The sequence below is a fragment of the Synechococcus sp. N19 genome (genome assembly GCF_900474045.1).
Taxonomy (GTDB): Bacteria; Cyanobacteriota; Cyanobacteriia; order PCC-6307; family Cyanobiaceae; genus Parasynechococcus.
In genome coordinates, this window is the sequence record NZ_UCNR01000018.1 from 56,468 (window position 1) to 109,157 (window position 52,690).

The 52,690-nt window shown below is 63.1% G+C and carries 59 protein-coding genes, 2 tRNA genes and 3 pseudogenes (2 of these 64 cut by a window edge); 28 read left to right on the plus strand and 36 right to left on the minus strand.

Annotation, left to right across the window (positions count from 1 at the left end; all coding sequences use genetic code 11):
• The 3 genes from rpoB to rpsT form a co-directional block, all read right to left on the minus strand.
• Positions 1 to 399, minus strand: partial view of a DNA-directed RNA polymerase subunit beta gene (rpoB, locus tag DXY02_RS11200; protein WP_114989429.1) — the start only. It extends 2,895 nt beyond the left edge of the window; 399 of the gene's 3,294 nt are visible here — the first part of the coding sequence; the start codon lies at positions 397 to 399; its stop codon lies beyond the left edge, outside the window.
• A gap of 281 nt (positions 400 to 680) precedes the next feature.
• Positions 681 to 1,469, minus strand: coding sequence for a TatD family hydrolase (locus tag DXY02_RS11205; RefSeq protein ID WP_114989430.1), 789 nt, complete (start codon positions 1,467 to 1,469; stop codon positions 681 to 683).
• 48 nt (positions 1,470 to 1,517) lie between these two features.
• Positions 1,518 to 1,814, minus strand: a complete 297-nt coding sequence (rpsT, locus tag DXY02_RS11210; protein ID WP_011365018.1) for a 30S ribosomal protein S20 — start codon at positions 1,812 to 1,814, stop codon at positions 1,518 to 1,520.
• A gap of 108 nt (positions 1,815 to 1,922) precedes the next feature.
• On the opposite strand from rpsT, the gene hisD reads away from it, so the two are divergent.
• Positions 1,923 to 3,230 (plus strand): histidinol dehydrogenase, encoded by a 1,308-nt coding sequence (gene hisD / locus DXY02_RS11215; protein WP_114989559.1) that lies wholly within the window; start codon positions 1,923 to 1,925, stop codon positions 3,228 to 3,230.
• On the opposite strand, the gene rpiA is transcribed toward hisD, so the two are convergent.
• Complete coding sequence (gene rpiA, locus DXY02_RS11220; RefSeq protein WP_114989431.1) at positions 3,223 to 3,942, minus strand: ribose-5-phosphate isomerase RpiA; 720 nt, start codon at positions 3,940 to 3,942, stop codon at positions 3,223 to 3,225. The genes hisD and rpiA overlap by 8 nt on opposite strands.
• A gap of 38 nt (positions 3,943 to 3,980) precedes the next feature.
• Positions 3,981 to 5,045, minus strand: a complete 1,065-nt coding sequence (locus DXY02_RS11225; protein ID WP_114989560.1) for a trypsin-like peptidase domain-containing protein — start codon at positions 5,043 to 5,045, stop codon at positions 3,981 to 3,983.
• 453 nt (positions 5,046 to 5,498) lie between these two features.
• Here DXY02_RS11225 and DXY02_RS12805 point away from each other — a divergent pair.
• The 7 genes and pseudogenes from DXY02_RS12805 to DXY02_RS12990 form a co-directional block, all read left to right on the plus strand.
• Positions 5,499 to 5,720, plus strand: a pseudogene (locus tag DXY02_RS12805) (GRRM system radical SAM/SPASM domain protein); the annotation flags it as partial.
• A 116-nt stretch (positions 5,721 to 5,836) separates the two neighbouring features.
• Entirely contained in the window at positions 5,837 to 6,094 is a 258-nt protein-coding gene (locus DXY02_RS11235; protein ID WP_114989432.1) for a hypothetical protein, read from the plus strand.
• A 110-nt stretch (positions 6,095 to 6,204) separates the two neighbouring features.
• The gene (rimP, locus tag DXY02_RS11240; RefSeq protein WP_114989433.1) at positions 6,205 to 6,672 is read left to right on the plus strand and encodes a ribosome maturation factor RimP; all 468 of its coding nucleotides are present in this window, start codon (positions 6,205 to 6,207) and stop codon (positions 6,670 to 6,672) included.
• Positions 6,673 to 6,726: 54 nt separating this feature from the next.
• A complete protein-coding gene (nusA, locus tag DXY02_RS11245; RefSeq protein ID WP_114989434.1) occupies positions 6,727 to 8,178 on the plus strand; it encodes a transcription termination factor NusA in 1,452 nt (483 codons plus the stop codon).
• A complete protein-coding gene (locus DXY02_RS11250; RefSeq protein WP_114989435.1) occupies positions 8,175 to 8,453 on the plus strand; it encodes a YlxR family protein in 279 nt (92 codons plus the stop codon). Before nusA ends, DXY02_RS11250 begins: the two co-directional genes overlap by 4 nt.
• A 69-nt stretch (positions 8,454 to 8,522) precedes the next feature.
• Entirely contained in the window at positions 8,523 to 11,876 is a 3,354-nt protein-coding gene (gene infB, locus DXY02_RS11255; RefSeq protein WP_114989436.1) for a translation initiation factor IF-2, read from the plus strand.
• A 13-nt stretch (positions 11,877 to 11,889) separates the two neighbouring features.
• Positions 11,890 to 12,450 (plus strand): annotated as a pseudogene (locus DXY02_RS12990) (low-complexity tail membrane protein); the annotation flags it as partial.
• A gap of 600 nt (positions 12,451 to 13,050) precedes the next feature.
• Here DXY02_RS12990 and DXY02_RS12755 read toward each other — a convergent pair.
• Positions 13,051 to 13,323: a DUF3493 domain-containing protein gene (locus DXY02_RS12755; RefSeq protein WP_371640174.1), complete on the minus strand. Its 273-nt coding sequence runs from the start codon at positions 13,321 to 13,323 to the stop codon at positions 13,051 to 13,053.
• Positions 13,324 to 13,366: 43 nt separating this feature from the next.
• Between DXY02_RS12755 and DXY02_RS11265 the strand changes: the two genes are divergently transcribed.
• Positions 13,367 to 13,439, plus strand: a tRNA-Thr gene (locus tag DXY02_RS11265).
• Positions 13,440 to 13,482: 43 nt separating this feature from the next.
• Here DXY02_RS11265 and DXY02_RS12995 read toward each other — a convergent pair.
• From DXY02_RS12995 to DXY02_RS11275, 5 genes are all read right to left on the minus strand, one after another.
• On the minus strand, positions 13,483 to 13,908 hold the full coding sequence (locus DXY02_RS12995; RefSeq protein ID WP_244276307.1) for a hypothetical protein: 426 nt from the start codon (positions 13,906 to 13,908) through the stop codon (positions 13,483 to 13,485).
• The gene (locus DXY02_RS13000; protein ID WP_244276309.1) at positions 13,854 to 14,375 is read right to left on the minus strand and encodes a hypothetical protein; all 522 of its coding nucleotides are present in this window, start codon (positions 14,373 to 14,375) and stop codon (positions 13,854 to 13,856) included. Before DXY02_RS13000 ends, DXY02_RS12995 begins: the two co-directional genes overlap by 55 nt.
• A gap of 3 nt (positions 14,376 to 14,378) precedes the next feature.
• On the minus strand, positions 14,379 to 14,570 hold the full coding sequence (locus tag DXY02_RS13005) for a hypothetical protein (protein ID WP_244276311.1): 192 nt from the start codon (positions 14,568 to 14,570) through the stop codon (positions 14,379 to 14,381).
• Positions 14,567 to 14,755 carry a hypothetical protein gene (locus DXY02_RS13010; protein WP_244276313.1) on the minus strand — a complete coding sequence of 63 codons (189 nt, stop codon included), beginning with the start codon at positions 14,753 to 14,755 and terminating at the stop codon, positions 14,567 to 14,569. Before DXY02_RS13010 ends, DXY02_RS13005 begins: the two co-directional genes overlap by 4 nt.
• 100 nt (positions 14,756 to 14,855) lie before the next feature.
• Positions 14,856 to 15,452, minus strand: coding sequence for a hypothetical protein (locus tag DXY02_RS11275; RefSeq protein ID WP_244276315.1), 597 nt, complete (start codon positions 15,450 to 15,452; stop codon positions 14,856 to 14,858).
• Between the two features lie 334 nt (positions 15,453 to 15,786).
• Here DXY02_RS11275 and DXY02_RS11280 point away from each other — a divergent pair, with 334 nt between their 5' ends.
• From DXY02_RS11280 to DXY02_RS12760, 5 genes are all read left to right on the plus strand, one after another.
• Positions 15,787 to 16,413, plus strand: coding sequence for a succinate dehydrogenase cytochrome b subunit (locus DXY02_RS11280; RefSeq protein ID WP_114989561.1), 627 nt, complete (start codon positions 15,787 to 15,789; stop codon positions 16,411 to 16,413).
• Complete coding sequence (locus DXY02_RS11285) at positions 16,410 to 18,329, plus strand: fumarate reductase/succinate dehydrogenase flavoprotein subunit (RefSeq protein WP_114989438.1); 1,920 nt, start codon at positions 16,410 to 16,412, stop codon at positions 18,327 to 18,329. Before DXY02_RS11280 ends, DXY02_RS11285 begins: the two co-directional genes overlap by 4 nt.
• Complete coding sequence (locus tag DXY02_RS11290) at positions 18,326 to 19,054, plus strand: succinate dehydrogenase/fumarate reductase iron-sulfur subunit (protein ID WP_114989439.1); 729 nt, start codon at positions 18,326 to 18,328, stop codon at positions 19,052 to 19,054. The genes DXY02_RS11285 and DXY02_RS11290 overlap by 4 nt, the downstream gene beginning before the upstream one ends.
• 113 nt (positions 19,055 to 19,167) lie before the next feature.
• Entirely contained in the window at positions 19,168 to 19,947 is a 780-nt protein-coding gene (locus DXY02_RS11295; RefSeq protein ID WP_114989440.1) for a prohibitin family protein, read from the plus strand.
• Positions 19,937 to 20,107: a hypothetical protein gene (locus DXY02_RS12760; protein ID WP_170951575.1), complete on the plus strand. Its 171-nt coding sequence runs from the start codon at positions 19,937 to 19,939 to the stop codon at positions 20,105 to 20,107. The genes DXY02_RS11295 and DXY02_RS12760 overlap by 11 nt, the downstream gene beginning before the upstream one ends.
• A 350-nt stretch (positions 20,108 to 20,457) precedes the next feature.
• Here the strand turns inward: DXY02_RS12760 and DXY02_RS12765 are convergent, their stop codons facing one another.
• From DXY02_RS12765 to DXY02_RS11315, 4 genes are all read right to left on the minus strand, one after another.
• Positions 20,458 to 20,646: a hypothetical protein gene (locus tag DXY02_RS12765; RefSeq protein ID WP_115080922.1), complete on the minus strand. Its 189-nt coding sequence runs from the start codon at positions 20,644 to 20,646 to the stop codon at positions 20,458 to 20,460.
• 66 nt (positions 20,647 to 20,712) lie between these two features.
• Positions 20,713 to 21,597 (minus strand): tRNA glutamyl-Q(34) synthetase GluQRS, encoded by an 885-nt coding sequence (gluQRS, locus tag DXY02_RS11305; protein WP_114989562.1) that lies wholly within the window; start codon positions 21,595 to 21,597, stop codon positions 20,713 to 20,715.
• 62 nt (positions 21,598 to 21,659) lie between these two features.
• Positions 21,660 to 21,935, minus strand: coding sequence for an HU family DNA-binding protein (locus DXY02_RS11310; protein WP_006850925.1), 276 nt, complete (start codon positions 21,933 to 21,935; stop codon positions 21,660 to 21,662).
• A gap of 133 nt (positions 21,936 to 22,068) precedes the next feature.
• On the minus strand, positions 22,069 to 22,728 hold the full coding sequence (locus DXY02_RS11315) for an MBL fold metallo-hydrolase (RefSeq protein ID WP_114989441.1): 660 nt from the start codon (positions 22,726 to 22,728) through the stop codon (positions 22,069 to 22,071).
• Positions 22,729 to 22,769: 41 nt separating this feature from the next.
• Between DXY02_RS11315 and DXY02_RS11320 the strand changes: the two genes are divergently transcribed.
• Complete coding sequence (locus DXY02_RS11320) at positions 22,770 to 24,875, plus strand: glycogen-debranching protein (protein ID WP_114989442.1); 2,106 nt, start codon at positions 22,770 to 22,772, stop codon at positions 24,873 to 24,875.
• A gap of 4 nt (positions 24,876 to 24,879) precedes the next feature.
• Here the strand turns inward: DXY02_RS11320 and DXY02_RS11325 are convergent.
• Positions 24,880 to 24,950 (minus strand) — tRNA-Gly (locus DXY02_RS11325).
• Between the two features lie 131 nt (positions 24,951 to 25,081).
• Here DXY02_RS11325 and DXY02_RS11330 point away from each other — a divergent pair.
• From DXY02_RS11330 to plsY, 5 genes are all read left to right on the plus strand, one after another.
• Positions 25,082 to 26,410: an MFS transporter gene (locus DXY02_RS11330; protein ID WP_114989563.1), complete on the plus strand. Its 1,329-nt coding sequence runs from the start codon at positions 25,082 to 25,084 to the stop codon at positions 26,408 to 26,410.
• Positions 26,407 to 27,156, plus strand: coding sequence for an ABC transporter permease (locus DXY02_RS11335; protein ID WP_114989443.1), 750 nt, complete (start codon positions 26,407 to 26,409; stop codon positions 27,154 to 27,156). The genes DXY02_RS11330 and DXY02_RS11335 overlap by 4 nt, the downstream gene beginning before the upstream one ends.
• Entirely contained in the window at positions 27,153 to 27,578 is a 426-nt protein-coding gene (locus DXY02_RS11340) for a DUF3119 family protein (protein WP_114989444.1), read from the plus strand. The genes DXY02_RS11335 and DXY02_RS11340 overlap by 4 nt, the downstream gene beginning before the upstream one ends.
• A 107-nt stretch (positions 27,579 to 27,685) precedes the next feature.
• Positions 27,686 to 28,705 (plus strand): DUF3086 domain-containing protein, encoded by a 1,020-nt coding sequence (locus DXY02_RS11345; RefSeq protein WP_114989445.1) that lies wholly within the window; start codon positions 27,686 to 27,688, stop codon positions 28,703 to 28,705.
• Positions 28,702 to 29,307: a glycerol-3-phosphate 1-O-acyltransferase PlsY gene (gene plsY, locus DXY02_RS11350; protein ID WP_114989446.1), complete on the plus strand. Its 606-nt coding sequence runs from the start codon at positions 28,702 to 28,704 to the stop codon at positions 29,305 to 29,307. The genes DXY02_RS11345 and plsY overlap by 4 nt, the downstream gene beginning before the upstream one ends.
• A gap of 19 nt (positions 29,308 to 29,326) precedes the next feature.
• On the opposite strand, the gene pyrF is transcribed toward plsY, so the two are convergent.
• Genes pyrF through DXY02_RS11365 form a run of 3 tightly spaced genes read right to left on the minus strand, consistent with a single transcriptional unit; the run spans position 29,327 to position 31,677 of the window.
• On the minus strand, positions 29,327 to 30,055 hold the full coding sequence (gene pyrF, locus DXY02_RS11355) for an orotidine-5'-phosphate decarboxylase (RefSeq protein ID WP_114989447.1): 729 nt from the start codon (positions 30,053 to 30,055) through the stop codon (positions 29,327 to 29,329).
• Positions 30,055 to 31,302 (minus strand): tyrosine--tRNA ligase, encoded by a 1,248-nt coding sequence (tyrS, locus tag DXY02_RS11360; RefSeq protein WP_114989448.1) that lies wholly within the window; start codon positions 31,300 to 31,302, stop codon positions 30,055 to 30,057. The genes pyrF and tyrS overlap by 1 nt, the downstream gene beginning before the upstream one ends.
• A 45-nt stretch (positions 31,303 to 31,347) precedes the next feature.
• Positions 31,348 to 31,677, minus strand: coding sequence for a DUF1825 family protein (locus DXY02_RS11365; protein ID WP_114989449.1), 330 nt, complete (start codon positions 31,675 to 31,677; stop codon positions 31,348 to 31,350).
• 201 nt (positions 31,678 to 31,878) lie between these two features.
• Between DXY02_RS11365 and DXY02_RS11370 the strand changes: the two genes are divergently transcribed.
• From DXY02_RS11370 to DXY02_RS11390, 5 genes are all read left to right on the plus strand, one after another.
• Positions 31,879 to 32,586: a response regulator transcription factor gene (locus tag DXY02_RS11370; RefSeq protein WP_114989564.1), complete on the plus strand. Its 708-nt coding sequence runs from the start codon at positions 31,879 to 31,881 to the stop codon at positions 32,584 to 32,586.
• Positions 32,587 to 32,681: 95 nt separating this feature from the next.
• Positions 32,682 to 33,251, plus strand: a complete 570-nt coding sequence (locus tag DXY02_RS11375; protein ID WP_114989450.1) for a hypothetical protein — start codon at positions 32,682 to 32,684, stop codon at positions 33,249 to 33,251.
• Positions 33,251 to 33,823, plus strand: coding sequence for a GIY-YIG nuclease family protein (locus DXY02_RS11380; protein ID WP_114989451.1), 573 nt, complete (start codon positions 33,251 to 33,253; stop codon positions 33,821 to 33,823). Before DXY02_RS11375 ends, DXY02_RS11380 begins: the two co-directional genes overlap by 1 nt.
• Positions 33,824 to 33,879: 56 nt before the next feature.
• The gene (locus tag DXY02_RS11385; protein ID WP_114989452.1) at positions 33,880 to 35,349 is read left to right on the plus strand and encodes a leucyl aminopeptidase; all 1,470 of its coding nucleotides are present in this window, start codon (positions 33,880 to 33,882) and stop codon (positions 35,347 to 35,349) included.
• A complete protein-coding gene (locus DXY02_RS11390) occupies positions 35,346 to 35,582 on the plus strand; it encodes a hypothetical protein (protein ID WP_114989453.1) in 237 nt (78 codons plus the stop codon). The genes DXY02_RS11385 and DXY02_RS11390 overlap by 4 nt, the downstream gene beginning before the upstream one ends.
• 31 nt (positions 35,583 to 35,613) lie before the next feature.
• Here DXY02_RS11390 and DXY02_RS11395 read toward each other — a convergent pair whose 3' ends face one another.
• The 5 genes from DXY02_RS11395 to DXY02_RS11405 form a co-directional block, all read right to left on the minus strand.
• Complete coding sequence (locus DXY02_RS11395) at positions 35,614 to 35,796, minus strand: hypothetical protein (RefSeq protein ID WP_114989454.1); 183 nt, start codon at positions 35,794 to 35,796, stop codon at positions 35,614 to 35,616.
• A 222-nt stretch (positions 35,797 to 36,018) separates the two neighbouring features.
• Positions 36,019 to 36,186 carry a hypothetical protein gene (locus tag DXY02_RS12770; RefSeq protein WP_170950489.1) on the minus strand — a complete coding sequence of 56 codons (168 nt, stop codon included), beginning with the start codon at positions 36,184 to 36,186 and terminating at the stop codon, positions 36,019 to 36,021.
• Between the two features lie 195 nt (positions 36,187 to 36,381).
• Positions 36,382 to 36,534 (minus strand): hypothetical protein, encoded by a 153-nt coding sequence (locus DXY02_RS12775; RefSeq protein ID WP_170950490.1) that lies wholly within the window; start codon positions 36,532 to 36,534, stop codon positions 36,382 to 36,384.
• 134 nt (positions 36,535 to 36,668) lie between these two features.
• Positions 36,669 to 36,836, minus strand: a complete 168-nt coding sequence (locus DXY02_RS11400) for a DUF4278 domain-containing protein (RefSeq protein ID WP_244276317.1) — start codon at positions 36,834 to 36,836, stop codon at positions 36,669 to 36,671.
• 191 nt (positions 36,837 to 37,027) lie between these two features.
• A complete protein-coding gene (locus tag DXY02_RS11405; protein ID WP_114989456.1) occupies positions 37,028 to 37,318 on the minus strand; it encodes a DUF3104 domain-containing protein in 291 nt (96 codons plus the stop codon).
• Positions 37,319 to 37,548: 230 nt separating this feature from the next.
• Here DXY02_RS11405 and DXY02_RS12780 point away from each other — a divergent pair, with 230 nt between their 5' ends.
• Entirely contained in the window at positions 37,549 to 37,701 is a 153-nt protein-coding gene (locus tag DXY02_RS12780; protein WP_170950491.1) for a hypothetical protein, read from the plus strand.
• Positions 37,702 to 37,912: 211 nt separating this feature from the next.
• On the opposite strand, the pseudogene DXY02_RS12865 reads toward DXY02_RS12780, so the two are convergent.
• The 9 genes and pseudogenes from DXY02_RS12865 to DXY02_RS11450 all read right to left on the minus strand — a co-directional run.
• Positions 37,913 to 38,038: pseudogene (locus tag DXY02_RS12865) on the minus strand (peptide-methionine (S)-S-oxide reductase); the annotation flags it as partial.
• Positions 38,039 to 38,682: 644 nt separating this feature from the next.
• Positions 38,683 to 39,303, minus strand: a complete 621-nt coding sequence (gene msrA / locus DXY02_RS11415) for a peptide-methionine (S)-S-oxide reductase MsrA (protein WP_114989457.1) — start codon at positions 39,301 to 39,303, stop codon at positions 38,683 to 38,685.
• A complete protein-coding gene (gene lpxB / locus DXY02_RS11420; RefSeq protein ID WP_114989458.1) occupies positions 39,300 to 40,481 on the minus strand; it encodes a lipid-A-disaccharide synthase in 1,182 nt (393 codons plus the stop codon). Before lpxB ends, msrA begins: the two co-directional genes overlap by 4 nt.
• A complete protein-coding gene (lpxA, locus tag DXY02_RS11425; protein ID WP_114989459.1) occupies positions 40,481 to 41,305 on the minus strand; it encodes an acyl-ACP--UDP-N-acetylglucosamine O-acyltransferase in 825 nt (274 codons plus the stop codon). Before lpxA ends, lpxB begins: the two co-directional genes overlap by 1 nt.
• A gap of 5 nt (positions 41,306 to 41,310) precedes the next feature.
• Positions 41,311 to 41,766 carry a 3-hydroxyacyl-ACP dehydratase FabZ gene (fabZ, locus tag DXY02_RS11430; RefSeq protein ID WP_114989460.1) on the minus strand — a complete coding sequence of 152 codons (456 nt, stop codon included), beginning with the start codon at positions 41,764 to 41,766 and terminating at the stop codon, positions 41,311 to 41,313.
• Complete coding sequence (lpxC, locus tag DXY02_RS11435) at positions 41,763 to 42,590, minus strand: UDP-3-O-acyl-N-acetylglucosamine deacetylase (protein ID WP_114989461.1); 828 nt, start codon at positions 42,588 to 42,590, stop codon at positions 41,763 to 41,765. The genes fabZ and lpxC overlap by 4 nt, the downstream gene beginning before the upstream one ends.
• Entirely contained in the window at positions 42,590 to 44,779 is a 2,190-nt protein-coding gene (locus DXY02_RS11440) for an outer membrane protein assembly factor (RefSeq protein ID WP_114989462.1), read from the minus strand. Before DXY02_RS11440 ends, lpxC begins: the two co-directional genes overlap by 1 nt.
• A 42-nt stretch (positions 44,780 to 44,821) precedes the next feature.
• On the minus strand, positions 44,822 to 45,574 hold the full coding sequence (purC, locus tag DXY02_RS11445; RefSeq protein ID WP_114989463.1) for a phosphoribosylaminoimidazolesuccinocarboxamide synthase: 753 nt from the start codon (positions 45,572 to 45,574) through the stop codon (positions 44,822 to 44,824).
• Positions 45,571 to 46,479 carry a hypothetical protein gene (locus DXY02_RS11450; RefSeq protein ID WP_114989464.1) on the minus strand — a complete coding sequence of 303 codons (909 nt, stop codon included), beginning with the start codon at positions 46,477 to 46,479 and terminating at the stop codon, positions 45,571 to 45,573. The genes purC and DXY02_RS11450 overlap by 4 nt, the downstream gene beginning before the upstream one ends.
• A gap of 58 nt (positions 46,480 to 46,537) precedes the next feature.
• Here DXY02_RS11450 and purD point away from each other — a divergent pair, with 58 nt between their 5' ends.
• Both purD and DXY02_RS11460 read left to right on the plus strand, forming a co-directional pair.
• Complete coding sequence (gene purD / locus DXY02_RS11455; RefSeq protein ID WP_114989465.1) at positions 46,538 to 47,845, plus strand: phosphoribosylamine--glycine ligase; 1,308 nt, start codon at positions 46,538 to 46,540, stop codon at positions 47,843 to 47,845.
• Positions 47,842 to 49,908: an ATP-binding protein gene (locus DXY02_RS11460; RefSeq protein WP_114989466.1), complete on the plus strand. Its 2,067-nt coding sequence runs from the start codon at positions 47,842 to 47,844 to the stop codon at positions 49,906 to 49,908. The genes purD and DXY02_RS11460 overlap by 4 nt, the downstream gene beginning before the upstream one ends.
• A 1-nt stretch (position 49,909) precedes the next feature.
• Here the strand turns inward: DXY02_RS11460 and kaiC are convergent, their stop codons facing one another.
• The 3 genes from kaiC to DXY02_RS11475 form a co-directional block, all read right to left on the minus strand.
• A complete protein-coding gene (gene kaiC / locus DXY02_RS11465) occupies positions 49,910 to 51,448 on the minus strand; it encodes a circadian clock protein KaiC (protein WP_011365071.1) in 1,539 nt (512 codons plus the stop codon).
• A gap of 65 nt (positions 51,449 to 51,513) precedes the next feature.
• Positions 51,514 to 51,879, minus strand: coding sequence for a circadian clock protein KaiB (kaiB, locus tag DXY02_RS11470; RefSeq protein ID WP_114989467.1), 366 nt, complete (start codon positions 51,877 to 51,879; stop codon positions 51,514 to 51,516).
• A protein-coding gene (locus DXY02_RS11475; RefSeq protein ID WP_114989468.1) for a circadian clock protein KaiA crosses the window boundary here: on the minus strand, positions 51,876 to 52,690 show its 3' portion. 70 nt of this gene lie beyond the right edge of the window; the window shows 815 of its 885 coding nt (coding positions 71-885); the start codon falls outside the window, past its right edge — the gene reads right to left on this strand; it ends in the stop codon at positions 51,876 to 51,878. The genes kaiB and DXY02_RS11475 overlap by 4 nt, the downstream gene beginning before the upstream one ends.

Below are 52,690 nucleotides of genomic sequence, written 5' to 3' on the forward strand. Positions count from 1 at the left end.
GGGGCTGCGCACGATCTGGTTCACGATCACGCGCTCAGCGCCGTTGATGATGAACGTGCCGCGCTCGGTCATCAGCGGCAGTTCGCCGATGAACACCTCCTGCTCCTTGATCTCACCGGTCTCCTTGTTGACCAGGCGGCAGGTCACATACATCTGTGACGCGAAAGTCGCATCACGGCGCTTGGCCTCTTCCACATCGTGGCGGGGGCGCTTCAGGCGGTACTCGCTACCGATGAAGTGCAGCTCCAGCTTGCCGGTGTAATCCGTGATCGGAGAGAAGCTTTCCAGCTCCTCGATCAGACCTTGATCCAAAAACCACTTAAAGCTGGCCCGCTGCACCTCCACCAGATCAGGGAGGTAGGTGGCGGTCTTGGCGACCTGAATCGCGCTGCTGCTCATGCGGGGACCGGCAGAGAGGACGAAGGGACTGGGGAGGACTGGATTGGCGGCAGAAGCTCACCTAACAGGACGATTCGACACAACAGCGGCACCGACGGTTTCCAGGACGGAACCGACAGCGCCGCTGCTGCTGTTCAGAAATCGCGGGTCAGATCAGCTGACGACGACAAGTGCACCGGAAGAAAATGGACGCTTCAGGCACCACACACAAGAAGGAATCCTGCGCATGGCCAGGCCAATACAACATCTTACATATGGACTCGACTCCTTTGGAACTCCGGTTAAGGGAGTCGGAACAGACGCCGGGCGTTGGCGGTGCTGCTGCAGGCCACGCTGTCGAGATCCACGCCGCGCAGCTCAGCCACCCGCGTGGCAACGGACGCCACGAAGGCCGGCTCATTGCGCTTGCCGCGGCGGGGCACAGGAGCCAGAAAAGGGCAATCGGTTTCCACCAGGAAACGATCCTCCGGCACCTGACGGGCGCAGTCGTGGGTGGGCTCCGCCTTGGGGAAGGTGACGGTGCCGCTGAAGCTGATGTAGAAGCCGAGCTCCAGGAACTGGTGCATTTCATCGGGGGTACCGCCCCAGCAATGCATCACCCCTCCGGGGCAACGGCCCTGCGCCTTGCGGGCCCGCAGTTCCTCCAGCATCGGCTCGGCGGCATCCCGGCAGTGAATGATCACCGGCAGGTTCAACTCCACCGCCAGGTCCAATTGAGGGCGCAGCACAGCAAGCTGCTCCTCGAGATTCTTGTCTCGGAAGAGATCGAGGCCGAGCTCGCCGATGGCGACCACCCGATCATCCTCGAGAGCTGCCCGGCGCAGCACCGCCACCGTGTCATCCCGCCAATGCTCGGTGTCCAGGGGATGGACGCCGACGGAATAACGCATCTCCGGGAATCGATCCGCCAGGGCGCGGATCGCCGGGATTTCGGAGGGTTCGACGCAGGCGTGCAGCAGTGCACCAACCCCAGCCTCACGCCAGCGTGAGGCCACCTCATCGAGGTCGTCGTCAAAGTTGCGGAAGACGATGTGACAGTGGCTGTCGATCAACGTCGGGGTGGGGGACACAGCTGGGCCGAAACGCGCTTTCGGCCCATTCTGCCGATTGAAACCGAATCAGCTGGCGGGCTCGAGCACCTTGCGGACGGCCGCACTGAGGCGGGACTTCTGGTTGGCACCGTTGTTGCGGTGCAGTACACCCACCTTCACGGCCTTGTCGATCTTGCTGAAGGCGGCACGCATGGAGGTCTGCACGCTGGCCTTGGCTTCATCACCAGGGGTGGCGCTGTAGGCGTCACAGGCGGCAAAGCAGCGCTTCATCAGGGTGCGCATCGACGACTTGTAGGTGCGGTTGCGCAGACGGTTGCGCTCAGCAATCTCAATCCGCTTCTTGGCTGACTTGTTATTGGCCACTGAGGCTTCAACGTTGCGAACAATCCAGCACCTTACTCCTTGACAGGACCCCCTTCCCTGGGTTGTGGAGTCCTAACTTGACCGAACTCTCCCACTGTTCCTTTGTCTGTGAGCCAGCCGGCCGTTGCTCCCCTTCGCATCGTGCGGGATCTGGACCGGGCCCAGACGGAGCTGAAACGGTTGTCGAGCCGCACCACACAAACCCAGCAGGGTGAAGCCCGTGAGCGGGTTGAAGCCATTCTCACAGCGGTGCGCGACCGCGGTGATGCCGCCATTGCCGACTTCACCGAACGGTTCGATGGCTTCCGGCCCGAACCGATGGCGGTGTCCCCCGAGGCCCTCGAAAAGGCCTGGACGTCGCTGCCGACCAACCTGCGGGATGCCCTGGAGCTGGCCCATCGCCGCATCACCGACTTCCACCAACGCCAACGTCCCGCCGATCTGGCGGTGACGGGCCCCCACGGCGAACAGCTTGGGCGGCGCTGGCGGCCGGTGGAGAGGGCGGGTCTCTACGTGCCTGGAGGACGGGCGGCTTACCCCAGCACCGTGCTGATGAATGCGGTGCCAGCCCGGGTCGCCGGCGTCAAAGACGTGGTGATCTGTTCCCCAGCCGGACGTGATGGTGCGGTGAACCCCGTGGTGCTGGCAGCGGCCCACCTGGCAGGCGTGAAAACGGTGTTCCGCCTCGGAGGTGCCCAGGCTGTTGCCGCCATGGCCTACGGCAGCGAGAGCGTGCCCAAGGTGGACGTGATCAGTGGCCCCGGAAACCTCTACGTCACCCTGGCGAAACAGGCGGTGTACGGCCAGGTGGCCATCGATTCCCTGGCGGGACCAAGCGAAGTGCTGGTGATCGCAGACCACTCCGCCAAGCCCGATCAGGTGGCAGCGGATCTGTTGGCGCAGGCGGAGCATGACCCCCTGGCGGCGGCGGTGCTGATCACCACCGACCCTGCACTGGCCGACGGGATCAACGCCGCAGTGGCCGAACAGCTGGCCGATCACCCCCGCCAGGAGATCTGCGAAGCCGCTCTGCGGGACTGGGGGCTGGTGGTGGTCTGCGACGACCTCGAGAGCTGTGCCCGCCTCAGCGACAGCTTCGCCCCCGAACACCTGGAGCTACTGGTGGAGCGGCCCGAACCCCTGGCGGATCGCATTCAGAACGCCGGAGCCATTTTCCTGGGCCCCTGGTCCCCAGAAGCAGTGGGGGATTACCTAGCAGGACCGAACCACACATTGCCCACCTGTGGAGCCGCACGCTTCAGCGGGGCCCTGAGTGTTGAGACCTTCATGCGCCACACCTCGCTGATCGGTTTCAACCGGGCTGCCCTGGAAGCAACGGGTTCAGCTGTGCAGGAGCTGGCCACCAGTGAAGGCCTGCACAGCCACGCTGAATCGGTGCGGCGGCGCCTCAGCTGAGGCGCTTCTCCAGGCTGCGGACACCGGCAACACCATCGTTGATCTCGCCGACCAGCACCTCATCGGTGATGTTGACGAACAGGCCGTTCTCCAGCACACCGGGAATGTTGTTGATCGTCTGCTCCAGGGCCACTGGATCGCTAATGCCACCGTTGAGCTTGGCGTCCAGAACAAGGTTGCCCTGATCGGTAACCACAGGGCCGGCCTTGCGCTGGGCCATGCGCAGCTCAGCGCTGCCCCCGAGGGCTTCCAGCTGCTGCTTCACCTGGCGCCAGGCCCCGGGAAGCACTTCCACCGGCAGCAGAAAACCGAGGTTGAGACGGTCCACCAGTTTGGTGGAGTCCACCACCACCACAAACCGATCCGCCCGTGCCGCCACGAGTTTCTCCTGCACGTGACAGGCGCCACCACCCTTGATCAACTGGAAGCCAGGGTCGACTTCGTCGGCACCATCGATGGCCAAATCAATCCGGCTGACGGCGTTGAGGCTGAGCAGGGGAATATTGAGCTCAGCGGCCAGCACCTCTCCTTGGAAGGAAGTGGTGACACCGACGATGTCTTTGAGTTCTCCGCTGGCGAGCTTGGCCCCCAGGCCCTGAATCATCAGGGCGGCGGTGGAGCCTGACCCCAGGCCCAGCACCATGCCGTCTTTGATCTGTTCCACGGCGGCATCAGCCACCGCCTGCTTCATCTGGGTCTGTAAATCAGCCATCAGGTCACGTCCTTTGGGCGCGACCGTAGCAAGGGGTTTCAGGCCATCCCAGGCAGGGGCTCCGGTTTGACGGACAGGGTGAGCTCGCGGCCGGCCCGCAGCACTTGCAGAGGCAGAGGAACATCAATAGCGGCGGCATCCACCACCTCGAGCAGCGCCTGAGGATCGGCAATGTCGCGCTCATCCACAGTGATCAACAGATCGCCGCGGCGCAGTCCTGCTTTTTCAGCCGGGCCATCGGGCAGCACGGCTTGCACCAGGGCACCGCTGCGTTCCGGCAGCTGCACAAGGGCATTGGGGTCCTTGTTGTGCTCGCGCGCGATGCGCGGTGTGAGGGCCACCAGTTGCAGACCGATGTAGGGGTGCACCACTTCACCCTGCTTCTGGAGCTGATCAGCCACCCGGCGGGCCAGGTTGATCGGGATGGCAAAACCGAGGCCGGCCCCAGGACCCGACCGCACCAGGGTGTTGATGCCAATCACCTGGCCATCGCCGTTCACCAACGGCCCACCGGAATTACCGGGGTTGATGGCGGCATCGGTCTGAATCAGTTCCAGCCGTTTGTCGGCGAAGCCAAGGCTGTTGATGTTGCGGTGCAGGCTGCTGACAATGCCCAGGGTCACCGTGCGTTCCAATCCGAACGGGGTGCCGAGGGCGATCGCCCAATCGCCCACCTGCATGGCTTCCGAATCACCAAGGGGAGCCCGTGGCGGCAGTTGATCGCCCTCGAGACGCACCAGGGCCAGGTCTGTCACCGCATCGGTGCCCACCACCCGTCCATCCCGCTGTTCCCCGTCGGCCAGGGTGACGCTGACGGACTCCACCCGATCCACCACATGGGCATTGGTGAGCACAAGGCCCTTGGCATCGATCACCACACCAGAGCCTTGCCCCCGTTCCCGCTCCGGACCTGCCGGAGGGTCCCCCAGCAGGTCCCGCAGCAGGGGATCAAGCAGCGTGGGGTCAAACGGCTGACGTTCCACGGTGCGCTCGGTGTCGATCCGAACCACCGCCGGCGCCACCCGCTGAACGGCATCGGCCACAAAGCTGTGCTCCAGGGCCTGCGCTGGGTCACCTTCACCGACCAGAACCGCTACGGCCATCAGAACGGCCAGGAGTTGACGCAGGACGTACCGCAACACAAGACCTCTAATTGCCTTCTTTTTATCGGATCCAGCCGGAGAAACGGGCCCTGGTCCAAATCGATCGCAATCTCAGCACCTCCATTGCGATGCGCGGTCGAGCTTGAACATTCCAACTAACAAATCAGCAAACGCAGTTTTCGCATGCGTGCACTTCTGGCTCCAGCGGCAGCTCTGCTTGCCCTGGCTGGCCCGGTTGCACTCACCCCTCAAGCATCCGCGGAGAGCACAACGCTTACGGCGGTGATCTTTGAGGAGGTCAAGCCGCTGTATCAGAAAACAGATGCCGGCTACGTAGGCCTCGGGGTTGACGTTCTTGAACAGATCCGGATCCAGGCCAAACGCCGCAAGGTGGGCTACCGGGTGGCCAAGTCGGTGAACGACGGCATCGGCGCCGTGATCACCGGCAAAGCCGACATCGCCTGCGGCGTGGAGACCTGCCACAAGAGCTGCGAATACTTCGGCCTCTGCGGCGGTGGCAACGGCAGCAACAAGTTCTGGTAACACGGCACCCTCGCCTCCAGCGAAACCAACGCCTGCCGCTTCGGCACCCAGATCCCCACGCAAGTGCTGCTGGAGCGGTTCGAAGAGAGACCTCCCCTGACGCCACTCACAGCCAATCCATCGGGGTCTTGATGCGATCGATCGCTCTTCTGCCCCTTCCAGCAAATGGGCGGGTTTTGATGGCCACCAATCGCACAGCGGCTCTTGCATCCACTGCTTAGGGTCGAGCCGTTTTGTGAGCTTCACCATTGAGCGAATCCGCCGCTTCACAACGCTGTGAGCTCTGCCAGGTCGTGATCGAAGGCCGCACTGGCCTTCCCAATGTGGTGACGTTCAGCAATGGCCCCCAGGGCAGCCGCAGCAAACTCTGGAGCCGCGTCTGCCAGTACGTGACCGATCCGGAGCGTCGACGCCTCTGCATCAATCAGGATCTCGAAGGGCGCGGCGCCGAACAGCCAGGCGACGCCTTCCCCGATGCACCGGCCATCGATCTGGGCAACAGCTGACGGCGGGCAGACGGTCCCGTACATTGAAGGTGTGTCCGACGGGCATCTCCCTGCGGGAGATCGGTCACAACTGAAATGCACGTCGGGCCGACGTCCGCCCTCAGTTCGCGTTGCCTCATCCTCTGCTTCCGGATCTCGAAACGCTGGTCACCGATGTGGCCGCCAGCAAAGGCTTTGCCCTTTGCGGCATTCAGCTGCTCACCCACATGAGCCCAATGACCCTGGAAGTGCAGATCCGCCACAGCAGTGGAGCGGATGTGAGCCTTGATGACTGCGCCGGTTTCAGTGGCGTGCTGGGGGATGCCCTTGAGGCCTCCACCCTGCTCACTGACGCGTATGTTCTGGAGATCAGCAGTCCCGGCATCGGCGACCAGCTGTCCAGCGATCGCGACTTTGAAACCTTCCGTGGGTTCCCCGTGGAGGTTCATCACCGCGACAAGGACGACAGCGAGCAACGCCTGGAGGGCCTCTTGCTCGAACGCGACGCCGACACGCTGCAGATCAACATTCGCGGGCGAATCAAACGGATTCCCCGGGATTGCGTGATCGGTGTCCGCCTCACGTGTCCAGGCAGCTGAACCCAGAGTTCACACCCCTGCAACCGCTCCTTTCTTTTCCCCTAACCCAACGCGATGGCTCTCGTCCTGCTTCCCGGTCTCAGCAACCTGATCGACGACATCAGCGAAGAGAAGAAGCTGCCGCCCCAGGTGGTGGAGGCGGCACTGCGAGAGGCCCTGCTTAAGGGCTATGAGCGCTACCGGCGCACCCTGTACATCGGCATCAGCGAAGACCCCTTTGATGAGGAGTACTTCAGCAACTTCGACGTTGGCCTTGACCTTGAGGAGGAGGGTTACCGGGTTCTCGCCAGCAAGATCATTGTTGATGAGGTGGAGAGCGAAGACCACCAGATCGCGATCGCCGAGGTGATGCAGGTGGCCGATGACGCCCAGGTGGGCGACACGGTGGTGCTGGATGTCACCCCAGAGAAAGAGGACTTCGGCCGGATGGCCGCCGCCACCACCAAGCAGGTGCTGGCCCAGAAGCTGCGGGATCAGCAGCGCCGCATGATCCAGGAGGAATTCGCTGATCTGGAGGATCCGGTGCTGACGGCCCGGGTGATCCGCTTCGAGCGCCAATCGGTGATCATGGCGGTCAGCTCAGGCCTGGGCCGTCCGGAAGTTGAGGCTGAACTCCCCCGGCGCGATCAACTGCCCAACGACAACTACCGCGCCAACGCCACCTTCAAGGTGTTCCTCAAAGAGGTGAGCGAAGTGCCTCGCCGGGGACCGCAGCTGTTCGTCAGCCGCTCCAATGCCGGTTTGGTGGTCTACCTGTTCGAGAACGAAGTTCCCGAAATTCAGGAAGGATCCGTTCGGATCGTGGCCGTGGCCCGTGAGGCCAATCCCCCCTCCCGTTCCGTGGGCCCCCGCACCAAGGTGGCCGTCGACAGCATCGAACGCGAGGTGGATCCCGTCGGCGCCTGCATCGGCGCCCGCGGCTCCCGCATTCAGCAGGTGGTGAACGAACTGCGTGGAGAAAAAATCGACGTGATCCGCTGGTCGCAGGATCCAGGCCAGTACATCGCCAACTCCCTCAGCCCCGCTCGGGTGGAAATGGTGCGCCTGGTGGATCCCGTGGGCCAGCACGCCCATGTGCTGGTGCCCCCCGATCAGCTGAGCCTGGCCATCGGCCGCGAAGGCCAGAACGTTCGTTTGGCAGCCCGACTCACCGGCTGGAAGATCGACATCAAGAACTCCACCGAATACGACCAAGAGGCAGAGGATGCCGTTGTGGCAGAGCTGATCTCCCAGCGGGAGGAGGAGGAAGCCCTCCAGCAGCAAGCCGAAGAACGACTGGCCGCCGAACAGGCCGCTCGGGCGGAAGAGGATGCACGCCTGCGGGAGCTGTATCCGCTGCCCGAAGACGAAGAGGAGTACGGCGAGGAGCAGGCCGAGCAGGAGTTCTCTGAGGAGGAGCCCGCTGAGGTGGAAGCCGGCAGCGAAACCGAGTTCGAGGCCGAGGCTGAAAGCACGGACGCAGCGGCTGAGGCCGATGCCGAGCCCGATCAGGAGCAGGTCCGGTGAGTGACCGCCCCGTCCTGCGTCGCTGCGTGGCCTGCCGCCAGCTCTTGGATCGCCGCCAACTCTGGAGGGTGATCCGCGACCATCAGGACGGAGTTCTCCTCGATAAGGGGATGGGCCGTTCGGCCTATCTCTGTCGCGAGGAGAACTGCCTTGAGGAGGCGACCCGTCGCAAGCGTCTGCAGAAAGCCCTGCGTTGTCAGGTGCCCGAAACAGTGCTTGCGGTGTTGAAACAGCGGCTTAACCAAAGCGTTGGTGAATCCGCTGAGGCAGACTGAACATTGGCCCCACCTTGTGCGAGGCCACCGCGGCATTCCATGCCCGGACCGATCGGAGACCCGAACTGAATGACCAGCAGCGGCAAAGTCAGAATTTACGAGCTGTCCAAGGACCTCGGCCTTGAGAACAAGGACGTGCTGGATGCGGCTGAAAAGCTGTCGATCGCTGCGAAGAGCCACAGCAGCTCGATCAGTGACGCTGAAGCCGGAAAGATCCGTTCGCTCCTCGGCAAAGGCGGGAATGGTGCGAAACCCGCTGCCGCGGCCCCTGCCAAGCCCGCAGCTGGCAAGGCCATCCTCTCGGTGAAGAAAGCGGCCCCCGCCGCGCCAAGCAAGCCCGCCCCAGCGGCGAGCAAACCGGTCGCCAAGCCTGTGGCTGCCAAGCCCGTAGTCGCCAAACCCGTGGCGGCTGCCAAACCGCAGGCGGCCCCGAAGCCTCCCGCAGCGGCCACGCCCAAACCGGTGATCAGCAAGCCAGCGGCTGCACCGGTGAAAGCCTCAGCAGCACCGGCGCGGCCCGCCGCTCCTCAGAAACCCCCCGCAGCCCCAGCGCGGCCGACGGCGGCAAAACCCGTTCCACGACCTGCCGCGGCCAAGCCGCAGGTTGTCAGCAAACCGGCTGCAGGCAAACCGGAACTGGTGAGCAAGCCCAAGGCTGCTGCCAAACCCACGGCACCCACGCCGCGGCCCACACCGGCTCGCCCGACGCCACGCCCCGCAGGTGCTGGAAGCCCAGCGCGGCCCACCCCTGGCCAGGGGCAGCCCAAGCCACAGATCATCCGCGCAGGCGCTCCATCTCGGCCCGGCGCGCCAACCCGTGCCGGTGCCCCCACAAAGCCTGGTGCACCTTCACGGCCCACTCCGAGGCCTGAACTGGTGGGTAAACCCGTGCCCCGCCGTCCGGCAGGCACCGGCGTGCCTCAACGCCAGGGCGGTCCAAGCCGTCCAGGAGCCCCCACCCGACAAGGTCGCCCCGGGATGCCCCCCCGCAGCGGCAACACCCTGGAACTGGTCGGCAAGCCGATTCGTCGCGACGGCAGCAGCACAGGTAGCGGTCGCCCTGGTGCGCCCACCCGTCCGGGAGCGCCTGGACGTCCCGGCATGCCTGCTGGGATGCGCAAACCGGTGGCTCCCGGTGAGCTCATGCAGCTGCAGAAGCCTGTCGGCAGGCCAGCAGCGCCGGCCCCCCGCCGTCCGGATGCACCCACCAAAGCCGCTGCAGGTGCAGGAACGGCCACCCCGCCCGTGGCGCGTCCGAATGCCCCCTCAGCGCCCCGCCGTCCCAGCTTCCGTCCGGGTGGCCCTGGTGGCCAGCGGCGGCCAGGCCGTCCCGACTGGGATGACAGTGCACGGCTCGATGCTCTGCGCAGCCGCTCGCCGCAAAAGCAGCGCCAGAAGGTGCACATCATCGGTGAAAACGATGATTCCCTGGCAGCACAGACCGGCGGCTTCGCCGGTGAACAGGAGAACATGGTTCTCTCGGCGAGCCTGGCTCGTCCCGCCAAGCCCAAGTCGCAGCAGCGCACCGCACCCAAGCCGGTGGCGGCGATGCGCAAGCGCAAGAAGGAAACCGCCCGTCAGCGTCAGCGCCGGCGTGCCATGGAGCTGCGGGCAGCCCGGGAAGCCAAGCAGGTGCGTCCCGAAATGATCGTGGTGCCGGAGGACAACCTCACGGTGCAGGAACTGGCGGACATGCTGAGCGTCGAAAGCTCAGAGATCATCAAATCCCTTTTCTTCAAAGGGATCATCGCCACGGTCACCCAGACCCTGGACATGCCCACGATCGAGGCCGTTGCCGACGAATTCGGTGTGCCGGTGCTGCAGGACGACGTGGAGGAGGCGGCCAAGAAGACCGTCGAGATGATCGAAGAGGCCGACAAGGCTCACCTGATCCGACGTCCGCCCGTGGTCACCGTCATGGGCCACGTCGACCATGGCAAAACCAGCCTGCTGGATGCCATCCGTCAGGCCCGCGTCGCTGCGGGTGAGGCTGGCGGCATCACCCAGCACATCGGTGCGTATCAGGTTGAGATCGAGCACAACAACGAGCAGCGCAAGCTCACCTTCCTGGACACTCCGGGCCACGAAGCCTTCACGGCCATGCGAGCCCGCGGCACCAAGGTGACCGACGTGGCTGTGCTGGTGGTGGCTGCTGATGACGGCGTCCGCCCCCAGACCCTGGAAGCCATCAGCCACGCCCGGGCCGCTGAAGTGCCGATCGTGGTGGCGATCAACAAGATCGACAAGGAAGGTTCATCGCCCGAGCGGGTGAAGCAGGAGCTGTCTGAGCAAAACCTGCTGGCGGAAGACTGGGGCGGCGATGTGGTGATGGTGCCGGTGAGCGCCATCAAGGGCGAAAACATCGACAAACTGCTGGAGATGCTGCTGCTGGTCACCGAAGTGGAAGACCTACAGGCCAACCCGGATCGTCTGGCCCGCGGCACCGTGATCGAGGCCCACCTCGATAAGGCCAAAGGCCCCGTGGCCACGCTGCTGGTTCAGAACGGCACCCTCAAGACCGGCGACGTCGTCGCCGCTGGTCCGGTGCTGGGCAAGGTGCGCGCCATGGTGGACGACAACCGTCAACGCCTCAAGGAAGCGGGCCCCTCCTTTGCTGTGGAGGCCCTGGGCTTCAGCGAGGTGCCCACCGCCGGTGACGAGTTCGAGGTGTACCCCGACGAGAAATCGGCCCGGGCCGTTGTGGGCGATCGCGCCTCCGATGCCCGCGCCACCCGTCTTGCTCAGCAGATGGCGTCACGACGCGTCTCGCTTACGGCCATGTCCGGCCAGGCCAATGACGGCGAGCTGAAGGAACTCAACCTGATTCTCAAGGCCGACGTTCAGGGCTCCGTGGAAGCCATCCTCGGATCGCTCGAGCAGCTGCCCAAGGATGAGGTGCAGGTGCGGGTGCTGCTGTCGGCACCTGGCGAGATCACCGAAACCGACGTCGACCTGGCCGCCGCTTCCGGCGCGGTGATCGTGGGCTTCAACACCTCCATGGCCTCCGGCGCCAAGAAAGCAGCGGATGCCACCGGGGTGGATGTGCGCGACTACGACGTGATCTACAAGCTGCTGGAAGACATCCAGTTGGCGATGGAAGGTCTGCTGGAGCCGGAACTGGTAGAGGAAGCCCTGGGCGAAGCCGAGGTGCGCGCCGTCTTCACCATCGGCAAGAGCGCCGTGGCCGGCTGTTATGTCACCACCGGCAAGCTGCATCGCAACTGCCGGGTGCGGGTGCACCGCGGAAAACAGGTGGTCTACGAGGGCGACCTCGACTCCCTGCGTCGCAACAAGGACGACGTCAAGGAAGTGGCCACAGGCTTCGAATGCGGTGTCGGCACCGATCGGTTCGCCAACTGGGAAGAAGGCGATCGCATTGAAGCCTTCAAGATGGTCACCCAACGCCGCAAACTCACCACCTGACCCCGCAAGCATCGTGCAGCCCCGCAGCGAGCCCCTGCTCTGGCTTCAGTGCCTGGCCCTTGGAGCCATTCCCCTAGAGCTGCTGCTGATCCGCCTGGTTCTGGCCGGCGCGGATCCGGGTCCTGTTCCCGGAGTAGAGCGATTTCTGATCTGGGGGGTGGGGGTCCTGGCCCCAGCCGTCGCGTTGTGGCGACGGCCCGCCGACTGGGGCTCACTGCTGTTCGTGCGTCAGCCGCTGGCCAGCCGCAACAGCGATCAACTCCGCATCAGTGCATCCCAAGCCGGCTTGATCAGCCGCGCCGCTGTGGTGATCGCCGCAGTGGTCCTGCTGCCCGTGCTCTGGTGGATGGACGAGTCAGCGGTGCTGGCGAGTGAATTTTCCCCGGTGTCGGGACAATCCCGTCTGGTCACCCTGTTGCTGGTCAGCCCATTGCTGGCCTTGATGGTCTGGCAGGTGCAGCAGCTGATTCAAGCCGCAGCGCTGTTGCTTGGATCACCAGGAACCGTCGCCCCTGTCGATTCGACTTTTCGTGCTGATGCTGTGGCAACGCAACGCACCAGCCTGGGCCTGCAGTTGCTCAACCTCCCTGGCCTGGAGTGGCCGGAGCCTGTGGTGGAGCCGATCAAGCAAGAGCCCGACAAGGCTATCGGGGTGGACGACACCGCGTCGGAGACGGACGACAGCACGGATCAAGCCGCTACTGATCAAGCCAGCACTGACAACGAAGCACCCGACGGGGAAAGTTCAGCCGACAATCCGGTGACAGCTGCAGTGTCTGACGAGGCTGATCCCGAAACAGCTCCTGAGCCCGTCGTTGCCGAAACTCGAGCTGACGACGAGTCGTCTGATGACGCTGAAGAGGCTGCCCCAACAAGCGATCAGGACGCCGATGAGGCAATGGACGCGGAAGACATGGAAGACACCACGCCCGAACAGGGCAGCAGCACTGAAGACGTCAGCACCGCCGACATCAGCCCTGACAACGAAGAACCAGACGACGAAGCACCAGACAACCAAGAGCCAGACGGCGAAAGTTCAGCCATCAACACCGCGACGGCTCAAGAGTCTGATGACGTCGAGCCCGAAGCGCTGGAACCCGTCGAGGCAGAGGATCAAGACGACATGACGGAAGACGACAACGCTGAAGACATCAGTGCGGTTGATGCCGACGAATCAAGCGTCGCTGCTGCTGTCCCTGTTGCGGTCGAACCAGAGCAGACCGGAGAAGAGCAGGAGAGCACCCCCCTGGATGCCGAAGTCAGCCAGATCGACAGTGTCGCCGGCGGAAGCACGGAAAGCCATCGTGAACAGGCCGAGTCCGGCGGAGGCAAAGAGAGCGAACCAGACGAGCCGTCTGAGCCCACGCCAGGGGGTCTGTGATTCCTTGAGCAACCGTTCCCGCAGGGCGGGATCCAGGCCAGATTTGGGGCGGGGATTATCGGGCAAACGTCCAAGTTGGATTCAGAGCAAATGTTAAATTGCTTATGACGCCGATGTAGCTCAGCCGGTAGAGCAACGCTTTCGTAAAGCGTGGGTCGCCTGTTCAAGTCAGGTCATCGGCTTTTTAAGCAGTGGTGCATTGAATCAGCCAGATTCAGTGCGCGTCTAATTAACACATAGCCGCTTCAATCTAGAAGACGAGCAGAGATCATTCCCGCTGGTGATCCTTCCACTGAGAAGATCATTCCAGGGAACAATCCAGTGATCTGGATTCACGTCAGCCAACACGTCAGCCGCCTCAGGATTCTGAAGCACCAGGATCCTTCGCGACCGCAGTTTGAGCTGGCGCCTTAACCAGGGCGTCATGATCGCTTCTTCAACAAGGCGCTGGTACGAGCCATCGGCGATCACCCTTTCAAAACCGGTCTGAATCGCAGCTGCCAGCTCCGTGTTCTCTGGAGCCACATAAAAGAAACCCGCAAAGGGATAAACAATCAACAGATGGGGATCCAGCAGCATCTGCGGGTACAACGACCTCACCACGGAAGCCTCCGCTTCAAGTTCCGCCACACCGCGGGGAAACAACTGCACCCGTTGTCATTCACCAAGCGCAGCAATTTTTCCGACCGGGCGGTGTAGGTGCGCAACCCAGCACGATCGAAAATTTCAACATCGCTCCAGCCCAGTCCTTTCACCAAAACGATGCGTTGGAGGTCCTGAAGGCTGCGGATCGTTTGCAGTTCGACCAGGGATGCCTGATTGGTCCATCCCGCCCGCAGCCCGAGGATTCCACCCGTCACCGGAATGGGCACCGCCCGCAGACGACGGTTCAACTCAGGGCCGGCACCGTAAACACCAACCGAGAGCCGCAGAGGGTTCCGCCGACCCGCCTTCTGCCCTTCCGCGAGCGCTGCAATCGCCTCATCCTGCGGCTGAACGGCAGCGCTGAAACCCAGGGCAAATGGTGTGCCGCTGCGCTCCAGCACCAGCTTCAGCAAGCGAAAGCGAAAGTCGTTCTGATCCTGACCGAGGCGTCGATCCAACACCACGGGAAGCATGCCTTACGGTTGTGCTGCAACTTCATCCGCCGTCAGGACATAGCGATCGGGCAACAGCTGGCGGCGTTCCGTCAAGCGGGGCTGAATCAACAGGGCTCCCAGAGCCAGGAGGACCAGCGTCAATAACGACGTCACCAGAGCCCACAGACCCTTGGTCTGCGACTCCGTCATCTCGCTGCGGGATGGTTCAGTCACGGAATGATCATGAAAATGGCGAGCAGCGTGATGCCCACATAGCTGGGCAACAGCAGCACGCGCAACACCTGGGAAACGCGCTCGTTGAGAACAATCAGATGGCTGTCAATCAACTCATCAACCGCCACCACATACAAAATCCCCAGGAAAATAATCAGCTGCAGATTGCCGACGAAGCCCGTCATGGCTGTGACCGGCAGCTTCCCAGCGATGTAAACAAAATTGCCCCCGCTGACACCACGGCCGCCAGGATCAGATCATCCCGGCTGTGGGCAATCAGCAAACTCATTCAGCACAACCCGATGGCGAGCATGTGCCGAGAAAGTCCGACGCCACATAGAGGAGGCTGCGGCGCCGGATCAGCAGATCCAGCGACACGGCCGGTTGACGACGAATCACCTCTCCATCAGCGAGGGGGCACCCAAGCTCACTCATCAAGCTGACACTCGAGGCATAGGCACCGGGCTGCTCGAGCGTCCAGCCCGGGAGCACCAGACCGGGAGACACGGCAAATGGATCAGGATCGGCAACATCCAGATTCACTGCAGCCAGTGGATCCGCCAGGCCGATCTGGACATGCAGCATCTGGTCGTCAAAGGGATAGCGCTGCAGCCGCCAACGTTTGACCACGGCCGAACGCACCCGGTAGAGGTTCCATGCGCCGGCCGCGGTTTGCTCGTGGCTCACCCGCTCAAACCGCTGAATGTCGCCGTCGTAGATCCCGTTGAGGATCATCAGCTGATCACTGGGATCGGCCTGCGGATCACCAGCCCAGGTGGTCCAGAGCAACATCTCCACAGAGAACCTGTCCTGCAGGAGATCGATATCGCTGATGTTGGTGACGTAGGCGCCGATCCGAAGCGGCGGCCCTGCTGGTTCCACCCGCTACACCGGAGCCGACCCCCAGTCGATCGGAGCGGGCCTCGGGTCGACATCGGCCTTGGCGCTCCATCCCAACTGCGCCATCGACAGGCTGAGCGCGCAGGCCAGAGCAACCCAGACAAGCCTCCATGTCCAACGACGGGACCTCAGCCTCACGCCAGCCAGCGTTCACAACCTCTTCACGATGACAAGGTTGAACGACGGCGACCAGCACGGAACCAGCCTTTTCCACGATCTGAATACGATTGGACTGGGAATCAATGACGACCCTGATGTCGAAACAACGCGTCGATCGCAGGTATCGTCCCAGCCGAAATCCTGTGGCCTGGGGTTAATGCAGGATCCAACCTTGATGCGCATTGGCTCGGCCATCAGCGGGTTGCTGCTGGTGCTGTTTCTGTTGGTTCATCTGGCCGGTTTGTTGCCCGCGCTGATGGCACCGGTGCAGTTCGAGCACTACGCCACGGCCCTGCATCATCTGCCATGGCTGCCGGTGTTGGAGGTCGGCCTGGCCGCCAGCGCAGCCGTGCATCTGAGCTGCACCATTACCAAAACGCTGCGGAATCAAGGTGCTGGGAACACGGCGGCGCTGCGTAGCCGTCGCGGTCGTCCGCTGGACGCTCTGGCCAGTCGCAGCAAGATGGCGGCCGGTGTGATCACCCTTGGATTTCTGGCCCTGCATCTGCAACAACTGCGCTGGCCACGCCCGAGCGATGGGCTGGAGCGGGAGCTGCTGCTGCAGGTGCTGCAGCAGCCGATCAGCCTTGTGGTTTATGCCGCCGGCAGCCTGGCCATTGGCCTGCACCTGCTCCACGGCGCGGAAGCAGCTCACCGCAACCTGGGTCTGCTCAACCCGGCCAACAGCCCCAGCATCCGCGCGGGAGGTCGCCTCTTGGCGTCGGCGATCGGGGGAGGCTTCCTGATGATCAGCCTGGGACTGGCCCTCGGAGGGTTGGCATGACGACAGGGCTACCTGATCCCAGAATTCCCGCCGGGCCGCTCGCCGATGCCTGGCGACGGACCCGCGAAGGACTGCCTCTGATCAGCCCTCTGCGCAAAGGGCAAATGGATGTGCTCGTGGTGGGCACCGGCCTGGCGGGAGCTTCCGCCGCTGCGACTCTGGCGCAACAGGGCTACCGGGTCACGGTGCTCAGCTTTCACGACAGCCCGCGCCGTGCCCACTCGGTAGCGGCCCAGGGGGGCATCAATGCCGCACGTTCTGTGGCGGTGGATGGCGACAGCGTCAGCCGCCTGTTCGCCGACACCCTCAAAGGGGGCGACTTCCGCGCCCGGGAAGCGGGCTGCCAGCGGCTGGCGGAAATCAGCAGCGGCATCATCGATCAATGCGTGGCTCAGGGGGTGCCGTTCGCACGCGAATACGGCGGCAGCCTGGCCACCCGCAGTTTTGGCGGGGCCCTGGTGAGCCGCACCTTTTATGCCCGGGGGCAGACAGGACAGCAATTGCTTTATGGCGCCTACCAGGCCTTGATGCGCCAGGTGGAGCTGGGCCGCGTTCAACTGCTCACCCGCCGGGACGTGCTCGAGCTGATCACCGTGGATGGGGTGGCCCGTGGTGTGGTGGCGCGCCATCTGCTGAGTGGTGAGCTGGAGGTGCACACCGCCCGCACCGTTCTGCTCTGCACCGGCGGTTACAGCAACGTCTACTTCCTCTCCACCAACGCACTGAAGTCGAACACCAGTGTGATCTGGAGGGCCCACCGCAAAGGTGCGCTGTTCGCCAATCCCTGCTTCACCCAGATCCATCCCACCTGCATTCCCAGTGGCGATGTCTTCCAGAGCAAGCTGACGCTGATGAGCGAAAGCCTGCGCAACGACGGGCGGGTCTGGCTGCCCAAGAACCCCGGCGAAACACGCCAACCCGACGCGATACCGGAAGAGGAACGCGACTACTTCCTCGAGAGGCTTTATCCCACCTACGGCAACATGACGCCGCGGGACGTCGCCTCCAGGCGGGCCAGAGAACTCTGCAACGCGGGGCGGGGCGTCGGCCCAGGGGGACGCTCGGTTTACCTCGACCTCACCGATGCCATCAGAGCTGAAGGCAAAGACGCCATTGCCGCCCGCTACGGCAACTTGATGACGATGTACGAGCGCATCAGCGGCGATGACCCCTACAAGAAGCCGATGCGGATCTACCCCGCACCGCACTACACAATGGGCGGCCTCTGGGTGGACTACCACCTGATGAGTTCGATCCCCGGCCTGTTTGTTCTGGGGGAAGCGAACTACTCCGAACATGGCGCCAACCGCCTGGGCGCCAGCGCCCTGATGCAAGGGCTCGCCGATGGCTACTTCATTGCGCCGTCCACGGTCACGGCCTGGCTGGCGGGCAACCCGGCGCAGGATGTAGCCACCGATCATCCGGCCTGCCGCGAGGCCTTGGAGAGCACCCGCCGCCGCATCAGCCAATTGATCAACAGCGCAGGCAGCACCCCGGTGGACAGCTTCCATCGCGAGCTGGGCAGCGTGATGATCGACCGCTGCGGCATCAGCCGCCATGCCGATGGTCTGCGGGAGGGGCTGGAACAGGTGAAGACGCTGGAGGAGCGGTTCGAGGCCGAAGTACGGGTGCCAGGCGAAGCCAGCGGCCCCAATGCCGAGCTGGAGAAAGCGCTGCGGGTGAAGGACTTCTTCGGGCTGGCCCAGCTCATGCTGCGGGATGCCCTGGCCCGGGAGGAGTCGTGCGGGGCACACTTCCGCGAGGAACACCAAAGTGACGAAGGCGAAGCCCGACGGGACGACGTGAACTTCGCCCACATCGCCGCCTGGGAGCACAACACCAACGGTGAGCCGATCCGCCACAGCGAACCGCTGCAGTTCACCGCGCTGCAACCCAGCACCCGGAGCTACAAATGAAACTCACCCTGCGCATCTGGCGCCAGAGCAGCGCCGATCAACCCGGTGGTTACCAGAGCCATCAGCTGGAGAACGTCTCCCCCAACCTCTCCCTGCTGGAGGCCCTCGATCAGCTCAACGAACAATTGATCAGCACCGGAGAACGGCCGGTGGGCTTCGAGCACGACTGCCGCGAAGGCATCTGCGGCAGCTGCGGCTTCCTGGTGAACGGCCAGGCCCATGGCCCTCGGGCCGCCACCTCCGTATGCCAGCTCTACCTGCGGGAATTCAACGATGGTGCGGTGCTGACCCTGGATCCATGGCGCGCCAAGGCCTTTCCTCCGATCCAGGATCTGATGGTGGACCGCTCCGCCTTTGACCGGCTGATCGCCGCCGGCGGCTACTGCTCAACGGGCACAGGCCAGGCCCCCGATGGCAACGCCCTGCCCGTGGGCCGGGAGCAGGCCACCTGCGCCTTCAGCACGGCAACCTGCATCGGTTGTGGCGCCTGCGTCGCCAGTTGCCGCAATGCCTCGGCAAGCCTGTTCGTGGCCGCCAAGCTGGCGCACTTGGGGCAACTGCCGCAGGGGCAACCGGAACGGGCCAGCCGCGCCGACGCCATGCAACGCCAGATGGAGGCCGAGGGCTTCGGCAGCTGCAGCAGCAACCTCGAATGCGAGGCGGTCTGTCCTCAGGAGATTTCCGCCGACTGGATCAGCTGGATGCATCGGGAACGCAGAAGCTGACTGAGCCAAAACACCACAATCGCTGCTGCACCAGCCCAGAGATCATCAGAAACTTTTTGCCAATAACCAACAACAAATCACTACTGTTTTAAGGATCGACGCAAGCCAAAAGCATGCAATCCAACCCCCAGCCGGAGCAGATCACCAAAACCGTGGTGGGCGTGACCACGGTTTTCATTGGAGGCATTGCTCTGCTCTCCAGCGTGTTTGTTGTTCCCGCTGGTGAAGTTGGCGTGGTCACCACCCTTGGCAAAGTCTCCAACACCCCAAGAGAGCCGGGATTGAACCTCAAACTTCCGTTCATTCAGTCGACCCATAATTTCAGCGTCAGAACGCAGGTCATCCCCGAAAAATTTTCAACACTCACCAAAGACCTGCAGGTGATCGAAGCCACAGCAACGGTGAAATATGCGGTCAAGCCCGGAGAAGCCCCCAGGATCTACAGCACGATTGCCACCGATGACTCTGCGATTTACGCCAGGGTGATCCAGCCATCACTGCTGAAATCACTGAAATCGGTGTTCTCGAAGTATGAACTCGACACCATCGCCACCGAGTGGAACAACATTTCTACCCTTGTGCAAGAAAGCGTCTCCAATGAGCTGAGCAAATTCGACTATGTGGCCGTTAAAGGCCTAGACATCACGGGCCTCAAGATTGCTGAGGAATACCGAGCCGCCATCGAGCAGAAGCAGATTGCGCAACAGCAGCTTCTGCGCGCCAAAACAGAGGTTCAGATCGCCGAGCAGGAGGCCCTGAAGTTTCAGACCTTGACCCGCTCACTCAATGACAGCGTTCTCTACAAGCTGTTCCTCGACAAGTGGGACGGGAAAACAAAGGTGGTTCCGCCCATTCGTGGTGGCAGCACGCCACCGGTGATTGTTGGCCGATAACGGGATGCAGCTGGCTGCATCCGAGCCCAGCGCAGCCGCGGGTCGCCGCCTGCAGGTCAGCAATGGCCTCGGCGCCACGGCCCGCCCGGAGCTGCTGCATCACCAGATCCGCCTGAACCCCCAACAGCAGGGTCTGGCAGGGATAGGCACTGCTGGCTGACGCCTGTTGCTGCAGGGCCTCCGCCTCGACCAAGGCCTGTTCACAGAGCTGAGGCTGACGGCCCTCCAAGCAGCGCCTGGCTCGGGCCTGAAAGGCTGCCAAGGGCGACGCACGCACCACAGGGGCCGCCATGGCGAGGAGCAGCAGGACTGTGACGGAGCGCGCGAGCAGGGCTCAGGGGGGCGATTTGCTGAGATGATGCCTCAACTTCGACCCATCGCCCCGCCGTGTACACCGACTGGACCGCCATTGCCCTGCTGCTGTTCACCGCGGTGCCGCTGTTGATCGTTGTGGCGACAGCCACCTACTTCGTGATCCAGAACGATCAGAAGACTCCCCTGGGCTGAGGATCAAGCCAGGGGCCGGGTCGGACAGCTGAGTTTGGCCAGACCTGGGGTGTTGATGGGCTGGTGGTTCAACGGTGCCGACTGCACCGCTGAACTGATCTGACCGGTCCCCAGGCAGACGATGCAGGTGCGGAAGCGGTCCCCCGACACTCGCTGCATCCCACTGCCTCCACAGACGGTGCACGTGCACATGATCCCAAGGATCAGACGATGGATTCAGTGTGGGTGGAAAACCCGCCGCTGATCCCGAAGTGTTCCTTAAGAAATCAGTGCATTGATCTCTTGCTGCGTCAAGTGTTCGAGCAACTCTGTTGCACTCAGGCGCGCACCAGGATCCAGCAGCTGAAGCCCTGAGGCCAAGCGACCAATCACCGCAGCCGCATCGAGCCCCGCGGCACGGAGCGGTTCCAGGCCGGAACTGGCCTCACGCTTGGACAGTTTCTGGCCGCTGGCATCACAAAGCAGCGGCCCATGCCAGAACTGGGGCGGTGATTCACCCAGGGCCGCAAAAAAACTTCGCTGGGCTGGCAGGGCCTCGCGCAGATCAGCACCACGCACCACATCGGTGATGCCGAAGCTGAGTTCGTCGATCACGGTGGCGAGCTGGTATGCGATGAAGCCATCGGCTCGCCGCAACACCACATCGCCACTGCTGTGGGGGTCGTCATCAGCCACCCGCAGGCGCCAACTGGGGAGCCGCTGCTGCTGCCAGCCCCAGTGGTGCCCAGCCGTCCGGCAGACGCCGGGGTAGATCGGCTGACCGGCAAGCTGCCTTCGGGAGCAGCGACAGGCGAACAACCATCCGGATCGGCGTAACCACGACAACCAGGAGTGGTAGGTGCCACGCCGTTCGCTTTGGAGCAGCACCGGCCCATCCCATTCCAGACCCAGCCAGCGCAAATCGCTTTGGATCGCCTCGATGGCACCGGCGCGGTTGCGCGGCGTATCGAGGTCATCGATGCGCAGCAACCAGGCCCCACCAGCCTGACGGGCCGCCAACCACGAGAGCAGAGCCGTTTGCAGGTTGCCGAAGTGGAGCACCCCCGTGGGAGATGGGGCGAAACGGCCGCGGTAGCCACCGGCGGCTGCCAAGGCTCGCCCCCGCTCCAGATGCTGTTGCAGATGCTCCGGAAGTTCCTTCATCTGAACAGCCATCAAAAAAGGCGACCCACTGGGCCGCCCGGAGAACGAGGTTGAGGCGCTGATCAGCCCTGAACGCGGTCCTTGAACATCTTGCCGGCGGTGAAGGCGGGAACGCGCTTGGCGGGAATCGCGATCTTCTCGCCGGTCTTGGGGTTCAGACCCTGACGGGCGGAACGCTCACGGGGCTCAAAGGAACCGAAACCGAGGATGGACACTTTCTTGCCTTCCACCACGGAGTCGATGATCGTGTCGATGGCGGCGTCGACAACCATGGAAACGTCGGTCTTGGTGAGCTCGGTGCGAGCAGCCACCAGATTCACCAGATCAGCTTTGTTCATTGGTTAGAGAGAGTCGGGGGGCGGGAGACGGCTCAGATACGGCGTCGTGGGCTCGCCGCTGCCTTCCCCAAGCGGCCCAATCGTATGGAGAGCAACCGGTTGCTGCAAGCGAAACGTGTTGTGCCGCAACGCTTTAGCTGTTGTCCGCCGCATCGCTCCAACCGCTGAAGGGCACGAGCCGCTCCCCACGCAAGGCACCAAGCGCAGCCCCAGAAAGCAGTTGGGGACTGGCATCTGAAGGAATCCAATCCCTGAGCCTGGCCAAGCTGTTCAGCTGTCTGGGCCAGTGGAATGTGCGGGCGTGGCGCATCGGCGCGAGCTGACCCGGAGCCCATGGCGTCAGCAAACGCCCGCAGAACAACAGTTCATTTGGTGCCGGGGCGAACACCACACAGCTCCCCGGCGTCGGCCCCGGCGTCCACAACAGCCGCAAACCACTCACCGTGGTGTGTTCCTCGGCAAAGGTCTCCAACGGCTCCACATTGGGCAGGAGATAGGCCTCCTGTTCCTGCACCAGCACCGGCCATCCCAGGCGCTCCTGAACGCGACGCAAGCGCCCATGGCCTTCTCGGCTGGTGAGCAGGATCCTCGGGCTGCGGGTTCCCGCCAGCTGGCGCAGAACCGTGAGGCTGGCCTCCGTCAACGGCGGGCAGTCCACCAGCACGGGCTCGGGATCCAGATCCAGCCACCAGGAACTACCCCCCTGGCTGTCGCGGTTGGGCGGAAACAACCAGAGGTCGTCACGCAGCTGCTGCGGCGGCCGGCCGGCCTCAAGTGTGGTGGTCATCGCCATTGGTTCAAAACAACGGACCAAACCACTAGTTTGAAGTCGAGATGCCCCAACGGGCCTTGAGTGGCATTCACCCCGGTTCTCCCTGGCCCCTGGGCAGCTGCCTCACCAGTCGAGGTGTGAACTTTGTGCTGGCGGCACCCAGGGCCGACCGAATTGAATTGCTGCTCTACAGCAACGGTAACGATCGCAGCCCGGAGCGGGTGATCGAACTGGACGGTCGACGCCACCGCTCGGGCGACTACTGGCACGTAGAAGTGGAGGGGGTCAGTGAAGGCTGCTGTTACGGCTACCGGGTCTTCGGGCCGCTGGCGCCGGGGGGCCATGGCTTCCAGCCCTCCAAGGTGCTGCTGGACCCCGCCGCCCGTGCCATCAGTGGCTGGGACGTCTACGACCGGGTGCTGGCCACCGGACCCTCACCCAACGCCCATGCCTGCCTCAAGGCGGTGGTGTGCGAACGGGATCTGTTCGATTTTCAGGCCCATCCGCGCCCGCGCCACAGCTGGCAACGCACGGTGATCTACGAGTTACACGTGGGGGGCTTCACCCGCCGTGAGGATGCCGGGGTCGCCGTGGAACACCGCGGCACCTACCTGGGCTTGATCGAGAAGTTGCCCTACCTCAAGGAGCTGGGCATCACGGCAGTGGAGCTGCTGCCGGTGTTCTGCTTCGACCCGGCCGATGCCCCCCCGGGCCGCGACAACGTATGGGGGTACAGCCCCCTGAGCTGGTTCACACCCCACCACGGCTACTGCAGCAGTAGCGATCCATTGCAGGCCCGCCATGAGGTGCGCCAACTAGTGGCCGCCTGCCATGACGCCGGCATCGAAGTGCTGCTGGATGTGGTCTACAACCACACCACCGAGGGCAACCGCCATGGCCCCACCCTGAGCTGGCGGGGTTGCGCCGACAACGTCTACTACCACCAAAACGAGGACGGCGACTATCAGGATGTGAGCGGCTGCGGCAACTCGATCGCCGCCAATGCGCCGATCAGCACCCAGCTGATCCTCGAGTCGATGCGCTGCTGGGCCCTGGAACTGGGGGTGGATGGCTTCCGCTTCGATCTGGGCATCGCCCTGAGCCGCGGCGACCAGCTCAAACCCCTGAATGAGCCGCCCCTGTTCGCGACAATGGAGGCCGACCCGCAGCTGAGTGATCTCAAATTGGTGAGCGAACCGTGGGACTGCGGCGGTCTTTATCGGCTGGACGACTTCCCCGCCCAGCGGATCGGCACCTGGAACGGCCATTTCCGCGACGGGGTGCGGCGCTTCTGGAAAGGGGACGACCACAGCACCTGGAGCCTGGCCCAGCGGTTCAAGGGCAGTCCCGATCTCTATGACGGCAAGCCCGTGGCCCTGGGGCGTTCGGTGAACTTCATCACCGCCCACGACGGCTTCACCCTGGCGGATCTGGTGAGCTACAACCGCAAGCACAACCTGGCCAACGGCGAAGACAACCGCGACGGCGAGAACCACAACAACAGCTGGAACCACGGCATCGAAGGCCCCAGCAGCAACCCCCTGGTGCAAAGCCTGCGGCGGCGTCAGCAACGCAACCTGCTTTGCTCGCTGATGCTGGCCCGTGGCGTGCCGATGCTGCTGATGGGCGATGAAGTGGGCCGCAGCCAAGGGGGTAACAACAACAGCTGGTGCCAGAACAGTCCCTTGGGCTGGATGGTATGGAATGAAGACCAGTGCGACCTGGAGCTGAAGCAATTTCTGCAGCGGCTGCTGCGGCTGCGCCAGGCCCTGCCGCAACTGTTCAATCCGCTGGTGCCGCCGCGGGAAAGCAACCGCAAATCAGCGGAAAAACCATCGGAGCAGCGCAGCGATCTCTGGCGTCAATGGCACGGGGTGAACCTGGCCAAACCCGATTGGGCCGCCTGGAGCCGCACGACGTCCACAAGCCTCCACCGCGGCAGCCGCGGGGCTCTGCTGTGGATGGGCTTCAACGCCTACAAGGAAAGCCTCAGCTTTGAGTTGCCGGTTCCGGTTTCCACCTGGAAACGGGTGATCGACACCTCTTTGCCCAGCCCCAAAGATTTCCCAGCCGAGCCAGCCAGCTTCAGCGGCGTTGAGATTCCCTTGCAGAGCCGGAGCTTCGTGCTGCTGCTCGCCGAGGAGGAAACCTCAAGCCTGCGGTTGTGATCAGAGCGGGTGACGGGAATCGAACCCGTGTCATCAGCTTGGAAGGCTGAGGTCTTACCATTACACAACACCCGCGTAGTACAAACGAACCACTGCCCCAGGGGCTGGTGGTGTCGTAAGCACGCATTCATTATGGCAATCCGCCTGCCCCAAGCCTCCGCGTGACACCGACCGACGCATCCCTGCAGGGATCCCGCCGCAGGCTGATGCTGGCCTACGGCCTGGGCGACGCCGGCACCGGACTTGCCGCCACTCAGCTGGGCTTCTACCTCTTTCCGTTTTTCATCTGCGCGGCTGGCCTGCCGGCCTTCATCGCCGGTTCTCTGCTCACGGTGAGCAAGGTGTGGGACGCGCTGAATGATCCGTTGATCGGTTGGCTCAGCGATCACACCCGCAGCCGCTGGGGCCCGCGCCTGCCCTGGATGCTGACCGCAGCCCTGCCGCTGGGCATCAGCCTGACGGCGATGTGGTGGGTGCCCCCGGGCGACACGCTGCAGCGCACCACGTATTACGCGGTGATGGCGGTGTTGCTGATGACCGCTTACACCAGCGTCAACCTGCCCTACGCGGCCCTCAGCACCGAACTCACGCCGGACACCGCTATTCGCACCCGCCTGAATGCGGCGCGGTTTACCGGATCAATCCTGGCGGGCCTGAGCGGACTGATCGTGGCTTCGGTGGTGCTCACCGACGGAGGTGGGGGCTACCTGGCCATGGGCCGGATCACCGGCAGCATCGCCGCCACCACCACGCTGCTCTGCTGCTGGGGCCTGGCCCCCTACGCCAAGCGGGCCCAACGGCCGGTGCCCAACAACGAACCGCCGATGCAGCAGCTGAAGCGGGTGATGGCCAACCCCCTTTTCCGCCAGGTGCTGGGGCTGTATCTGCTGCTCTGGTTCGGCCTGCAACTGATGCAGGTGGTGGCCCTGATCTGGCTGGTGCAGGTGGTGCATGTGCCCGCCAACCTCTCCACCTGGATCCTGTTGCCTTTCCAGATCGCCGCCCTGCTGGGGCTTCAGCTCTGGAGCAACCTCAGCAACCGCATCGGACGCGTCGCCACCCTGCGCTGGGGCGCGGGGCTATGGATCAGCGCCTGCTTGCTTTCAATGCTGTTCCCGCCATTAGCGGCAGATCCCGGCCCGCTGCAACTGCTGCCGCTGGTGGGGCTGATTGCCCTGGTGGGGGTGGGAGCGGCGACGGCCTACCTGATCCCCTGGTCGCTGCTGCCCGATGCGATCGACGCTGATCCGAGCAAACCCGCCGGGCTTTACACCGCCTGGATGGTGTTCGGGCAGAAGCTGATCATCGGCCTGACCATGTCGGTGTTTGGCAGCCTGCTCTCGCTCACCGGCTACATCTCCGCCAAGGGGGGCAACTGCAGCGGGGCACTGAGTTTCATCGAACAGCCGGATTCAGCCCTGCTGGCGATCCGCCTCTGCATGGGTCTGATTCCCGCCATCCTTGTGATGCTTGGCCTTGTGGTGATGCGAGGCTGGCCCGACCGTGGAGCCCACCTGCAGAAGGCCGCCGGATGAACACGCCCCGCTCTATCAAACGCCTGGGCACCAGCCTGCTGATCGGAGGCCAGGCCGTGGCCGCCACCCTGCGCGGTCGCATCAATCGGGGCGAGCTGTTTGAGCAAATGCTGGAGGCCGGCCCCGGCAGCCTGCTGATCGTGCTGATCATCTCGGTGGCCGCCGGCTCGGTGTTCAACATTCAGGTGGCCGCAGAACTCACCCGCCAGGGGGCGGGATCAACGGTGGGCGGCATCCTGGCGATCGGCCTAGCACGGGAGATCGCGCCCCTGCTCACCTCCACCCTGCTGGCCGGCAAGGTGGCCACCGCCTACGCCGCCCAGCTGGGCACGATGAAGGTGACCGAACAAATCGATGCGATTACCATGCTGCGCACCGACCCGGTGGAGTACCTGGTGGTGCCCCGGATGATCGCCATGGTGGTGATGGCACCGGTGCAGTGCTTTTTCTTCTTCTTCGTGGCGGTGTGGTCAGGCCAGCTCACTAGCACGGCCCTCTACAACATCCCTCCGGCGGTGTTCTGGATCTCGGTGCAGACCTGGATGAACCCACTGGACCTGCCCTTCATGCTGGTGAAAGCCCTGGTGTTCGGGCTGATCATCGCGACAGTGGCCTGTGGCTGGGGCCTGACCACCCGCGGTGGTCCCAAGGAAGTGGGCACCAGCACCACCGGTGCGGTGGTGATGATCCTGATCCTGGTGGCCCTAATGGATGTCGTTCTCACCCAGGTGCTGTTCGGAGCATGAGTTCAACCCCCGACCCCGTCACCCTCAAGCCAGACGTGCGGCTTCCTTTGCTGGTGGTGGCCCTTGGCCTGGCACTCCTGCCACTGCCGCTTTCACCTTGGCCCACCTTGGTGGTGGTGCTGTTCGGCCTGTTTCTACTGATCCAGAGCGCCAGCCTGCGACTGGAATTCAAGGAATACACTTTGATCGTATGGCAGAACAGCCGCGAGCTGCGGCGTTTCCCCTACGACCAATGGCTGAGCTGGCGGCTCTTCGCCCCCTGGTTGCCAGGCCTGTTTTATTTCCGCGAAACCCAGAGCATTCACTTCCTGCCGATCCTGTTCAGCCCCAAGGAGCTGCGGGAACAGCTGGAACTGCGGGTAGGAGCTCTGGAAGTACCGAACGACGACACGGAAGACAACACGAGCAATAGCGAGAAATAGCACGATTTCGAGACGATTTCGTTCTGATATCCATGCAATTTCGTGAATCCCTGTCGCAGTTGTGATGCCACCTTTTTTTCTGCGGCCTGGTCGGCTGGAATGGAGGGATGGAGAGCACGGCAGCTGACGCAATGCCCGACGACACCGACCTGACCCCCCAGGCGCCTGAACCGGAGCAGCCCCCGACGGAAACCAGCAGCGACACCAGCGCAGAACCCGCCAACACCACCAGCACCGAGCCCGCCGCCGCAGAAGCCAATCCCGTGATGGAGCTGGCCCTCAAGGATCTGCAGGACCGCCGCGATGCCCTGGAAGCGGAGATCAACGCCCTCAGCTCCCGCAAGCAGCAACTCGAGACCGAGCTGAAGGCCAACTTCGCCGGCCAATCGGACGCCATCGCCCGCCGCGTGAAGGGCTTCCAGGAGTACCTGGGCGGCGCCCTGCAGGACCTGGTACAGAGCGTGGAAAACCTGGAGCTGGTGGTGCAGCCGATGGTGGTGCAGCCCTCCCCCCTCGATCAGGCGGCAGACAACGCAGCGGCGCCGGAGAAGGCCGGCGAGAGCACTCCGCCGCCCGCAGTGGCCGACACCTTCCGCCCCGATGAAGAGCTGATCCGCCAGACCCTGGAGCGCTTCCTCAAACAACCCGACGTCTACGCCGACCCCTGGAACCTGCGGCGCAGCATCGATGCCCGCGACACGGCTCTGCTGGAGGACTGGTTCTTCAATCAAGGCGGACGGGGCGCCCAGCCCAGCCGCGGCACTCGGCCGCGCAACATCCTGGTGAGCGCGGCCCTGATCGCGGTGATCGGCGAGCTGTATGGCGATCAGTTCCAGTGCCTGGTGCTGGCCGGAGGGCCCGAACGGCTCGGCGAATGGCGGCGCGGCCTGCAGGATGCCCTTGGCCTGGGCCGGGAAGACTTCGGCCCCAGCAGCGGCATCGTGCTATTCGAACGCCCGGAGGCCCTGGTGGAGCGGGCCGACCGGCTGGAGGAGCGAGGCGAAGTGCCGTTGATCCTTATCGATGCCGCCGAGCGCAGCGTCGACATCCCTGTGCTTCAGTTCCCCCTCTGGCTGGCCTTCGCGGCCGGACCAGGTGAACGCCTCGACGACGACGACCTGCTGTGATCCAAACAGCCCTCACATCCCTGCTGCTCCTGGCCATCGGCTACCTGCTGGGAGCCATCCCCAGCGGTTACCTCGCCGGCCGCTGGCTCAAGGGCATCGACCTGCGCGACTGCGGCTCCGGCAGCACCGGCGCCACCAACGTGCTGCGCAACGTGGGCAAGGGCCCAGCCCTGGTGGTGTTCCTGATCGATGTGGGCAAAGGCGCCCTGGCGGTGCTGCTGGCGAAGAGCGTTGGCCTCAGCGACTGGCTGCAGGTACTGGCGGGCCTGGCAGCGTTGGCGGGTCACATCTGGCCGGTATGGCTGGGCTGGAAGGGCGGCAAGGCGGTGGCCACCGGCCTGGGCATGTTTTTGGGATTAGCCTGGCCGGTGGGGCTTGCTTGCTTTGGCCTGTTCATGGCCGTGATCTCGATCTTCCGGATCGTGTCACTCTCCAGCGTGGTGGCCGCCATCGGACTGCCGCTGTTGATGCTGATCTCCGGCGGCAGCAGCGCCTACGTGGTGGTGTCGCTCGTAGCCAGCCTGATGGTGCTCTGGCGCCATCGCAGCAACATCGAGCGGCTGTTGGCGGGCACCGAACCCAAGATCGGCCAGAAGTCTTGAGCACTGCCGCCAACAGCGATCAGCACATGAGCTCTGCGCAACAGGCGGCAAATGCCGCACTGGGGTCGTCGACCTTAGTGATCGGACGACCAATCACCAGCTGGCTGGCCCCTGCTGCAAGTGCTTCAGCCGGCCCCATCACCCGGGCCTGATCACCCACAGCTGCCCCTTTGGGGCGAATGCCCGGGGTCACCAAGGCAAACGGTTCTGGATGCTGAGACCGCAATGCCGCGGCCTCCAGAGGTGAACACACACACCCGCCGATGCCGGAAGTCGCCGACAGCTGCGCCAACGCCGGCACCCGTTCGGCGATGCCCTGGGCAATGGCGAGTTCCCGTTGCAATCGCTGCTCCTCCCAACTGGTGAGCACGGTCACCGCCAGCAAGGTGGGGGCGGGTTGGCCAGCCCCTTGGGCCCCTTCCTCTGCCGCGGCCTGAGCTGCCTTGAGCGCTTCGCTGCCGGCGCAGGCATGCACTGTGATCAGTTCGGCCCCCAGCGCCGCCGCCCGCCGGCAGGCACCGGCCATCGTGGCCGGGATGTCGTGAAATTTGAGATCAAGAAACACCCGCAGCCCCTGCTCGCGCAGCTGGGCCACCACCTCCGGGCCGGCCTGCACAAACAGCTCCAGGCCCACCTTCACCCAGCGCAGCCCCTCCACCTGGGCGGCAAAGCGCAGCGCCTGCTCAGGCGCCATGCCATCGAGGGCCACGATGATCCGATCGGCGGGATCAGCGGGATGCAAGGTCATCAGCCCACCAAACGACGGAAGGTCTTCTTGCCCAATTGCAGCACCTTGCCCTCCAGCTCCGCCGCTGAGGCGAACTCCTTGTTGGGGTCGGTGATCTTCTCGCCTTCTAGGCGCGCCGCACCGCCCTTGATCTGACGGCGGGCCTCGCTGCTGCTGGCGCAGATTCCCACGGCACTGAACAGATAAAAGGCCTTAGCCGGGAAATTCACCTCAGCCAGCGACGCCTCGGGCACATCAGCGCCGGCATCACCGCTGCCACCCACCAGGGTAGCGGCATCGCGCTGGGCCTTCTGGGCTGCTTCGATGCCATGACGGCTGGCGGTCACCGCCAGGGCCATCGCCTTCTGCTTGTCGCGGGGGTTCTCCGGCAACGACGCCAGATCCAGATCGGTCAGCAACGTGACGTAGTCGTCGATCGCCGCATCGCCGATTTTCTCCAGCTTGGAGTACATCGAGAGCGGATCCTCCTCCAGCCCCACCACGTTGCCGAGGCTCTTGCTCATCTTCTGCACCCCGTCCAGACCCACCAGAATCGGCAGCAGCAGGCCGAACTGGGTGCCCTTGTCGAAATGGCGCTGCAGGTCGCGGCCCATGGCCACGTTGAACTTCTGATCGGTGCCGCCCAGCTCCACATCCGCATTCACCGCCACAGAGTCGTAGCCCTGCAGCAGCGGGTAGAGAAACTCGTGCAGGGCGATCGGGGTGCCGCTGCCGTAGCGCTTGGAGAAGTCGTCCTTGGCCAGCATCTGGCCCACAGTTCCAGTGCCGAGCAGGCCGATCACCGCCGGTAGGTCCATGCCCTCCAGCCACTCGGAGTTGTATCGCACCTCCAGGCGGCCGGGGGTTTCGAAATCGAGCAGCGCCGTTTCCTTCGGCTGGTCTTGCCCCAACTGGCGCAAATAAGTGGAGGCGTTGGCGGCCACCTGCTCCTTGGTGAGCTGCACCCGCGTGGCGCTCTTGCCGGTGGGATCTCCGATCCGCGCCGTGAAATCGCCGATGATCAGCACCGCCGTGTGGCCCGCGTCCTGGAAGGCCCGCAATTTGCGGAACAGGATGCTGTGACCCAGGTGGATGTTGCTGCCGGTGGGGTCGATGCCCAGCTTCACCCGCAGCGGCCGGCCTTCCTTGTCGGCCTGTGCCAACCGGGCCGCCAGGGCCTGATCCGCATCACTGGGATCCCCGGCCGGGAACAGGTCGGCCATGCCCCGCGACAACCAATCCGGCAACGACGGGATGGAGTCCGGCATGGGGAGGCGCAACGAGCGAGCGCTGGAGATCGTACGAGTCTTGGCTCAGCTAGAAGGCGGCTGCTCGATCTGCGCCTTCATCCGCTCAAGGGTGGAGTTCATCTGATCGAACATCTGCTCAGGGGTGATGCCGAACTGGCTGAGCTGGGTGCGCAGCTGCTCCACCGTGAGCTTGGCCTGGAAATCCTCCGAGAGTTCAAAGCGCTTCATGAACACCCGGTAGCGGCCCATCAGCTCTTCCATCGTCTCGATGTACTTCTTCTTGCCCTCCCGGTCGAACTTGCCGTACTCACTGCCCAACTGCATCAGCTGCTGGTAGTCGCTGAACAGGCGCTTGGCTTCGTCCTGAACGATGTCGGAATCGAAGAAGGCCATCGTCGGCGTTGCTCACTGCTTCGGCAAAGTCTGCCAAGGATTCGCCAGCGGCATTGGGGGTGATCGCCGCACCTTTGATGGCCGTTCACACAAAGGTTTTGTACGGTCTTGCTGACCCGCACCACCCTCCGCTGGCATCCGAATCCATGGTGAGTTTCGGGCCGCCTCCAGGATGTGGACTTCACCGCTCAGCTCGGCGCGATGCGTGAGCTTCCCCAGCGCCACCGGCATCTGTTGGAGGGGCGCCGCATCGTGGTGGCCTCCGCCGATCGCGTCTTGATCAGCGGCCTGGTGCACAGCCTTGATGGCATCGGCTCCCTGGTGGGAGCCGCCAGCACCGAAACAGAAGCCCTCGCCTGCCTTCGCAACACAGCCGCTGATCTGCTGATCTGCAGCGACCAGCTCGAGCGCGGCACCGGCCCCTCCCTGGTGGCAGCCGCCAAGGCCCAGCAGCCCTCCCTGCGCTGCCTGATGTTGATTCAGCGTCCGTTGCTCAGCACGATTCACGCGGCGGCCAAGGCGCAATGCGAAGGGCTTTGCAGCCATGAGCGCATCGGCAACGGCGGCCTGCTCAGCGTGCTGCGCGCCATGGAGAGCGATGGCAGCCACATGGACTCGGTGATTGCCGGCGTGGCCAACCACGACCGCGGCCCCAAAGGCGCCGCCCATCCCCTCAGCGACGTGCTGAGCCTGCGGGAAGAGGACGTGCTGCGCGGGCTCTGCAAGGGCCTCAGCAATCAGGAGATTGCCGATCAGCTGCACCTCTCGATTGAAACCACTAAGCACTGCGTCACCGGACTGCTGCGCAAACTCGATGCCAAAAGCCGCACCCAGGCGGTGCTGATCGCCTTTCAGCGCAACCTGGTGGATCCACCGCTGCCGATTCCCCGCTGGACCCCCTCGGCCTGAAGTGACCCGATCCGTGCCACGGCGTCCAGGTGCTCAAGTTGCGCTGACGCAGCCCCTGCACCCTCGTTAAGGTCAGCCCATCTCTGCTGAGCAGCATGCCCCGCAGCCACTGGTTGGATCCCCTGGCCAGGCGGGTGCTGCAGGCCACCGGACAGCTGCCAGCACCACCCCGGCCGGCCCCAGCGCAGCCTTTACCAACCGTGCCCGAGCCGCCTACTTGGGTGATGGATGTGAACCGGGCCAGCCGCGATCAGTGGCTGCAACTGCCTGGCTGCAGCCAGGACACAGCCGATCTGCTGGTGCGGCTGCAGCGGGGTGGGGTGCAATTCGCCAGTGCCGATGATCTGTTCCGGCTGCTGGAGCTGCCTAGTGATCTGGTCAGGCTCTGGACCCCCCATCTGCTCTTCCAGTGGCACGGCGATGCCCCACCGCAGCCGCAGGCCGCTCCACTCGACCTCAACAACGCCAGCACCGATCAGCTGGCGCTGCTGGGCTGGCCGGAACAACGGCTGGCCAACCTGATGCGCGAACGCCGCCGCGCCGGTTTCAAGGATCTGGCCGATCTGCAGGAGCGGCTCTGCCTTCCCGCCAGCAGCGTGGAGGCCCTGATCGGCCGGGTGAATTTCGGCCGCCGCCGCGCCGGGCCCAGCCTGCCGCTGCCCTGATGCAGGGAGATCTGTTCTCCACCGGTGCGCTGGCCTTCAACAACGGGCCCGACCTGCCCCTGCAACGGGAGCAGCTGCTCGCCTGGCAAGCGCGGCTGCATGCCCATCAAGCGCCACTGTTCCGCCGCGAACGTGCCAGCACGGCCCAGGGGGATCTGTTCGGTGCCAGCCCCGATGACGCTGCGGCGGGCATCGATCCACTGGCCCTGACCCCCCTGGCGATGAGTTTCTGGCGCTGGCCGGAACCGTCCCACCGCGGAGCAGCGATTTATCTGGTTATGGACAGGCCAGCCCAGCTGGAGCAGCCGCTTCTGCTGTATGTGGGCGAAACCCTGGCGGCCGAGCGCCGCTGGAAAGGTGATCACGACTGCAAGGCCTATCTCGCCGCCTATGGCGAAGCCCTGCAGCGCTGTGAGCTGAGCGCTCAGCTGAGCATCCGCTTCAGCTGCGATGTGCCCCGGGCCACCCGCGCCCGGCGGGCCCTGGAACAACAGCTGATCCAACGCTGGTGGCCGCCGTTCAATAAGGAAACCCGCCAGCGCTGGGCCACCCCCTTCACCGCAGAGCTTTAGGGGCCGAGGGCGTCGCACAGGATCGCTACGCTCATCTTTTGTTGACGCGTCCACCCATGCGCTTCTCCCTGTCCTCCGCCGGTTTGCAGGAGTGGAACGGCGATGTGCTGGCGGTGGGGCTGCCCCAGGGCGATGTCGATGCCACGGCAACGGCCCTGGAACAACGCTTTGCCGGCATCACCGAGGCCCTCAAGCAGCAGGAGTTCAAAGGCAAGCCCGGTGATCAACTGGTGATCACGCCCCTGGGCGGGGGCCCGCAGCGCCTGGTGGTGCTGGGCCTGGGCGAGAGCGATGCAATCGATGCCGAGCGCCTGCGCGGCGCCGCCGCCCGGGCCGCCAAGGCCGCCATCGGTTGTGAGGGCAGCCTCGGCCTGCACCTGCCCTGGGCGGGAACCGATGCCATAGAAGCCGCCCGCATCTGTGCTGAAGCGGTGCGGCTCTGCCTCTACAAAGACCAACGCTTCCGCATGGAGCCGGACCCGCGCCGGATCCCCGAGGCCCTGGAGCTGATCGAGCTCGACCCCGCCGCCGAAAGCGGCTTTGCGGCAGTGAATGCCACCTGCGCCGGTGTGGAACTGGCCCGGGAGCTGGTGGCGGCCCCTCCGAACGTGGTCACCCCGGCGGCCCTCGCCGACACTGCCGCCGGCATCGCCAAGGACCATGGCCTTGAGCTCAAGGTGCTCGAGCGCAGCGACTGCGAAGCCAAGGGGATGGGGGCCTTCCTGGCGGTGAGCCAGGGCTCCGATCTACCCCCCAAGTTCATCCATCTGATCTATCGCCCCGAGGGCGAGGTGAAACGCCGCGTTGCCCTGGTGGGCAAAGGCCTCACCTTCGATTCCGGTGGTTACAACCTCAAGGTGGGGGCCGCCCAGATCGACATGATGAAGTTCGACATGGGCGGCAGTGCCGCTGTGATCGGTGCCATGCGCAGCATCGCCGAACTCAAGCCGGCCGGCGTTGAGGTGCACATGGTGGTGGCCTCCTGCGAAAACATGGTGAACGGCTCCGCCGTCCACCCCGGCGACATCGTCACGGCCGCCAACGGCATGACGATTGAGATCAACAACACCGACGCTGAAGGCCGCCTCACCCTGGCCGATGCCCTGCTCTACGCCTGTGAGCAGAAGCCTGATGCCGTGGTGGATCTGGCCACCCTCACCGGAGCCTGCGTGATTGCCCTGGGGGATGAGATGGCCGGGCTGTGGTCCAACAATGACGACCTGGCGGAGGCCCTCGATGCCGCTGCTCAGACGGGCGGTGAAGGGCTCTGGCGCATGCCACTGCGGCAGTCCTACAGGGATGGATTGAAATCGTTGCTGGCCGACATGAAGAACACCGGCCCGCGGCCCGGTGGTTCGATCACAGCAGCGCTGTTCCTCAAGGAGTTCGTGGCCAAAGACACCGCCTGGGCCCACATCGACATCGCCGGCCCGGTCTGGAGTGACAAGGGCAAAGGCGTCAATCCCGCTGGTGCCACCGGCTACGGCGTGCGCACCCTTGTGAACTGGGTGCTGGCCCAGTCATGAGCCGCTCCCCGGTGCGCTGGTACATCAAGGCCCAGCTGGGGGTGCTGCTGCTCCCGGTGGGCCTCTGCCTATTCGGCGAGGCGGTGAGCCGCAAGGTGGTTCAGATGCTGGGCAAGGACGCAGGCCCCTGGTTCTGGTACGGAACCCTCAGCCTGATCTGCATCAATGCCGGCATCGGCCTGATGATCGACAGCGGACTGACCCGAGGCTTTCCAGGGCGACGTCAGAACTGATCAGGGCGCCCAGGTTCAGGACGAAAAATTCTCAGGAAGCAACCGCCTGCAATTCGAGGGTGCGGTCTGGGGTTTCCAATGCATGAATCTGCCACCGTGCTCGTTCAGAGCAGGTTTCCAACACCCGATCTAGATCATCCGATGCGTGCTTCGGCGACGCGTAGGGACCGATATGACGGGTGCCAAGACCATCCTTAATGGTCAGCAGATACATACAACCCTCCTCTCACCGACTGATCGTAAGCATGGACTGAAGCATCGTCGATGGCCGGAAACCCGTCTGTTCACTGAGAACTTGCTGAATCAATCAGGTTGCCGCGCTTAATCTTTTCAACAGGTTGGATGTTGGTTTCTTAAGGAATTCGACCAGATTTGATCAAGTAACGGGCGGCAAATCCCCTGGAGCGATACGGGGTATCGCTCCATTTCATTGGGCTCAGTTGGCTTCAGTGACAGCCGCTGGAGCAGCAGACCTGCCAGACATCTCACGCAGAGAGCCAGCAGCGCAAAGGGTTGAAAGCGCGATCGCAACCAGGGCGGCGCTGTTGATCAGCTTGAGCGCGACGGGCAGATGGGTGTTGACCATCTCGCGGACGTTTGCCATGAAAAAAGTTCATAGTGAACATGCTCATGGTGCGGCCCCTGTCAACGCCGCGAGGGCGCCCGCAGCGCCTGGCCTTTTGTCGTAATAGCGACGACCAGCCACGGGAGCCCAGGCCATCCTGCGGTGGCTCCTTTCGGTGAAGGGGCAATGCGTCGAGCGGGGGTACTTAGGGAACACCCCCTCTTTTTTTGGGCATCAGGCCACAAGAACAAGGGCGACGTTCAGAATCGCCAACCCCACCAGGAACACCGCCGCCAGCAACGCGGCTTCGGGGAAGAATTTGGCAATCACAAAACCCACCCCAAGAAACACCGAGGAGATCACGATGGCGGTGAGATCCGATCCCATCGGCGAATGCTGACTGGCTCGCCCACAGGATGTCGGGATCTTCCTTGGACCGTGGCTTGCCTCCATCCGACTACCCAACAAAAAGCCCCTGCCCTTGAAAGGGGGCAGGGGCAGGAACCAACGGGTGCTTCGGGCTACTTGGTGTAGGTGACGCCCCGGTAGGTGAGGGTGCGGCGGCTTTCGCCGATAAGTTCCTGGCGACAGGTGTTGTAGTGCTCGCGGCGGTAGGTCAATTCAACGCAGGCCTTGGGAGTGGCTGGAGCTGCTGCGTAGATGTGGCCTCGATAGAGAAGTGCAGTCATTGGATGTTCCTCGAAGAAATCCAAGTCCCCGTTCCATGGCTTGGAGCATCTGCGCCCCCCTCAAGAGGGGGTGAACGTTTTGTAGCAACAGCTACAAACTACTTATAAGACAGCCGTCAAGCCCGTGCCGTTCGCGCGAATACACACCGCCCCTTGATCAAGGCCCCTACTCGATCAACAGCCCTTCTCAATCAACAGCCGGAAGAGACAGGCGCACTGGTGGGCCATCCATCCATCGACCAGATCACATCCGAGACCGCATCGGCATTGATCCATTTGATGACGCCCGTATCCACGTCAGCCACCTGAAACAGCGACGGAAGCCTGGGGTGGCGAGCACTTCCCTCGCAGAAGAGCACCTGCCCCATCCACCAATCCCCTTGATCGAGCTGGTCTCCAGCGACGATCACAAAGTGCCCTGGGCGGACGTGGAGAAAGGGAGCCTCCGCCTTCACCGCGAGATCACCGTGATCAACCGACATGAGCCACCCAGAAATTAGTACACCTGTACTCATAGCCATGGCGATATGGGTTTGGCAAGCCGTCAATCGCGCTGGCGTTGAAGCGCAGACGTGTTGCCAGACACTGACGTAAGCACTTTTGCTCCCGGACGTTGACCCGTGGGCGTCTAGGTTTCGACAGTCTTCAGACCCGTAGGCCCCCTCTCGATCGCACAAGGCCCTGAGCCTGCCGCCGTCTAGAACGCCAATCGATGACTGACCGCACTCTCAGCATTTCCGATGCCCTGCGCGAAGCGCAGCTGCAGCGCCTGGAAGCCTCTCTGGCCTGCAAGGCGGCATCCAAGCCTCAGGCCACGACACAGCCAGCAAAAGAGAAGGACAAGGACGCCAAAGCAAGCGACTGATCGCAACAGTCCCCACGCATTCCTTGATCAGATCGGCATATTGAGGAGCATCCGGCAACTGCCGGTGTCCTCAAGTGCTGTGCTGTGGAGTCGCTGCTCTCGATCCTGTTGGGCGTCGCCCTCGCGTGGGCGATCACGCGGGTGATCATCTGGCTGAGCGACCGTGCCCGCATCCGCGGGCGCTCAGCCGAGGAATGAGGCTGCGGCAGCCCTACTTCCCCCAGGCGTTACCGGAGCGAGCGTTGTCGCCCCAGACGCTGTCGAGTCTGCGGTCACGACCGCAGCTGAACCGGTAGAAGTTGTATTTGACGGCGTTGTTCTCCGCGTAGTTCTGGTGGCAGGAGTTCAATATGTCGACCTAAACAGTTGATATACATAGCAACGTCGCACAGAGAAGCAGGCAGCATCTGGATTGCCATACCAGGCTCAACCATGACAAATGATCTTTGCCGCAGGGCTTGTTGCGACGCTTGCTGAGTCCTAAGGAGTTAAATCACACTGCAATTGTACATATTTAGGCACATACGCCAAGGCGCCCAGCTGATTTCAAGTGTTCCACGAATCTTTACCCTGCTGTCTTCTCGAAGAGCAAGAACTTTATTCAAATCTTGACTACTATATTTACAAAAAAGGTGACCAAATTCACTGTCGCCCTCAATGGCTACGCTTTCATCATCAACTTTGTCTACTCTTCCAAATACAGGTGCATTTTTAATGTGGTAATTTTTCGTTGCCAATTCATTTTCACTAAAAAGCTCGTGAATTGCATTGACGTTATATACAGTTATTTCAGCGAGTGCTTAAGGGCAAACAACCCTGTCGCTAGCACCAAGAGAATGCCAGCTTTTTCCAGGAGTTTTAGTGGTTTCGTCCGCCATCGCCTATCTCCAAAATTTTTATCATCGATCCCTAAGGATTATGTGCTTTGACATAGGAAGGGTTACGAGAGTAATTGCTGAGGCTAATAGGGTCAGACTCAGGTCAATTCCATTCAGCATTGGATCGAGCTTTTGCGCCCCAAATATCATCTAGTCGCTTATCTCTTCCACATGCCCAGCGGTAGTAGTTGTACTTCAGGGCATTATTTTGAGCATAATTTTGGTGGTACCCCTCGGCAGGCCAGAAACGAGCCACCTGCCGGAGCTCCACCTTCAAAGCAGACCGTGGTTGTCCGAGCTCGCGGGCCGCCGCCGCCGCACTGATCTCAGCAGCCAGAGCCTGAGCGTCATCAGCCGTGAAGATCACCGGCCGGTAGGAATCGCCGCGGTCGCAGAACTGGCCGCCGCCATCGAGGGGGTCCACATTGCGCCAATAGCTGCGCAGCAGCTCCGCGTAGCTGATCTGATCCTGGTCAAAACGCACCTGCACCGCTTCCTGATGACCAGTCGTCTCACTGCTCACCTGCCGGTAGGTGGGGCGCTCCAGCTGCCCGCCGCTGTAGCCGCTCACGGCATCACGCACCCCGGGCAGATGTTCCAGGTCGTGCTCCAAACACCAGAAACAGCCACCGGCAAAGACCGCCGTCTGCAGCTCAGCCATGGCGCGCTGGGGCCAGCTGAGCAGCATCAGGCAGGTGAACAGCAGCAGCAGGGTTCGTTTCATCCGATCACCTGATCAAAGATGGCCTTGGCCGCCCGCTCGGTGACCCCAGGAGCACCCAGGGTGGTCCGCAGCCGCGCGTACCCCACCAGCATGGCCTGGCGCTCCGGTGTAGCAGTCAACAGGGGGAGCGCCCTCTCCACCAAGGCTTCGGCCGTGAGTTCGTCCTGCAGCAGTTCCGGCACCAACCGCTGCTTGAGCAACAGATTCACCGGCGAAATGTGATCCACCTGGAAGCGCAGCACGTGGCGGGCAACCCAGGCCGTCAGTCGGCTCACGCGGTACCCCACCACCTGGGGAACCCCCTGCAGGGCCAGCTCCAGATTCACCGTGCCGGATTTGCCCAAGGCGAGATCCGCAGCCGCACAGAAGGTGGTCTTCAACCCATCCGCTTCAGCAGCGGGAATCACCCGGGCGTTGCGCACGCCGGCCTCCTGCAGCGCTGCAGCCAGGGGCGCTTCGAACTGTGCAAGCCCAGCGGGCAGCAGCACCTGAAGATCAGGATGGCTTTGCTGCAACAAGGCCGCCGCCTGGGCCAACGGTGGCATCAGATAGCGCAACTCTTGGGTCCGCGAGGCCGGCAGCAACAACAGCACTGGGGCATCAGGGTCCAGACCCATTTGGCGGCGGGCGCTGGCGCGATCGGGCATGTTCTGAAAGTTGTCCAGCAACGGATGGCCCACCCAGCTCACATCCGCACCGCGGGCGCCATAGAACTCGGCCTCAGCAGGGAAAACCGCCAGTACCTTGTCGGTGAATTCGATCAATCGAGTGCTGCTGCCATCACCAAAGCGCCAGGCCCATTCCTGGGGGGCGATGTAATAGGTGATCGGAAGCTCGGGTTGCTGGCGCCGCAGCCGCGTGCCCAAGCGCACATTGGCCCCGACATAGTCGATCAGCACCAACCCATCAAGGGGCTTGTCCTCCAACAGCGCATCCACCCGGGCCTGTTGCCGCAGCGTGGGAAGAATCAAGGGAAGGGCCTCCCACAGGCCGATCGCCCCCATGGGCGCGGTGTCGGCGATCAACACGGCACCCGCCGCTTCCATGCGCGGGCCACCCAGAGCCAGCACCTCCAGCTCAAGTCCCCGTCGTTCCGCCTCCAACCGCAAGGCGCGAATCAACAGGCTGCCCTGCAGATCACCGGAGACCTCCCCGGTGCTGATCAGCAGCCGAACCATCAGCGGCCCTGCACCGGCATCGGCCCCCGTCGACCCTGACCCGTGGAGGCTTCAAGGAACCTGCAGAAGTGCTCAGCCGCCGGCAGCAAGGGCTGGCTTCTGGCCTGCTGAAGCGCATCGGCAATCACCAGGTCAGAGCGATACATCAGGGTCCAGATCTCCTGAAGCTGCTTGAGTTCAGCACCGTCATGGTTGGCAGCTAGGCCACGGCGCCGCAGGCCCACACGGTTCAAACCCCGCACGCGGCCCGGATGGCCTTCGACCAGGCAATAGGGGGGAACATCTCTGTCGACACGGGTCATCCCGCCCACCATCGCCATCCCACCGATGTGAACAAACTGGTGAATGCCCAGACAGCCACCGATTACTGCACGGTCTTCGATCACCACGTGGCCCGCCACCTGAATGGCGTTGGACATGACGATGTTGTTGCCGAGATCGCAGTTGTGGCCCAGATGGCAATAAGCCATCAGCAGGTTGCCGTTACCGATGCGGGTCACATCACCCTCTTCGGTGGCGCGGTTGATCGTCACGCATTCCCGCAGCGTGTTTCCATTACCGATCAACACCTCGGTGTTAGCACCGCGGTACTTGAGATCCTGCGGCGGAAGACCCAGGCAGGCGCCCGGGTACACCTTGTTTTCACGGCCAAGGGTCAGCCGACCATCCAGCACAGCATGGGGACCGATCCAGGTGTTCTCTCCGATCACCACCTCAGGGCCGACCACCGCACCCGGGCCGATGACCACGCCGGAGGCCAGCTCGGCCTTCGGGTCCACCACCGCCGTTGGGTGGATTTGCTGTGACGCCGTTTGCTGCGACATCCCGCTCAGTCCACCAGGGAGAACATCAATTCCCCGGAGCAGGCCAGATCGCCGTCAACTGTGGCCTCCGCCTTCACCTTGCCGAAACGTTTGCGCTTGAGGCTGAGCAGTTCACAACGGATCACCAGCTGATCTCCAGGAACCACAGGGCGCCGGAAGCGTACCCCGTCAATCCCTGCAAACACGAACAGTCCCTTCGGCAGATCGGGCATCTGGGTCACAATCAGACCACCCACCTGCGCCATCGCCTCAACAATCAGCACCCCAGGCATCAGGGGACGCTCGGGGAAATGCCCCTGAAACTGGGGCTCGTTCATGGTCACGTTCTTGATCGCCGTGGCGGAAACCCCGGGCTCATGGGCGATGACCCGATCCACCAGCGCGAAGGGATAACGGTGCGGGAGCAAACCGGCGATCTGCTCGCTGGTGAGCACGACGTTTGGGGTGGTGGATTCAGTCACAAAGCGGCTGCGAGATCGGTGTGAAGACCATGGGATCCCTTGTACACAAGAACCTGTGCCTGGGGAAAACCGACGAGGGCCAGGTCGCCGATTAGGTCCAAGAGCTTATGGCGCACTGGTTCATCCTCGAACCGCAACGGTGGATTCATCCACTGATCACCGTCACAGACCAGGGCATTGTCCAGAGCTCCGCCCTGGATCAATCCCGCAGCGCGCAGCTGCTCCACCTGCTCCCGGAACCCAAAAGTGCGTGCTGGAGCGATCTCATCGACGAAGCGTTGGGGCGTTAGCTCCAAGGCGAATTGCTGTCGACCGATGGCCGCCTGCGGGAAATCGATGATGCCTACAACACCAAAGCAATCTGACGGAGTGGCGGTGATCACACTGTTGCCGCGGGTGCGCAGCAGTGGTTGCTCCAGCCGCGGTGTAGCAGGCCGCGGGGTGGCCGCCGGCACCAACCCAGCGGTGGCAATGGCCTCCACCCAACCAAGCGCTGAGCCATCCAGCAGGGGCACTTCATGGCCGTTGAGGCCAATCTCCACATGGCTAAGCCCACAACCGGCCAGAGCGGCCAGTAGATGTTCAACAGTGGCAACCTTGCTGGAGCCCAAATCCAAGGTTGTGCACAACTGGCTGTCGCGCACCTGATCCGGCCGCAGCTGGATAGGCTGCTCCATCCCCGGCAAACGCATGTGGAACCCCGGCTGATCCGTTGGCCGAAGCTCCACCGTGGCCTCAGCTCCACTGTGGAGGCCAATGCCAGAGCGTGATGTTTGCTCCGCCAGTGTCCAACCAGCGGAGTAGTTCTGGGGCCAGCTGGTCACTAGAACTTCCAGCCCACGCCCAGATTGAAGCGATAGTCGGATGAAAAGTCTTTAGTGGCCACCTCCAAGCGGATTGGGCCGACTGGGGTGGTAACGATCACTCCACTACCCACAGAGACACCAGAACCGTCTTTATCCAGAAGCAGACCGGGTTTACCAGGCACATCCTCCTGAGTGCCGAAATCAGTACCAGCATCCATGAACAATTCACCGGAGAAAATACTGATCAAGGGGAAGCGGTACTCGATCGTCAATTCACTAAAGGCCTTCGAAACAGCTAGATCGCAGTCATACCAACCACGAATCGAGTTGGAGCCACCCATGCAAAACGCCTCGTGGGGGGGAGCTTCACCCATGAGGAGGCCGCCTTTAATCTGCAAACCAATGGCCTGCGGACAATCGGCCTGCTCGCCGGGCTTGGGTCGACAGCTCTTATGAAGCTTGAGCCAGTCCACTGGGAAGAACTGCGTGTAGCTGGCCCGCAACCGGTTGAAAGTGGGAGAGTCGTTATTGATTCCCACGAATTGCTCAGTTCCGGCCGAGAAAAACCTCCCGACGGTGGGATTGCGGGAATTGTTGAGCGTGTTGTAGGTAGTAGCAAAACGAGTCCCAATGAGTGTGTTGCTATCTGCGCAGTTATACGAAACGCAAATAATTTCATCTTTGCCGACCTCACCACTCCCTTCACTGCGCTTTTTGGAGGAGACGGCGTAGGGCCTTGAATCACCTGCAAAGTTGATTGGCCGCACTTCAGCAAAAGACATGCCGGCCACAACACTCCACTTAGCATCTTTGTGCGGATCACCACCGTTCAAAGGACGGGCGAAGGAGAAGCTGCCGCCAGTCTTGCGCAGGACCACAGTGTCGCCCTCGTAGTCGAACCAACTGCGATTCGGATAAGCGGCTTGCGCCAAATTCACATCATCAGGAGCTGCAATACCTCCCGTAAAGTTGTAAATATTGCCTATTTCATAAGCAGAATTGGAGCCATTATTGGCATATTCCTTTGCCGTACGGATGTTGCCATTGTCATCGCTCTGGAAGACCTGAGGCACCTGCTGACTCAAGAAGAGAGACGTGCGGAAGCTCGTGCGGTGCTTATCGCCGTAAATCCAGGGGTCCGAGAAGTTGAGGTTGGCAAGTCCGCCGTATTGCCCGTAGGTGATGTTGGTGCCCAAATTCCAAGCTCTGCCAAGGAAATTGGTTTCCTGCAACTGCACCTGACCAAACACACCCTGGCTTTGGCTGTAGCCAAGACCACCGGAGAGCTGTCCGGTGGACTGCTCAACGATGCCAAGAACAATCACAACATCGCCAGGCTGCGCGGGCACTGGCCGCAACGTCACCTTCACATCGCTGAACAGCTGGGTTCTGTACAACCGTTTGATATCCCGCTCCAGCTGGTTGCGATTGAAGGGATCGCCAGGCTGAATCGAAACCTCTCGGGTGATCACCCACTCCCTGGTTTTGCCGCGGATGGGATTGCCGTTCTCATCGGTGTCATCGCCATCTTGGGTGAGGAATTTGACATCGACACCCGCAACACTCCCCTGGAGCAGCTTCAACGTAACCACACCCTCAGGACTGACCCGTTGCGGACCGGACACTCGCGCCAGGGAATAGCCCTTACCGGCCACTGAGGCCTGCAGGGCCTTCATCCGCTGCTGCAGATCGTTGAGATTGAGCGTACGGCCGTAATCGGAGGCAAACGTCTGCTCAATCAGCTCATCCGAGAGGAGATTCTCCTCGTCACCGTTGATCTCCACAGCACTCAGCGGAGGGAAGGGCTGCACCTGAACAACCACTTGAACCCCGAGCGGTCCGTTCTGCGGAACGATCCGCACATCCGAGAACCAACCTGTGGCCTGAATGCCATTCAGATCGTTCTGCAGCTCCTCACGGGTCACACGCATTCCCGGACGCACCTGCATGGCGTCGTAGGTGGAGATCTGAAGACGTTCCTCTTCTGGGTGACCCTCGAGACCCTCAATCAGCAGCTCGGAGATCAGCACCCGGGGCTGTTCCACCAGGGTGTCTTCAACAACGACCTCTTCACCCTCAGCAGCTTGGTCTCCAGACATGACCTCCTGAGCCATCACAGGTGGAGCCACCAGGGGGATCCCCAGCATCAGACCCAAAACCGTGCCACGAACAGCAACCGAGGAGCGGCGGGTCGAACGGCGGATCATCGAGACGCAGGCTGGGCCGAAGCCACAAAAGTTGCGCTGACCTTACAGGCAGTTGCGGGGGTTGGGGCAGCTGCTTTGGATCCGTTTAAGGACCTCCCCGTAGGCCTCCATGACCCCACCGAGATCCTTGCGGAAGCGGTCCTTATCCAAAATTCGGTCCTCGGGATTGCTGTTGCGGCGGTCCCAGAGCCTGCAGGTATCAGGACTGATCTCGTCGGCAAGCAGGAGCGTTCCATCCGATGCCAGCCCCAACTCCAGTTTGAAATCCACCAGTTGCAGATCAAGCTCTTCAAAGAACGGCAGGAGCACGGCATTCACCCGGCGGGCCAGTTGTTCAATCGCTAACAGTCGCGCTGGGTCTGCCACACCGAGCAGCTGCACGCGCGCCTCAGTGAGCAAGGGATCGCCCAACGAATCGTTCTTGTAATAAAGATCCAGCAGGGCGGGTTCGATGGCTGTGCCCTCCGCGATAGGCGTCTGACGACACAGTGATCCGGTGGCGGTGTTGCGCAGCACCACCTCGAGGGGAATGATCTGCACCCGTCGCACCAACATCCAGGTTTCCCCGGCCAGACCGCAGTAATGGGTCGGCACCCCCTCACGCTCCAGCAGCTCGAACAACCGTGCTGCGATCTGGCAATTCAGCCGACCTTTGTCGTCAAGCTGGGCTTTCTTCTGGGCATTGAAGGCGGTGGCGTCATTCTTGAACTCCACCAGCACCCGGTCGGGATCCGTGCTGGTGAACACCCGTTTGGCCTTGCCTTCGTAAAGCAGCTCTCCGTGATCGGGCGTCATGGCGACGGTGCAACGGCTGTTGGTCTTACAACAGCATGGCCTCCGGGATCCCGCGGTGAACGCAGCAGGGGATCGGGTTCGGCCTCCGGCTGCAGTTGCTGGAGCGCATAACGGTCATCAAGAACAGTGGCCAGCCGTTGGATCCGCTGCCGCGGCCGCGCGCCATCGCCCCCAGCCGCCAACTGCAGGTGCAGCTGTTGATGCAGCAGGTCCATGGCCAGTCCCCAGGCCTCCGCTGCCGCGGCTTGGTCCAAGGCGGTTTCCAGCAGCTGATCGGCCTGCTCGAACTGATCGGCATCGAACCATTGCGCCGCCCGCGCCAGTCGTTTGGCCCCCTGAACGCCCGTCAGATCGCCCAACAGCTGCAGCTCCACAGCCACAGCGTTGTGGCCCAGAGCCGCTTCATGCCAAGCCAATTGATCCAGCCCATTGCCCTGATCCGACATCGGCTTTCCAGGGAACAGAGGCGCATCCAGGGCTTTCAGATTGCCATCCACCAAACGGCGCAGCGCCAAAGCCGCCTGGCGGTGATCCAGGGCCGCTGCAGCAGCACGCCAGCGCAACGACAACCACTGACTCCGTTCATCGCCAACGCGGGGGAAGTAGCGGTTGAGCACCACGGCTGCAGCTTCGGGGGCACCGCAGCTCATCAAGGCTTCGGCGTTGGCCAGCACCAGCTCCAAGGAATCGATCACCGGATGCAGCTCCAGCAGCCGATCACGCAAGGCCTGGCGACGGCCGTCGGAGTTGGCGATGCGGGGGTTGAGACAAGCCTGCTCCGCCGCGGCCAGATCCATCTCAGCGAGAACGCTCTGAAAGCGTTCCTCGCGCATCACGTGCAGATCCGGGGCTGCCGTGACAGCAGCCAGAAGGGTGAGGGCGAAGGGGAAAAGGGGAGTCCCCATGGCGGGCTGCGGTCTACAAAGGAAAACCTACGAGGCCCAAACCGTTCCTCCCGCAACCATGGCCATGTCGTCCACCCGTCCCACCACGCTGCCCGCCCTCCAACGTGCCCTCGTCGTCGGTGGCGGCGGCAGGGAACAGGCCCTGGCCTGGGCCCTGAGCCGTTGTCCGGGCCTGGACACGGTCTGGATCACCCCTGGCAACGGCGGCACGGAAGGCAGCGCCATGGCGGTGGGTGAAACCGACAGCGCTGGGTTGATCGCGCTGTGCCAGCAGAACGGCGTCGACCTGGTGGTGGTGGGTCCGGAAGCGCCGCTGGCTGCTGGTGTTGCCGATGCCCTGCGCGATGCGGGCTTTGCCGTGTTCGGCCCGGGAGCGGAGGGGGCCCAACTGGAGGCGAGCAAAGCCTGGGCCAAGCAGCTGATGCAGGAGGCGGGGGTCCCCACCGCTGGCCACTGGGCGGTGACCAGTGAAGCCGAGGCCCTGGCGGTGTTGCAGGAGGTGCAACGGCCTCTGGTGGTCAAAGCCGATGGCTTGGCCGCCGGCAAGGGCGTCACGGTGGCGGACAGCGTGGAGGAATCGGAAACCGCCATCCGCGAAGCCTTTGAAGGGCGTTTCGGTGCCGCCGGCTCCCAGCTGGTGCTGGAGGAGCGGATGGAGGGCCCTGAAGTGTCGGTGTTCGCCCTCTGCGATGGGGAGCGGATGGTGCTGTTGCCCCCGGCGCAGGACCACAAACGGCTCAAGGACGGTGATCGCGGACCCAACACCGGCGGCATGGGCGCCTATGCCCCCGCCCCGCTTCTGGATGCTGAGGGCCTCGAGGAGGTGCGCCGCATCGTGCTCGAGCCCACCTTGAAGGCCCTGCGCCAACGGGGCATCGATTACCGCGGCGTGATCTATGCCGGCCTGATGATCACGGCCGATGGGCCCCAGGTGATCGAGTTCAACTGTCGCTTCGGCGATCCCGAATGCCAGACCTTGATGCCCCTACTCGGCCCTGAACTGGGCGCCGTGCTGCAGGCCTGTGCTCTCGGACGCCTCGATCTGGCCCCTCAGTTGAGCATCGCCGAACGCTGCAGTGCCTGCGTTGTAGCGGCCGCCGAGGGCTACCCGGAGACCCCCCGCAAAGGCGATGCGATTCGCATCGACCTCGCCCCCAGCCCCAACCATCAGCTATTTCATGCCGGCACCCGCCGCGACAGCTCCGGCGAACTGCTCACCGCAGGGGGCCGGGTGCTGGCCGTCGTCGCCCAGGGCGATGACTTCGATGCCGCCTTTGCCGAGGCCTACAACGGCCTCAATCAGCTGGATTACGCCGGAATCACCTACCGTCAAGACATAGGCCATCAGGTGCGCTCGGGCGGATGAGCAGCGGCAGCGGAGCAGCAATCGCTGATTGGGCGCTTCCTCCCAATGGCAAGCCGCCGGGGGACGACCAGAACCTCTGGGACCGCATCACCGCCTGGTGGGCGGAATTCACCCTCCAGACCAAGCTGCTGGCGATCGCCACCCTGGTGGTGAGCCTGATGATGACGGGCATCACCTTCTTCGCGCTGAACGGAATTCAGCGCGATGCGGTGATGAACGACACGCGCTACGCCCGGGATCTGGGCCTGCTGCTGGCCGGCAATGTCACTGAGCTGGTGGCGCAGGGCCAGGACCGTGAGCTGGCCAACGTCGCCGAAAAGTTCTGGCGTTCCAGCCGCAGCGTCCGCTACATCTTCTTTGCTGACCCCGAAGGCGTCGTCTATCTGGGGATCCCGATCAGCGGAACCCCCAGCAGTGGCGATGGAGAGCTTCGTCTCAACCGGCGACTGGAGCTGCCCGAAGAGCTGCGTCGACGCCCCCAGAACCCCCTGGTACGGCAACACCTCACGCCCCAGGGTGCCGTCACCGATGTATTCGTCCCCCTGATCCGGGGGGGTCAGTACTACGGCGTTCTCGGCCTCGGGGTGAACCCGAATGAGACCGCCCTGGCCAGCGCAGCCCTCACCAGGGAGGTGACCGTGGCGGTGTTCATCTCGATCTGGGTGCTAGTGATCCTGGGCGCGGTGTTCAACGCCCTCACCATCACCCGCCCGGTGAAGGAACTTCTGCGGGGGGTGCGCTCGGTCGCCTCCGGCAACTTCGGTGCCCGGGTTGACCTGCCAGTGGGCGGGGAATTGGGGGAACTGCTCACCGGCTTCAACGCCATGGCCTCCCAGCTCGAGGCCTACGACGAGGCCAACATCGAGGAGCTCACCGCCGCCCAGGTGAAGCAGCAGTCGTTGATCGCCACCATGGCCGACGGAGCCATGCTGCTGGATGCCGACGGCCGCATCGTGCTGGCCAATCCCACAGCGCGGCGTCTGTTCCGCTGGGAAGGACGCAGCCTGGAAGGCCAGGAGCTGGTGGGGGAACTGCCGGAACTGCTGGCCATCGAACTGCACAGTCCCCTCGATGCCCTGCTCGGTGGCGCGGCCGACAGTGAAGACCTGCGCTGCAGCGTGGGAGAACCGGCCCGCACCCTGCGCATCGTTCTGCAAGCGGTGCGTGATGCCAGCGGTGAAACCCTCAAGGGCATCGCCGTCACCATTCAGGATCTCACCCGCGAGGTGGAACTGAATGCGGCCCAGAGCCGCTTCATCAGCAACGTCTCTCATGAACTGCGCACGCCGCTGTTCAACATCAAGAGCTACGTCGAAACCCTGCACGACCTCGGCGATCAGCTCAGCCCCGATGAACAGAAGGAGTTTCTCGGGGTCGCCAACGACGAAACCGATCGACTCACCCGGCTGGTGAACGATGTGCTGGACCTCTCCCGGCTGGAGTCGGGCCGGACGCTGCAGTTCGAACCGATCAGCATGCGTCCGGCCATGGAGCAAACCCTGCGCACCTACCGGCTGAATGCCGAGGATCGCCAGGTGGAACTGGTGCTGGATGTTCCCGAAGAACTGCCCGAGGTGCTGGGCAACTGGGACCTGCTGCTGCAGGTGCTCGACAACCTGGTGGGCAATGCTCTGAAGTTCAGCCGGCCCGGCGGCCCCCTGGCGCTGCGGGCCTATCCCTGGCCCGACGCCTGTTCGGTGGAGGGAACGGCGATCACCACCAGTGATGGACCCACCTGCGCTCTCACCTCACCGCTGCCCAAGCTGAGGGTGGAGATTGCCGACACGGGCTGCGGCATCAGCAGCGCTGATCAGGAGCGCATCTTCGATCGCTTCTTCCGGGTCGAGAACGCCGTTCACACGGAAGTGGGCACCGGACTGGGTCTTTCGATCGTGCGGGGCATCCTCGAGAAGCACGACGCCCAGGTTCAGATGGCGAGTGAGCCCGAGGTGGGCACCACCTTCTGGTTCGACCTCCCCCTGGCGGAGGCCGACAAGGATGAGCTGCAATTGCAAGCAGAACGGCGCAGCCGCAGCGCCATCGCCGAGGCCTTGGAGCTTTAGTTCAGTCCTCGGTGGAGACGCCGCGGGCGATGCGCGACAACTCGCTGCGCTCATCGGTGGTGACCCGATGGGGCACACCGGAAATGATCCGCTCGAAGTTGGAGAAGGAATCCTTGATCTGAGGGCCATTCCCCGTGATCACAAATTCGCGGATGCCCTTGTCGTGCCATGAACCGCGCATCTTGAACACGTTCAGGGCGCGGGCCATCTCCCCGCGGATCTCCACGTACTGCAGCAACAGGATCGTGTCAGTGATCGTGGAGATGTGGGAGTCGGTGATCGAATGGCTGCCCATGAACTCCTCAGAGGTGTTCGTGAAGAAGCCGGCGATCTCCTCCTGCTTGGCGTAACCGGTCACCCCGATCACGAACTGACGGAAGGCGTTGTGGCTCACACCGCGCGCCAGGGCGGAGAGGGAATCGATCGCCATCCGCGACGGTTTGAACTGGCTGATCTCCGTCTTGATGATCTGCAGGTGATCCTCAAGGCCCGTTGATTCGGGATAGGCGCAAATGATCTTGAGCAGCCCGTCCTGCTCCATCTGCTCGAAGTCGATGCCCCAGCTGGTGCCGTTGCGCAGCAGCTGAGCCCTCGATTCCTCATAGGCAAACAGGATCGCGCGTTCCTTGTTGCGGCAGGCGTCTTCGATGAATTTGGAGACGAGCATCGTCTTGCCCGTTCCGGTGGCACCGGTGGCGAGGATGATCGAGTCCTTGAAGAAACCTCCGCCGCACATGTCGTCCAAGCGCGGCACGCCGGAACTGACCCGGACGTTGGATGACCGCTGGGTGAGGCGCATGGCCCCGAGCGGGAAGATGCTGATGCCGTGGGTTCCCATGGTGAAGGGGAACTCGCCCTTCATATGGGTGGTGCCCCGCAGCTTGAGAATCTCAAGGGTGCGCCGACGCCGCTCTCCTTCGAGCACATTGCGCAGAATCACCACGTTGTCGGAGACGAATTCCTCAACGCCGTAGCGGGCGATCGGGCCGTACTCGTCGATCCGTTCAGTGGTCATCACCGTGGTGACGCCGATTTCCTTGAGCCTTGCAATCAGCCGAAAGATCTCACGGCGCACCACGAACACAGCGTCGTACTGCTGGAACACCGCCGTGATCGAGTCGATAGCGACGCGCTTGGCCTTGTATTTGCGGATGGCGTAGTTGATCCGCTCGATCAAACCGGAGAGATCAAAACTGCCGGCCACGTCCTGACCGTCAGGATCCGGTGAGGCGTCGAGGATGAAGAGCTTGTCCTGCTCGACCATCTCCTGCAGGTTCCAACCGAAACTGGCGGCGTTGCGCAGGATGTCGAGGGGCGATTCCTCAAAGGTGACGAAGATGCCGGGTTCGTCGAACTGCTTGATGCCGTTGTGGAGGAAGTGCAGCGAAAACACCGTCTTGCCGGTGCCGGACGTGCCGCTGATCAGCGTGCTGCGGCCGATCGGCAGGCCGCCCTGGCACACATCATCAAAGCCCTCGATCCCTGTCGGGAGCTTTTGAACCTGCATCTGAGGCTGACCGCTGGTCGGGGGGAACTGCATGGCAACCACCTATGACTTGACCGTAGTGAGCAGGAGATGAACCGTGCTGGAGCGCACCATGTCGCTTAAGGATCTGAAGAAATCGTCGTGTCGGTCTCCTCATCGACCGCATCGATCAAGCTCGAACTGAGCGACGTGTCAGACAGCTCGTCGTAAAGCAGATCCAGACCGATCAGCACCCGCTCGCGATCGGAGAGGTCACCGATGATGCGGCGCACCGGCGGGGGAAGAATCTTGGACAAGGTCGGCGTTGCCAGGATCTTGTCTTCTTCCGCCAGTTGCGGATTTTTGAGCACATCAATCACCTTGAGGGCATACACCCCCCGGAATTCGGTCTCGAGGATGTTGCGCAGCGTTTTCAACGCCCGCATCGAATTGGGCGTGTTGCCCGCCACGTAAAGCTTGAGGATGTAGGTCTTGCGGGGACTCATGACGACTCCTCCGAGGCATCGAGCTGATCCGTCGGGCGACGTACACGGCTGGAAGCCGTGCCCGACAGAGGAAGGTCCGGCGGAATGGAGCGCCGGTACATCTCACACAGATGCGCCATCACATCAAGAAGCGCAAGGCGGTAATCCTGAAGAAAGTCATGTTTGTGGCCCTCCAGACTCAGTTGTTTCCAGAATTCATCGATGAGATCCACGTGGATCTCAACGGTGCGGGTGATCGGCAGATCACTGAAGAAAGCGGTGTTGACGAAGCTTTCCAGGGCCTGATTGGCCGCGGCCGGATCGCTGAAATAATTCGCCAGCAGGTCCCGATAGGTGCGTTGAAGCGACAGCAGCAGATCCCGGCGCTCCTCGGGGGGCAGGCTGCCCAGGAAGCGCGATGGATCCCGTTTGTAGAAGACCCCTAGGTAGCCGAGTCGCTCCTGCAGGCGATCGGAGAGGTTGCTGACGGCGCGGGAGGAGGAGCTGCTGTCGTCCGTGCGTCCGTCGGCACGACCCTGGCGCAGAAAACGCGAAATGGCCGCATCCACGTTGTATCCCAGCTGGGCCAGCTGGTCGTCGGGCAGATGCAACTCCTCGGGGTGGTAATCCACCTGCCCCTTGACCTCCCCAACGATCACGGCGGGAAAAAGCAGACCCGCCGCCAGCAGTTGCTCCTTGGCTGAAGCATCGAGCAGGCTCTGCTCGAGCACCACAGCGTCGAAGTCGTCCTGCTGGGGTCCGAGAACAGCCGCCAGGGTCTCCCCAGGATCAACCGTCAGAACAACAGACTCGTAACGGTTGGCCGGCAGCC

What these genes read in the sequence shown, in the direction of transcription:
- rpiA (WP_114989431.1), bottom strand. Translation starts at nt 3,942, where the DNA reads ATGGCTGATTTACAGACCCAGATGAAGCAGGCGGTGGCTGATGCCGCC.
- DXY02_RS11225 (WP_114989560.1), bottom strand. Translation starts at nt 5,045, where the DNA reads ATGGCCGTAGCGGTTCTGGTCGGTGAAGGTGACCCAGCGCAGGCCCTG.
- nusA (WP_114989434.1), top strand. Translation starts at nt 6,727, where the DNA reads ATGGCTCTCGTCCTGCTTCCCGGTCTCAGCAACCTGATCGACGACATC.
- infB (WP_114989436.1), top strand. Translation starts at nt 8,523, where the DNA reads ATGACCAGCAGCGGCAAAGTCAGAATTTACGAGCTGTCCAAGGACCTC.
- DXY02_RS13000 (WP_244276309.1), bottom strand. Translation starts at nt 14,375, where the DNA reads ATGCTTCCCGTGGTGTTGGATCGACGCCTCGGTCAGGATCAGAACGAC.
- DXY02_RS13010 (WP_244276313.1), bottom strand. Translation starts at nt 14,755, where the DNA reads ATGACGGGCTTCGTCGGCAATCTGCAGCTGATTATTTTCCTGGGGATT.
- DXY02_RS11280 (WP_114989561.1), top strand. Translation starts at nt 15,787, where the DNA reads ATGCAGGATCCAACCTTGATGCGCATTGGCTCGGCCATCAGCGGGTTG.
- DXY02_RS11285 (WP_114989438.1), top strand. Translation starts at nt 16,410, where the DNA reads ATGACGACAGGGCTACCTGATCCCAGAATTCCCGCCGGGCCGCTCGCC.
- DXY02_RS11290 (WP_114989439.1), top strand. Translation starts at nt 18,326, where the DNA reads ATGAAACTCACCCTGCGCATCTGGCGCCAGAGCAGCGCCGATCAACCC.
- DXY02_RS11295 (WP_114989440.1), top strand. Translation starts at nt 19,168, where the DNA reads ATGCAATCCAACCCCCAGCCGGAGCAGATCACCAAAACCGTGGTGGGC.
- DXY02_RS12765 (WP_115080922.1), bottom strand. Translation starts at nt 20,646, where the DNA reads ATGTGCACGTGCACCGTCTGTGGAGGCAGTGGGATGCAGCGAGTGTCG.
- gluQRS (WP_114989562.1), bottom strand. Translation starts at nt 21,597, where the DNA reads ATGAAGGAACTTCCGGAGCATCTGCAACAGCATCTGGAGCGGGGGCGA.
- DXY02_RS11310 (WP_006850925.1), bottom strand. Translation starts at nt 21,935, where the DNA reads ATGAACAAAGCTGATCTGGTGAATCTGGTGGCTGCTCGCACCGAGCTC.
- DXY02_RS11315 (WP_114989441.1), bottom strand. Translation starts at nt 22,728, where the DNA reads ATGGCGATGACCACCACACTTGAGGCCGGCCGGCCGCCGCAGCAGCTG.
- DXY02_RS11320 (WP_114989442.1), top strand. Translation starts at nt 22,770, where the DNA reads ATGCCCCAACGGGCCTTGAGTGGCATTCACCCCGGTTCTCCCTGGCCC.
- DXY02_RS11330 (WP_114989563.1), top strand. Translation starts at nt 25,082, where the DNA reads ATGCTGGCCTACGGCCTGGGCGACGCCGGCACCGGACTTGCCGCCACT.
- DXY02_RS11335 (WP_114989443.1), top strand. Translation starts at nt 26,407, where the DNA reads ATGAACACGCCCCGCTCTATCAAACGCCTGGGCACCAGCCTGCTGATC.
- DXY02_RS11340 (WP_114989444.1), top strand. Translation starts at nt 27,153, where the DNA reads ATGAGTTCAACCCCCGACCCCGTCACCCTCAAGCCAGACGTGCGGCTT.
- DXY02_RS11345 (WP_114989445.1), top strand. Translation starts at nt 27,686, where the DNA reads ATGGAGAGCACGGCAGCTGACGCAATGCCCGACGACACCGACCTGACC.
- pyrF (WP_114989447.1), bottom strand. Translation starts at nt 30,055, where the DNA reads ATGACCTTGCATCCCGCTGATCCCGCCGATCGGATCATCGTGGCCCTC.
- tyrS (WP_114989448.1), bottom strand. Translation starts at nt 31,302, where the DNA reads ATGCCGGACTCCATCCCGTCGTTGCCGGATTGGTTGTCGCGGGGCATG.
- DXY02_RS11365 (WP_114989449.1), bottom strand. Translation starts at nt 31,677, where the DNA reads ATGGCCTTCTTCGATTCCGACATCGTTCAGGACGAAGCCAAGCGCCTG.
- DXY02_RS11370 (WP_114989564.1), top strand. Translation starts at nt 31,879, where the DNA reads ATGCGTGAGCTTCCCCAGCGCCACCGGCATCTGTTGGAGGGGCGCCGC.
- DXY02_RS11375 (WP_114989450.1), top strand. Translation starts at nt 32,682, where the DNA reads ATGCCCCGCAGCCACTGGTTGGATCCCCTGGCCAGGCGGGTGCTGCAG.
- DXY02_RS11380 (WP_114989451.1), top strand. Translation starts at nt 33,251, where the DNA reads ATGCAGGGAGATCTGTTCTCCACCGGTGCGCTGGCCTTCAACAACGGG.
- DXY02_RS11385 (WP_114989452.1), top strand. Translation starts at nt 33,880, where the DNA reads ATGCGCTTCTCCCTGTCCTCCGCCGGTTTGCAGGAGTGGAACGGCGAT.
- DXY02_RS11390 (WP_114989453.1), top strand. Translation starts at nt 35,346, where the DNA reads ATGAGCCGCTCCCCGGTGCGCTGGTACATCAAGGCCCAGCTGGGGGTG.
- DXY02_RS11395 (WP_114989454.1), bottom strand. Translation starts at nt 35,796, where the DNA reads ATGTATCTGCTGACCATTAAGGATGGTCTTGGCACCCGTCATATCGGT.
- DXY02_RS12770 (WP_170950489.1), bottom strand. Translation starts at nt 36,186, where the DNA reads ATGGCAAACGTCCGCGAGATGGTCAACACCCATCTGCCCGTCGCGCTC.
- DXY02_RS12775 (WP_170950490.1), bottom strand. Translation starts at nt 36,534, where the DNA reads ATGGGATCGGATCTCACCGCCATCGTGATCTCCTCGGTGTTTCTTGGG.
- DXY02_RS11400 (WP_244276317.1), bottom strand. Translation starts at nt 36,836, where the DNA reads ATGACTGCACTTCTCTATCGAGGCCACATCTACGCAGCAGCTCCAGCC.
- DXY02_RS11405 (WP_114989456.1), bottom strand. Translation starts at nt 37,318, where the DNA reads ATGTCGGTTGATCACGGTGATCTCGCGGTGAAGGCGGAGGCTCCCTTT.
- DXY02_RS12780 (WP_170950491.1), top strand. Translation starts at nt 37,549, where the DNA reads ATGACTGACCGCACTCTCAGCATTTCCGATGCCCTGCGCGAAGCGCAG.
- msrA (WP_114989457.1), bottom strand. Translation starts at nt 39,303, where the DNA reads ATGAAACGAACCCTGCTGCTGCTGTTCACCTGCCTGATGCTGCTCAGC.
- lpxB (WP_114989458.1), bottom strand. Translation starts at nt 40,481, where the DNA reads ATGGTTCGGCTGCTGATCAGCACCGGGGAGGTCTCCGGTGATCTGCAG.
- lpxA (WP_114989459.1), bottom strand. Translation starts at nt 41,305, where the DNA reads ATGTCGCAGCAAACGGCGTCACAGCAAATCCACCCAACGGCGGTGGTG.
- DXY02_RS11440 (WP_114989462.1), bottom strand. Translation starts at nt 44,779, where the DNA reads ATGATCCGCCGTTCGACCCGCCGCTCCTCGGTTGCTGTTCGTGGCACG.
- purC (WP_114989463.1), bottom strand. Translation starts at nt 45,574, where the DNA reads ATGACGCCCGATCACGGAGAGCTGCTTTACGAAGGCAAGGCCAAACGG.
- DXY02_RS11450 (WP_114989464.1), bottom strand. Translation starts at nt 46,479, where the DNA reads ATGGGGACTCCCCTTTTCCCCTTCGCCCTCACCCTTCTGGCTGCTGTC.
- purD (WP_114989465.1), top strand. Translation starts at nt 46,538, where the DNA reads ATGGCCATGTCGTCCACCCGTCCCACCACGCTGCCCGCCCTCCAACGT.
- DXY02_RS11460 (WP_114989466.1), top strand. Translation starts at nt 47,842, where the DNA reads ATGAGCAGCGGCAGCGGAGCAGCAATCGCTGATTGGGCGCTTCCTCCC.
- kaiC (WP_011365071.1), bottom strand. Translation starts at nt 51,448, where the DNA reads ATGCAGTTCCCCCCGACCAGCGGTCAGCCTCAGATGCAGGTTCAAAAG.
- kaiB (WP_114989467.1), bottom strand. Translation starts at nt 51,879, where the DNA reads ATGAGTCCCCGCAAGACCTACATCCTCAAGCTTTACGTGGCGGGCAAC.